50 protein-coding genes and 6 rRNA genes (2 of these 56 only partly in view) are annotated in these 57,671 nt (G+C 42.1%); 40 read left to right on the top strand and 16 right to left on the bottom strand.

What is annotated here, in order from left to right:
• The 21 genes from RB215_RS13665 to rrf (RB215_RS13565) all read left to right on the top strand — a co-directional run.
• Nucleotides 1–774: the 3' end of an AsmA family protein gene (locus tag RB215_RS13665; RefSeq protein ID WP_089368840.1), read on the top strand. The gene continues 1,176 nt to the left of window position 1, outside the view; 774 of the gene's 1,950 nt are visible here — the last part of the coding sequence; the start codon falls outside the window, past its left edge; its stop codon occupies nucleotides 772–774.
• Nucleotides 775–1,046: 272 nt separating this feature from the next.
• Nucleotides 1,047–1,415: a 50S ribosomal protein L14 gene (gene rplN, locus RB215_RS13660; protein ID WP_011329449.1), complete on the top strand. Its 369-nt coding sequence runs from the start codon at nucleotides 1,047–1,049 to the stop codon at nucleotides 1,413–1,415.
• A 10-nt stretch (nucleotides 1,416–1,425) separates the two neighbouring features.
• A complete protein-coding gene (gene rplX, locus RB215_RS13655) occupies nucleotides 1,426–1,740 on the top strand; it encodes a 50S ribosomal protein L24 (protein WP_011329448.1) in 315 nt (104 codons plus the stop codon).
• A gap of 16 nt (nucleotides 1,741–1,756) precedes the next feature.
• Nucleotides 1,757–2,296: a 50S ribosomal protein L5 gene (gene rplE / locus RB215_RS13650; protein ID WP_011329447.1), complete on the top strand. Its 540-nt coding sequence runs from the start codon at nucleotides 1,757–1,759 to the stop codon at nucleotides 2,294–2,296.
• Between the two features lie 10 nt (nucleotides 2,297–2,306).
• The gene (rpsN, locus tag RB215_RS13645; protein WP_011329446.1) at nucleotides 2,307–2,612 is read left to right on the top strand and encodes a 30S ribosomal protein S14; all 306 of its coding nucleotides are present in this window, start codon (nucleotides 2,307–2,309) and stop codon (nucleotides 2,610–2,612) included.
• 21 nt (nucleotides 2,613–2,633) lie between these two features.
• Complete coding sequence (gene rpsH / locus RB215_RS13640) at nucleotides 2,634–3,026, top strand: 30S ribosomal protein S8 (RefSeq protein ID WP_011329445.1); 393 nt, start codon at nucleotides 2,634–2,636, stop codon at nucleotides 3,024–3,026.
• Between the two features lie 13 nt (nucleotides 3,027–3,039).
• Nucleotides 3,040–3,573 (top strand): 50S ribosomal protein L6, encoded by a 534-nt coding sequence (gene rplF, locus RB215_RS13635; protein WP_011329444.1) that lies wholly within the window; start codon nucleotides 3,040–3,042, stop codon nucleotides 3,571–3,573.
• A 9-nt stretch (nucleotides 3,574–3,582) separates the two neighbouring features.
• Nucleotides 3,583–3,933 carry a 50S ribosomal protein L18 gene (rplR, locus tag RB215_RS13630; RefSeq protein ID WP_011329443.1) on the top strand — a complete coding sequence of 117 codons (351 nt, stop codon included), beginning with the start codon at nucleotides 3,583–3,585 and terminating at the stop codon, nucleotides 3,931–3,933.
• Nucleotides 3,934–3,942: 9 nt separating this feature from the next.
• Nucleotides 3,943–4,449, top strand: coding sequence for a 30S ribosomal protein S5 (gene rpsE, locus RB215_RS13625; protein WP_011329442.1), 507 nt, complete (start codon nucleotides 3,943–3,945; stop codon nucleotides 4,447–4,449).
• Between the two features lie 2 nt (nucleotides 4,450–4,451).
• Entirely contained in the window at nucleotides 4,452–4,634 is a 183-nt protein-coding gene (gene rpmD / locus RB215_RS13620) for a 50S ribosomal protein L30 (RefSeq protein WP_011329441.1), read from the top strand.
• Between the two features lie 4 nt (nucleotides 4,635–4,638).
• A complete protein-coding gene (gene rplO / locus RB215_RS13615) occupies nucleotides 4,639–5,073 on the top strand; it encodes a 50S ribosomal protein L15 (RefSeq protein WP_011329440.1) in 435 nt (144 codons plus the stop codon).
• A 10-nt stretch (nucleotides 5,074–5,083) separates the two neighbouring features.
• Nucleotides 5,084–6,412 (top strand): preprotein translocase subunit SecY, encoded by a 1,329-nt coding sequence (gene secY, locus RB215_RS13610; RefSeq protein WP_011329439.1) that lies wholly within the window; start codon nucleotides 5,084–5,086, stop codon nucleotides 6,410–6,412.
• Nucleotides 6,413–6,434: 22 nt separating this feature from the next.
• Complete coding sequence (gene rpmJ, locus RB215_RS13605; protein ID WP_002959476.1) at nucleotides 6,435–6,548, top strand: 50S ribosomal protein L36; 114 nt, start codon at nucleotides 6,435–6,437, stop codon at nucleotides 6,546–6,548.
• Nucleotides 6,549–6,672: 124 nt separating this feature from the next.
• Nucleotides 6,673–7,029, top strand: a complete 357-nt coding sequence (gene rpsM / locus RB215_RS13600) for a 30S ribosomal protein S13 (RefSeq protein ID WP_006794252.1) — start codon at nucleotides 6,673–6,675, stop codon at nucleotides 7,027–7,029.
• A 12-nt stretch (nucleotides 7,030–7,041) separates the two neighbouring features.
• Entirely contained in the window at nucleotides 7,042–7,428 is a 387-nt protein-coding gene (gene rpsK / locus RB215_RS13595; RefSeq protein WP_002959471.1) for a 30S ribosomal protein S11, read from the top strand.
• Nucleotides 7,429–7,449: 21 nt separating this feature from the next.
• Nucleotides 7,450–8,070 carry a 30S ribosomal protein S4 gene (gene rpsD / locus RB215_RS13590; RefSeq protein WP_011329438.1) on the top strand — a complete coding sequence of 207 codons (621 nt, stop codon included), beginning with the start codon at nucleotides 7,450–7,452 and terminating at the stop codon, nucleotides 8,068–8,070.
• 24 nt (nucleotides 8,071–8,094) lie between these two features.
• A complete protein-coding gene (locus tag RB215_RS13585; protein ID WP_011329437.1) occupies nucleotides 8,095–9,081 on the top strand; it encodes a DNA-directed RNA polymerase subunit alpha in 987 nt (328 codons plus the stop codon).
• A gap of 39 nt (nucleotides 9,082–9,120) precedes the next feature.
• A complete protein-coding gene (gene rplQ, locus RB215_RS13580) occupies nucleotides 9,121–9,522 on the top strand; it encodes a 50S ribosomal protein L17 (protein WP_002959450.1) in 402 nt (133 codons plus the stop codon).
• Nucleotides 9,523–10,645: 1,123 nt separating this feature from the next.
• Nucleotides 10,646–12,181, top strand: a 16S ribosomal RNA gene (locus RB215_RS13575).
• Between the two features lie 299 nt (nucleotides 12,182–12,480).
• Nucleotides 12,481–15,369 (top strand): 23S ribosomal RNA (locus RB215_RS13570).
• A gap of 145 nt (nucleotides 15,370–15,514) precedes the next feature.
• A 5S ribosomal RNA gene (gene rrf, locus RB215_RS13565) occupies nucleotides 15,515–15,629 on the top strand.
• Together the 16S, 23S and 5S rRNA genes form the textbook arrangement of a ribosomal RNA operon.
• A 331-nt stretch (nucleotides 15,630–15,960) precedes the next feature.
• Here the strand turns inward: rrf (RB215_RS13565) and recG are convergent.
• The 3 genes from recG to asnC are packed head-to-tail and all read right to left on the bottom strand — an operon-like array spanning nucleotide 15,961 to nucleotide 19,287.
• Nucleotides 15,961–18,042 (bottom strand): ATP-dependent DNA helicase RecG, encoded by a 2,082-nt coding sequence (gene recG / locus RB215_RS13560; RefSeq protein ID WP_182679188.1) that lies wholly within the window; start codon nucleotides 18,040–18,042, stop codon nucleotides 15,961–15,963.
• Nucleotides 18,043–18,102: 60 nt separating this feature from the next.
• The gene (gene trmH, locus RB215_RS13555) at nucleotides 18,103–18,789 is read right to left on the bottom strand and encodes a tRNA (guanosine(18)-2'-O)-methyltransferase TrmH (protein ID WP_011329435.1); all 687 of its coding nucleotides are present in this window, start codon (nucleotides 18,787–18,789) and stop codon (nucleotides 18,103–18,105) included.
• Between the two features lie 39 nt (nucleotides 18,790–18,828).
• Nucleotides 18,829–19,287 (bottom strand): transcriptional regulator AsnC, encoded by a 459-nt coding sequence (gene asnC, locus RB215_RS13550; RefSeq protein WP_011329434.1) that lies wholly within the window; start codon nucleotides 19,285–19,287, stop codon nucleotides 18,829–18,831.
• Nucleotides 19,288–19,478: 191 nt separating this feature from the next.
• Between asnC and asnA the strand changes: the two genes are divergently transcribed.
• On the top strand, nucleotides 19,479–20,474 hold the full coding sequence (asnA, locus tag RB215_RS13545; protein WP_309216567.1) for an aspartate--ammonia ligase: 996 nt from the start codon (nucleotides 19,479–19,481) through the stop codon (nucleotides 20,472–20,474).
• Between the two features lie 102 nt (nucleotides 20,475–20,576).
• On the opposite strand, the gene RB215_RS13540 is transcribed toward asnA, so the two are convergent.
• The 6 genes from RB215_RS13540 to RB215_RS13515 form a co-directional block, all read right to left on the bottom strand.
• Nucleotides 20,577–22,184: a DUF342 domain-containing protein gene (locus tag RB215_RS13540; protein ID WP_011329432.1), complete on the bottom strand. Its 1,608-nt coding sequence runs from the start codon at nucleotides 22,182–22,184 to the stop codon at nucleotides 20,577–20,579.
• Nucleotides 22,185–22,337: 153 nt separating this feature from the next.
• Nucleotides 22,338–22,730: a RidA family protein gene (locus RB215_RS13535; RefSeq protein ID WP_011329431.1), complete on the bottom strand. Its 393-nt coding sequence runs from the start codon at nucleotides 22,728–22,730 to the stop codon at nucleotides 22,338–22,340.
• A 12-nt stretch (nucleotides 22,731–22,742) separates the two neighbouring features.
• Nucleotides 22,743–24,851: a bifunctional GTP diphosphokinase/guanosine-3',5'-bis pyrophosphate 3'-pyrophosphohydrolase gene (gene spoT, locus RB215_RS13530; protein WP_011329430.1), complete on the bottom strand. Its 2,109-nt coding sequence runs from the start codon at nucleotides 24,849–24,851 to the stop codon at nucleotides 22,743–22,745.
• A 128-nt stretch (nucleotides 24,852–24,979) separates the two neighbouring features.
• Nucleotides 24,980–25,255, bottom strand: a complete 276-nt coding sequence (rpoZ, locus tag RB215_RS13525; protein WP_011329429.1) for a DNA-directed RNA polymerase subunit omega — start codon at nucleotides 25,253–25,255, stop codon at nucleotides 24,980–24,982.
• Nucleotides 25,256–25,380: 125 nt separating this feature from the next.
• Entirely contained in the window at nucleotides 25,381–26,001 is a 621-nt protein-coding gene (gene gmk / locus RB215_RS13520) for a guanylate kinase (protein ID WP_011329428.1), read from the bottom strand.
• A gap of 116 nt (nucleotides 26,002–26,117) precedes the next feature.
• A complete protein-coding gene (locus tag RB215_RS13515; RefSeq protein ID WP_309216564.1) occupies nucleotides 26,118–26,978 on the bottom strand; it encodes a YicC/YloC family endoribonuclease in 861 nt (286 codons plus the stop codon).
• 163 nt (nucleotides 26,979–27,141) lie between these two features.
• Between RB215_RS13515 and rph the strand changes: the two genes are divergently transcribed.
• The 9 genes from rph to RB215_RS13470 all read left to right on the top strand — a co-directional run bounded on the left by rph (nucleotide 27,142) and on the right by RB215_RS13470 (nucleotide 39,116).
• A complete protein-coding gene (gene rph / locus RB215_RS13510; RefSeq protein ID WP_011329426.1) occupies nucleotides 27,142–27,855 on the top strand; it encodes a ribonuclease PH in 714 nt (237 codons plus the stop codon).
• A gap of 18 nt (nucleotides 27,856–27,873) precedes the next feature.
• Nucleotides 27,874–28,518, top strand: a complete 645-nt coding sequence (pyrE, locus tag RB215_RS13505; RefSeq protein ID WP_089368835.1) for an orotate phosphoribosyltransferase — start codon at nucleotides 27,874–27,876, stop codon at nucleotides 28,516–28,518.
• Nucleotides 28,519–28,573: 55 nt separating this feature from the next.
• Nucleotides 28,574–28,954 (top strand): diacylglycerol kinase, encoded by a 381-nt coding sequence (locus RB215_RS13500; RefSeq protein ID WP_011329424.1) that lies wholly within the window; start codon nucleotides 28,574–28,576, stop codon nucleotides 28,952–28,954.
• A 572-nt stretch (nucleotides 28,955–29,526) separates the two neighbouring features.
• Nucleotides 29,527–31,062: ribosomal RNA gene (locus tag RB215_RS13495) — 16S ribosomal RNA — on the top strand.
• Nucleotides 31,063–31,362: 300 nt separating this feature from the next.
• A 23S ribosomal RNA gene (locus tag RB215_RS13490) occupies nucleotides 31,363–34,251 on the top strand.
• 145 nt (nucleotides 34,252–34,396) lie between these two features.
• Nucleotides 34,397–34,511, top strand: a 5S ribosomal RNA gene (rrf, locus tag RB215_RS13485).
• A gap of 335 nt (nucleotides 34,512–34,846) precedes the next feature.
• Nucleotides 34,847–35,209: a hypothetical protein gene (locus RB215_RS13480; RefSeq protein WP_182677586.1), complete on the top strand. Its 363-nt coding sequence runs from the start codon at nucleotides 34,847–34,849 to the stop codon at nucleotides 35,207–35,209.
• Nucleotides 35,209–37,545 (top strand): fatty acid cis/trans isomerase, encoded by a 2,337-nt coding sequence (locus tag RB215_RS13475; protein ID WP_309217169.1) that lies wholly within the window; start codon nucleotides 35,209–35,211, stop codon nucleotides 37,543–37,545. The genes RB215_RS13480 and RB215_RS13475 overlap by 1 nt, the downstream gene beginning before the upstream one ends.
• A gap of 161 nt (nucleotides 37,546–37,706) precedes the next feature.
• Nucleotides 37,707–39,116 (top strand): ATP-binding cassette domain-containing protein, encoded by a 1,410-nt coding sequence (locus tag RB215_RS13470; RefSeq protein WP_309216561.1) that lies wholly within the window; start codon nucleotides 37,707–37,709, stop codon nucleotides 39,114–39,116.
• A 47-nt stretch (nucleotides 39,117–39,163) separates the two neighbouring features.
• Here RB215_RS13470 and RB215_RS13465 read toward each other — a convergent pair whose 3' ends face one another.
• The 6 genes from RB215_RS13465 to RB215_RS13440 form a co-directional block, all read right to left on the bottom strand.
• On the bottom strand, nucleotides 39,164–40,042 hold the full coding sequence (locus tag RB215_RS13465) for a TraB/GumN family protein (RefSeq protein ID WP_011329420.1): 879 nt from the start codon (nucleotides 40,040–40,042) through the stop codon (nucleotides 39,164–39,166).
• A gap of 50 nt (nucleotides 40,043–40,092) precedes the next feature.
• Nucleotides 40,093–41,526, bottom strand: a complete 1,434-nt coding sequence (locus RB215_RS13460) for a HAMP domain-containing sensor histidine kinase (protein WP_309216560.1) — start codon at nucleotides 41,524–41,526, stop codon at nucleotides 40,093–40,095.
• Complete coding sequence (locus RB215_RS13455; protein WP_011329418.1) at nucleotides 41,507–42,181, bottom strand: response regulator transcription factor; 675 nt, start codon at nucleotides 42,179–42,181, stop codon at nucleotides 41,507–41,509. Before RB215_RS13455 ends, RB215_RS13460 begins: the two co-directional genes overlap by 20 nt.
• A 63-nt stretch (nucleotides 42,182–42,244) precedes the next feature.
• Nucleotides 42,245–44,224, bottom strand: a complete 1,980-nt coding sequence (locus tag RB215_RS13450) for an LTA synthase family protein (protein WP_309216558.1) — start codon at nucleotides 44,222–44,224, stop codon at nucleotides 42,245–42,247.
• Nucleotides 44,215–44,586, bottom strand: coding sequence for a diacylglycerol kinase (locus RB215_RS13445; protein WP_182677582.1), 372 nt, complete (start codon nucleotides 44,584–44,586; stop codon nucleotides 44,215–44,217). Before RB215_RS13445 ends, RB215_RS13450 begins: the two co-directional genes overlap by 10 nt.
• Entirely contained in the window at nucleotides 44,583–46,253 is a 1,671-nt protein-coding gene (locus RB215_RS13440) for a phosphoethanolamine transferase (RefSeq protein ID WP_182683849.1), read from the bottom strand. The genes RB215_RS13445 and RB215_RS13440 overlap by 4 nt, the downstream gene beginning before the upstream one ends.
• Nucleotides 46,254–46,793: 540 nt before the next feature.
• Between RB215_RS13440 and ilvG the strand changes: the two genes are divergently transcribed.
• From ilvG to RB215_RS13400, 8 genes are all read left to right on the top strand, one after another.
• The gene (ilvG, locus tag RB215_RS13435; RefSeq protein WP_182677578.1) at nucleotides 46,794–48,443 is read left to right on the top strand and encodes an acetolactate synthase 2 catalytic subunit; all 1,650 of its coding nucleotides are present in this window, start codon (nucleotides 46,794–46,796) and stop codon (nucleotides 48,441–48,443) included.
• A complete protein-coding gene (ilvM, locus tag RB215_RS13430; protein WP_309216556.1) occupies nucleotides 48,440–48,682 on the top strand; it encodes an acetolactate synthase 2 small subunit in 243 nt (80 codons plus the stop codon). Before ilvG ends, ilvM begins: the two co-directional genes overlap by 4 nt.
• Before the next feature lie 99 nt (nucleotides 48,683–48,781).
• Nucleotides 48,782–50,638, top strand: a complete 1,857-nt coding sequence (gene ilvD / locus RB215_RS13425) for a dihydroxy-acid dehydratase (protein WP_086994745.1) — start codon at nucleotides 48,782–48,784, stop codon at nucleotides 50,636–50,638.
• Between the two features lie 2 nt (nucleotides 50,639–50,640).
• The gene (ilvA, locus tag RB215_RS13420; RefSeq protein WP_089368828.1) at nucleotides 50,641–52,194 is read left to right on the top strand and encodes a threonine ammonia-lyase, biosynthetic; all 1,554 of its coding nucleotides are present in this window, start codon (nucleotides 50,641–50,643) and stop codon (nucleotides 52,192–52,194) included.
• Between the two features lie 97 nt (nucleotides 52,195–52,291).
• The gene (locus RB215_RS13415) at nucleotides 52,292–53,320 is read left to right on the top strand and encodes an ABC transporter substrate-binding protein (RefSeq protein WP_089368827.1); all 1,029 of its coding nucleotides are present in this window, start codon (nucleotides 52,292–52,294) and stop codon (nucleotides 53,318–53,320) included.
• Nucleotides 53,321–53,381: 61 nt separating this feature from the next.
• A complete protein-coding gene (locus RB215_RS13410) occupies nucleotides 53,382–54,566 on the top strand; it encodes a methyltransferase (RefSeq protein ID WP_089368826.1) in 1,185 nt (394 codons plus the stop codon).
• Between the two features lie 11 nt (nucleotides 54,567–54,577).
• On the top strand, nucleotides 54,578–55,237 hold the full coding sequence (can, locus tag RB215_RS13405; RefSeq protein ID WP_086994736.1) for a carbonate dehydratase: 660 nt from the start codon (nucleotides 54,578–54,580) through the stop codon (nucleotides 55,235–55,237).
• A gap of 8 nt (nucleotides 55,238–55,245) precedes the next feature.
• Nucleotides 55,246–55,902: an NAD(P)H-binding protein gene (locus RB215_RS13400; RefSeq protein WP_089368825.1), complete on the top strand. Its 657-nt coding sequence runs from the start codon at nucleotides 55,246–55,248 to the stop codon at nucleotides 55,900–55,902.
• 241 nt (nucleotides 55,903–56,143) lie between these two features.
• On the opposite strand, the gene RB215_RS13395 is transcribed toward RB215_RS13400, so the two are convergent.
• The gene (locus RB215_RS13395; RefSeq protein ID WP_086994730.1) at nucleotides 56,144–56,407 is read right to left on the bottom strand and encodes an accessory factor UbiK family protein; all 264 of its coding nucleotides are present in this window, start codon (nucleotides 56,405–56,407) and stop codon (nucleotides 56,144–56,146) included.
• 163 nt (nucleotides 56,408–56,570) lie between these two features.
• Between RB215_RS13395 and rep the strand changes: the two genes are divergently transcribed.
• Nucleotides 56,571–57,671, top strand: partial view of a DNA helicase Rep gene (gene rep, locus RB215_RS13390; protein WP_086994727.1) — the 5' portion only. 918 nt of this gene lie beyond the right edge of the window; only the first 1,101 of its 2,019 coding nucleotides appear in the window; the start codon lies at nucleotides 56,571–56,573; its stop codon lies beyond the right edge, outside the window.

The raw sequence follows: 57,671 nt of genomic DNA, 5'->3' as shown, positions 1-57,671 counted from the left end.
CTCGGTGCAAACCAATTTACAGTAGCGTTAAAAAATAGTGTCGCTAAATTAAGCTTAGATAACTTTGCAGCCTATGAGGGAACAGGGAAAGGGGCAATTAATATTAATGCCCAGCAAATACCTTATAAAATAACCACTAATTTTGATTTGGCAGGTATTGATGCACAACCGTTATTAACCGATGCCGCAGGATTTGATAAATTAATGGGTAATGGCTCATTAAATTGGAACTTAACCACAAATGGGCAAAGCCAAAAAGAGTTTGTTAACGCACTTAATGGTGAGTTAGGGTTTGAGTTTGCTAATGGCGCAGTACAAGGCGCAAATATAGCTGAAATGATTCGCAAAGGTAAAGAGTTGCTTAAAGGTAATGTAGGGGCTGTATCAGAAGGACTAGATACTGGCTTTGATAAGTCACAGCAAACCGACTTCTCAGCATTAACGGGTAGCTTTAAGTTTACTAATGGGGTGGGCCATAATAACGACCTGTCGTTAATCAGCCCACTGATCCGTATTTCAGGCGAAGGTGATGTGGATTTACCTAATACTATTATTAATTACCGACTAGTAACCGGTATAGTCGGTTCTATTGAGGGGCAGGGTACAACCGATGATAGTACCGGCTTTAAAATACCACTGCGCATTAAAGGGCCATTCCATGATGTAGGCATTAAGCTTGATTTTGGTAATGCGCTTAAAGAAGAAGCAAAAGAAAAGCTCAAAGAAAAAGCAAAAGACAAACTTAAAGATAAATTGAAAGGTTTGTTTGGCTAAAACCCTGATAAATAATCTACAAGGCACTAAGATAGTGCCTTGTTTGTTTTGTAACCATATGTAAAATAGCTAGATAGCCGTAATTACTCAATATTAATTAGCTTTCCCTCATAATTAATTAAAAAATAACCTACCGCTCCCCCCGTAATGCTGGTACAATTGCCCGCCCTTAAGAGACAACTAGCTTGTTTTTTGAGTGGATTTCAATCGAAATGTCTTGATTTTAAACGAATTTAAGACAAGTTGTAATTACTACACCGGAGGTCATTAACATGATCCAAATGCAAACTCAGCTGGAAGTTGCTGATAACAGCGGCGCTCGCAAAGTGCAGTGTATAAAAGTCCTTGGTGGTTCTCACCGTCGCTATGCAGCGATTGGCGACATCATTAAAGTTTCTGTAAAAGAAGCTATTCCTCGCGGTAAAGTGAAGAAAGGTGATGTTAAAAACGCGGTAGTTGTGCGCACCAAAAAAGGCGTTCGTCGTCCAGACGGTTCTTTGATCCGTTTCGATAGCAATGCAGCTGTTATCTTAAATGATAACTTGCAGCCTATTGGTACTCGTATCTTCGGCCCTGTGACTCGTGAACTTCGTAATGATAAGTTCATGAAAATCGTTTCACTAGCCCCAGAAGTACTGTAAGGAGTCTATCATGGCAGCAAAAATCCGTCGTGATGACGAAGTAATCGTTCTAGCAGGTAAAGACAAAGGTAAGCGCGGAAAAGTGCTTTCAGTTGTTACTGAATCTGGAAGATTATTTGTCGAAGGCATAAACTTGATCAAAAAGCACCAAAAGCCGGTTCCACAATTGAACCAGCCTGGCGGTATTGTTGAGAAAGAAGCGTCTATCGACGTATCAAACGTTGCGATCTACAACTCGGAAACGAGTAAAGCAGATCGTGTAGGTTTCAAGATTGAAGATGGTAAGAAATTACGTATCTTTAAATCTACTGGTAAAACTATTTAATAGTTGGAGTAGAATGATGGCGAAACTGCATGAAGTATATAAAGACAAAGTAGTCGCTGAACTTCAAGAGAAGTTTGGTTTCAGCTCTGTCATGCAAGTCCCTCTGATCGAAAAGATCACATTGAATATGGGCGTGGGCGAAGCCCTAGCTGACAAGAAAATTCTAGATAACGCTGTTGCGGATCTAGCTGCAATCTCTGGTCAGAAACCTCTAATCACTAAAGCACGCAAATCTGTTGCTGGCTTCAAAGTGCGTGAAGGTTATCCGATAGGTTGTAAAGTAACCCTACGTGGCGAACGTATGTGGGACTTTTTTGAGCGTTTGGTATCAATCGCTATCCCACGTATTCGCGACTTCCGTGGCGTAAGTGCTAAGTCTTTTGATGGACGTGGCAACTACAGCATGGGCGTACGTGAACAAATCATCTTCCCAGAAATCGATTACGATAAAGTAGACCGTGTACGCGGTATGGATATTACTATCACTACTTCTGCGAAATCTGATGAGGAAGGCCGTGCGTTGTTAGAAGCGTTTAACTTCCCATTCAAGAAATAAGGGTAGGGTTATGGCAAAGAATTCTATGAAAGCGCGCGAAGCAAAGCGCACAAAACTAGTTGCTCAGTTCGCTGAAAAGCGCACAGCACTAAAAGCTATCATCAGTGATGTTAATACATCTGAAGATGATCGTTGGGACGCGGTACTTAAGCTACAAGCTTTACCACGTGATTCTAGCCCTGTACGTCAGCGTAATCGTTGTAACATTACGGGCCGCCCACATGGTTTCCTTCGCAAATTCGGCATGAGCCGTATTAAAGTTCGCGAAGCAGCTATGCGCGGTGAAATTCCTGGCCTTAAAAAAGCTAGCTGGTAAAAGAATCACGGGAGTAAGACTATGAGCTTGCAAGATCCTATCGCGGATTTGTTTACACGAATCCGTAACGGTCAGTCAGCGAAGAAAGTATCTGTAACGATGCCTAATTCAAAACTGAAAGTAGCAGTAGCTAAAGTATTAAAAAATGAAGGTTACATCGCTGATTTCGCAATCAATGGCGACGTAAAACCTGAGCTTTCTATCGAATTGAAGTACTTCGAAGGCAAAGCTGTTATTGAAAATATCCAGCGTGTTAGCCGCCCTGGTTTACGTATCTATAAGAGACGTGACGAATTACCAAAGGTAATGGGTGGTCTAGGTATCGCTATCGTATCAACTTCTAAAGGCCTAATGACAGACCGCGCAGCACGTAGTGCAGGCGTTGGTGGTGAAATCATTGGTTTTGTAGCTTAATCGGAGGGGAACTATGTCTCGCATAGCAAAGGCACCAATTAGTGTTCCTGCCGGTGTAGAAGTTACATTAAAAGGCCAGGAAATCACAGTTAAAGGCAAAAACGGTGAATTAACTCGTACTATCAACAACGCTGTTGAAGTAAAAGTTGAAGAAAACGTTATTACAACTTTACCTCGTGAAGGCGTAACAGATGCATGGGCTCAAGCAGGTACTGCTCGCGCTCTAATCAACAATATGATTGTTGGTACGCATGAAGGTTACGAGAAGAAACTTCAGTTAGTAGGCGTTGGTTACCGTGCAGCAGCTAAGGGTAAAACATTAGATTTAACTCTTGGTTTCTCGCACCCAGTTCATTTCGCAGTTCCTGAAGGAATTACGATTGAAACTCCAAGCCAAACAGAAGTTCTAGTTAAGGGCGTAGATAAGCAGTTAGTTGGTCAAACAGCTGCTAACATTCGTGCATACCGTAAACCTGAGCCATATAAAGGCAAGGGTGTTCGTTATTCAGATGAGAATGTGCGCCGTAAAGAGGCTAAGAAGAAGTAAGGTAAGACGATGGATAAAAAAACAGCTCGTCTACGTCGTGCTAAACGCACTCGTAGAAATTATATTGAACAAGGCACAACGCGTCTTGTTATCCACCGCACGCCACGTCACATATACGCTCAAGTAGTTACTGCTGAGGGTACTGTACTGGCTGCTGCTTCTACTGTTGAAAAAGCTATTTGCGAAACAGTTAAAGGCACCGGCAACGTTGCAGCTGCGCAAGCAGTTGGTAAAGCGGTTGCTGAACGTGCGGCTGACAAAGGCATCGAAAAGATTGCTTTTGATCGTAGTGGCTTTAAATATCACGGCCGTGTGAAGGCGCTAGCTGATGCTGCGCGTGAAGCCGGTTTGCAATTCTAGGAGTAGACAATGGCTAACGTAGAAGCAAAGCAACAACAGCCTGATCTAGCTGAAAAGCTAATCGCGGTGAACCGTGTGTCTAAAGTAGTTAAAGGTGGTCGTATCTTTAGCTTTACAGCACTAACAGTAGTTGGTGATGGCGCAGGTAAAGTAGGTTTTGGTTATGGTAAAGCACGTGAAGTTCCAGCTGCTATTCAAAAAGCAATGGAAAAAGCACGTCGCAATATGATCAATGTAGACCTAAATGGCAACACATTACAGCATCCTGTTAAAGGACGTCATGCTGGCTCACAAGTGTTTATGAAACCAGCCTCTGAAGGTACTGGTATCATCGCTGGTGGTGCAATGCGTGCGGTACTAGAAGTGACTGGTGTGCAGAACGTACTTTCTAAATGTTACGGTTCTACTAACCCAATCAACGTAGTGCGTGCAACAATCTCTGCTCTTGAGAATATGAATTCTCCTCAGTCGATTGCTGCTAAACGTGGTCTTCGCATAGACGAGATACTGGGGTAACCATGGCAAATCAAACTGTAAAAGTAACACAAGTAAAAAGCTCTATCGGTCGTTTACCGAAACATAAAGCTACATTACGCGGTCTTGGTTTACGTCGTATCAACCACACTGTTGAGTTAGAAGACACAGCATGTGTACGTGGTATGATAAACCAGGTTTCTTACATGGTTAAGGTAGAGGGTTAATTTCATGCATTTGAATACACTTTCACCTGCTGCAGGTTCAAAAACTGCTCCAAAACGTGTTGGTCGTGGTATCGGTTCTGGTCTTGGTAAGACTGGTGGCCGTGGTCACAAAGGTCAAAAATCACGTTCTGGCGGTAAAGTACGCGTTGGTTTCGAAGGCGGTCAAATGCCTATGCAACGTCGTCTACCTAAGTTCGGTTTCACTTCTCGCAAATCATTAGTATCTGCAGAAATAAACCTATACGAAATCGCTAAAGTAGAAGGCGATGTGGTAGACCTAAGCGCGTTACAAGCAGCTGGTCTAGTTAAAAAGAACGTTTTGTTCGTTAAAGTTGTTAAATCTGGCGAAGTTTCACGCGCTGTTACCGTTAAGGGCCTTAGAGCCACTAAAGGTGCACGCGAAGCTATCGAAGCTGCCGGAGGCAAGGTAGAAGACTAAGGAAGTACTAATGGCTAAACCAGGTCAAGATATGCAAAGTGCACAAGGTGGACTTTCGGAATTGAAGCGCCGATTACTCTTCGTATTAGGTGCTATCATTATATACCGTCTAGGTTCATTTGTGCCGATCCCTGGGATTGACGCCGCTGTACTTGCCGATTTCTTCGAGCAACAAAAGGGCACCATTGTTGAGATGTTCAACATGTTTAGCGGTGGTGCGCTTGAGCGAGCTTCAGTGTTAGCACTGGGTATTATGCCGTATATCTCGGCTTCGATTATTACGCAACTATTAACGCATATGTATCCTCCGTTTATAGAGCTTAAGAAAGAAGGTGAGCAAGGGCGTAAAAAAATTAGCCAGTACACACGCTATGGCACGCTTGTGCTTGCTACTATCCAATCAATCGGTATTGCCACAAGCTTACCGGGCATGATGGAAGGGTTAGTTGTTAACCCTGGTATGGGTTTCTATTTCACCGCAGTGGTGAGTTTAGTGACTGGTACTATGTTCCTTATGTGGTTGGGCGAACAAATAACAGAACGTGGTATTGGTAACGGTATCTCTGTTTTAATATTTGTTGGTATTGTAGCTAACCTGCCGTCTGCTATTGGTTCGACAGCTGAAATGGCGCGCCAAGGTGATTTGAATGTTTTTGTACTGTTGATGGTTGCGGTAATCGTATTCGCTGTTACTTATCTTGTAGTGTTTTTTGAACGTGGCCAACGACGTATTGTTGTTAACTACGCTAAACGCCAACAAGGTCGTCAAGTATTTGCTGCCCAAAGCACGCATTTACCACTAAAAGTAAATATGGCGGGTGTTATTCCACCAATTTTCGCTAGCAGTATAATTCTGTTCCCTGGTACAATTGCCAGCTGGTTCGGCCAGGGTGAAGGTCCGGTCGCTGATGTGTTACAAGCTATAGCTACAACGTTGACCCCAGGTCAGCCATTGTATGCAATGGTTTTAGCAGCAGCTATCATCTTCTTCTGCTTTTTCTACACAGCGTTGGTGTTTAACCCACGTGAAACAGCAGATAACCTGAAGAAATCTGGCGCATTTATCCCAGGTATTCGTCCAGGTGAGCAGACATCTAAATACATTGATAAAGTGATGACACGCCTGACATTGGCAGGTGCTTTGTATATAACCTTTATCTGTCTGGTGCCTGAATTCATGACAATGGCATGGCAAACGCCATTCTACTTCGGCGGTACATCAATTTTGATTATCGTAGTTGTTATCATGGACTTTATGGCACAAGTACAGACTCACCTGATGTCTCATCAGTATGATTCTGTGCTGAAAAAAGCGAACCTTAAAGGCTATGGTCGATAAGGTCAGTTTACGGAGTTGAGCAATGAAAGTACGTGCTTCCGTTAAGAAAATATGCCGTAACTGTAAAGTTATTAAACGTGCTGGTGTAGTACGCGTAATTTGCAGTGAGCCTAAGCATAAGCAAAGGCAAGGTTAAGTAAACAGCGTGCAGGCTGAGTTTTCTCGGCCTGTGTTTTTAGTAGTGATTTGGTCTTCGTTTGAGTATCCTTACGGGCTCTTCAAACAGATGATTACCAAATTCGAATATAGGAGATGTGTTAGTGGCCCGTATTGCTGGCATTAACGTCCCTGATCATAAACATGCAGTTATTGGTTTAACAGCTATTTATGGCATAGGTAAGACTCGCTCTAAGGCTATCTTAGCAGCGACTGGTATCGCCGAGACCACAAAAATCGGTGAACTTTCAGACGAAACTCTTGACGTATTGCGTGATGCAGTTGGCAAGTACACCGTTGAAGGTGATCTTCGTCGTGAAGTTACTTTAAATATCAAGCGCCTAATGGACCTTGGTTGTTATCGTGGCCTACGTCACCGTCGCTCTTTACCACTACGTGGTCAAAGAACTAAGACTAACGCGCGTACCCGTAAGGGTCCTCGTAAGCCTATTAAGCGATAAGGGGATAGTATTATGGCTAAGACACCAATTCGTCGTAAAAAGGTTAAAAAACAAGTTGCTGATGGTATGGCTCATGTTCATGCTTCTTTCAACAACACTATTGTAACGATTACCGATCGTCAAGGTAATGCACTATCATGGGCTACTGCCGGTGGTTCAGGTTTCCGTGGTTCACGTAAATCTACTCCATTTGCTGCTCAGGTTGCTGCAGAGCGTGCAGGTACTGCTGCTCAAGAATACGGTTTAAAAAATCTAGAAGTTTTCATCAAAGGTCCAGGTCCAGGTCGTGAATCTGCTGTACGTGCTTTGAATGCTGCTGGCTACCGTATTACCAACATTACTGACGTGACGCCAATACCACATAATGGTTGTCGTCCACCGAAGAAACGTCGCGTTTAACAATAGGTTAGGAGAAATAACATGGCAAGATATTTGGGCCCTAAGCTCAAGCTGAGTCGTCGTGAAGGCACTGACCTGTTCCTTAAGAGCGGCGTAAGAGCTATCGACTCTAAGTGTAAACTTGAGACTGCACCTGGTCAGCATGGCGCTCGTAAAGGTCGCTTATCTGATTACGGTTTACAATTACGTGAAAAGCAAAAAGTACGTCGTATCTACGGTGTATTAGAAAAGCAATTCCGTAACTACTACAAAGAAGCTGCTCGCCTTAAAGGTAATACAGGTGAAAACTTGTTACAGCTATTAGAGCAACGTTTAGACAATGTTGTATATCGCATGGGTTTTGCTAGCACACGTGCAGAAGCACGTCAGTTAGTAAGCCATAAAGCGATTTTAGTTAATGGTCGTGTTGTGAATGTTCCTTCGTACGTAATTGCTCCAGAAGATACTGTTGTAATCCGTGAGAAGTCTAAAACACAAGCACGTATCATCGCTGCTCTAGAGTTGGCTGAGCAACGTGAAAAGCCGACTTGGGTTGAAGTTGACGGTAAGAAATTGGAAGGCAGCTTTAAGCGTCTACCTGAGCGTTCAGATCTGTCTGCGGACATTAATGAACAACTAATCGTCGAACTTTACTCTAAGTAAAGTTAAGAGTTAAGAGAGGATAAAATGCAGGGTTCTGTTACAGAATTTCTAAAACCAAGGTTAGTCGATATCGACGCTATCAACCCAACACGTTCTAAAATAGTTTTAGAACCACTTGAGCGTGGCTTCGGTCACACTTTGGGTAATGCCTTACGCCGTATACTGCTTTCATCTATGCCTGGATGTGCAGTAACTGAAGTTGAAATCGACGGTGTATTGCATGAGTACAGCGCGAAAGAAGGCGTTCAAGAAGACATCATTGAAATACTATTAAACCTAAAAGGTTTAGCAGTAACGTTAGAAGGCAAAGATGAAGTTTTTCTGACCCTGGCTAAATCTGGTGTAGGCCCTGTGACTGCGTCAGATATTCAGCACGATGGCGATGTAACAATTGCTAACCCAGATCATGTTATTTGTAATTTAACAACAAATAACAGCGAGATCAGCATGCGTATTCGTGTTGAACGTGGTCGTGGTTATGTGCCGGCATCTAGTCGTTTATCCTCTGATGACGATGAGCGTCCAATTGGTAGATTGTTGCTTGATGCATCATTTAGCCCAGTTGAACGTATTGCGTACTCGGTTGAATCAGCTCGAGTTGAGCAACGTACAGATTTAGACAAGTTAATCATTGATATGGAAACAAACGGCACTTTAGATCCAGAAGAAGCGATCCGCCGTGCGTCTACTATCTTAGCTGAGCAATTAGATGCATTCGTAGATTTACGTGATGTAACTGAGCCAGAAGAGAAAGAAGAGAAGCCAGAATTCGATCCTATTCTACTTCGTCCAGTTGATGATCTTGAACTAACAGTACGCTCAGCAAATTGTTTGAAAGCCGAGCAAATTCAATATATCGGTGATTTAGTTCAGCGCACTGAAGTTGAGCTTCTTAAAACGCCTAATTTAGGTAAGAAGTCTCTAACTGAAATTAAAGACGTGCTAGCTTCACGTGGACTTTCTCTAGGCATGCGCCTAGAAAATTGGCCACCTGCAAGTTTAGCTGAATAATCTAAATCACTATATTAGTTTAGTTAGAAGGATAGGGTCATGCGCCATCGTAAGAGTGGTCGTCAATTAAACCGTAACAGTAGCCATCGTAAAGCGATGTTTAGCAATATGGCAGGTTCTTTGGTGAAACATGAAATCATCAAAACTACTTTGCCTAAAGCGAAAGAGTTACGTCGTGTAATTGAACCTTTAATCACACTGGCTAAGACTGACAGTGTAGCAAATCGCCGTTTAGCGTTTGCTCGCACGCGTGATAATGAAGTTGTTGGTAAGTTATTCAGTGAAATCGGTCCACGTAACGCGGATCGTCCAGGTGGTTACACTCGTATTCTTAAGTGTGGCTTCCGTACTGGTGATAATGCACCAATGGCTTATATTGAACTAGTTGGTCGCCCAGCGACTAGCGAAGCAGTTCAAGAAGACGCACAGTCTGCAGAGTAAGTCTTAAAGAAACCTAAAAGCCGAGCCTATGCTCGGCTTTTTCTTGCCTAAAATTTGTTAATCTATATGAATCAGTGAGTACCTTCTATTATGATCGTTTACGAGTACTGACTCATAGATTCTAAATTGATAAGTTGTTTTAACACCTGCTTTAATATCCCTACCTAGTTACTCTTTACTTATTACTCATTCAAAATAGCTTATCAGATCATGGTTAAGGATTATCTTCATAATATATTGTTCGTTTAGAGCTATTATATAATACAACTCCAAAACTTAGATTATCCAGTAGAGCGGCCCACTACGAAGTTTATATTTATAAATCTGATTATAAGGCATAACGTGTACTCATTTACCTATATACCTATATTAAGAATCTCATATCAAGGTTGAGTATTACGGCCTAAGTAAACTTACTTCTTAATATTATTAAATTATGATTAAACATAGCTCGATCAATTCAATTTTCGCCTTTTGATTACTTTAAATGATTTTAAGTAATACGAGTCTTCTCATATTGGTTAGTTATTTAGCATAGATGATCCAAATATGTCTTTATTCATTAGTAGTTGTCATAACTTTAATTTCAAATAGCGCTATAAATTTCTTAACGATAGTAGTTTAGTTGTGTTTTTAAGCGTTTAGCTCAAATACTCAGCGAACAGCAGTTTATTTCAAGTTTTCTTTAAAAAACAGTTGATCTGTTTTCGGATCTCCCTATAATGCGACCCCACTGAGAAGGGAAACGCCGAAGCATAGCAAGGCAGCAACTACTCAGAGAGTTAAATAAAACTTCGGTTTTAAATCTTCCAAAAAAGAAAGTTTAAAACAAAGTATTGACTCGAAAAATAAAGGATGTATTATACGCATCCCTTGAGACGCTAAAGCGACTCAAAACGTTCTTTAACAATATAAAGCAATCATCTGTGTGGGCACTCGTACAGATTGAGTTCTAACAGCCAACCTACTTAGGTAGCGAGGCAAACAAATTAGAGTCTCAATTGAAAACTGAGTGACCAACAGAAGTAACTTATTTATAAGTTGCTTCGGCACAGTCAATTCAATATCGAAAGATATTAAAAAATTCAGAATTCATTGAGCTGTCGAAAGACATAAAACTTTTTAATTGAAGAGTTTGATCATGGCTCAGATTGAACGCTGGCGGCAGGCCTAACACATGCAAGTCGAGCGGTAACAGAAAGTAGCTTGCTACTTTGCTGACGAGCGGCGGACGGGTGAGTAATGCTTGGGAACATGCCTTGAGGTGGGGGACAACAGTTGGAAACGACTGCTAATACCGCATAATGTCTACGGACCAAAGGGGGCTTCGGCTCTCGCCTTTAGATTGGCCCAAGTGGGATTAGCTAGTTGGTGAGGTAATGGCTCACCAAGGCGACGATCCCTAGCTGGTTTGAGAGGATGATCAGCCACACTGGGACTGAGACACGGCCCAGACTCCTACGGGAGGCAGCAGTGGGGAATATTGCACAATGGGCGCAAGCCTGATGCAGCCATGCCGCGTGTGTGAAGAAGGCCTTCGGGTTGTAAAGCACTTTCAGTCAGGAGGAAAGGTTAGTAGTTAATACCTGCTAGCTGTGACGTTACTGACAGAAGAAGCACCGGCTAACTCCGTGCCAGCAGCCGCGGTAATACGGAGGGTGCGAGCGTTAATCGGAATTACTGGGCGTAAAGCGTACGCAGGCGGTTTGTTAAGCGAGATGTGAAAGCCCCGGGCTCAACCTGGGAACTGCATTTCGAACTGGCAAACTAGAGTGTGATAGAGGGTGGTAGAATTTCAGGTGTAGCGGTGAAATGCGTAGAGATCTGAAGGAATACCGATGGCGAAGGCAGCCACCTGGGTCAACACTGACGCTCATGTACGAAAGCGTGGGGAGCAAACGGGATTAGATACCCCGGTAGTCCACGCCGTAAACGATGTCTACTAGAAGCTCGGAGCCTCGGTTCTGTTTTTCAAAGCTAACGCATTAAGTAGACCGCCTGGGGAGTACGGCCGCAAGGTTAAAACTCAAATGAATTGACGGGGGCCCGCACAAGCGGTGGAGCATGTGGTTTAATTCGATGCAACGCGAAGAACCTTACCTACACTTGACATACAGAGAACTTACCAGAGATGGTTTGGTGCCTTCGGGAACTCTGATACAGGTGCTGCATGGCTGTCGTCAGCTCGTGTTGTGAGATGTTGGGTTAAGTCCCGCAACGAGCGCAACCCCTATCCTTAGTTGCTAGCAGGTAATGCTGAGAACTCTAAGGAGACTGCCGGTGATAAACCGGAGGAAGGTGGGGACGACGTCAAGTCATCATGGCCCTTACGTGTAGGGCTACACACGTGCTACAATGGCGCATACAGAGTGCTGCGAACCTGCGAAGGTAAGCGAATCACTTAAAGTGCGTCGTAGTCCGGATTGGAGTCTGCAACTCGACTCCATGAAGTCGGAATCGCTAGTAATCGCGTATCAGAATGACGCGGTGAATACGTTCCCGGGCCTTGTACACACCGCCCGTCACACCATGGGAGTGGGTTGCTCCAGAAGTAGATAGTCTAACCCTCGGGAGGACGTTTACCACGGAGTGATTCATGACTGGGGTGAAGTCGTAACAAGGTAGCCCTAGGGGAACCTGGGGCTGGATCACCTCCTTATACGATTTAGAACTTATTTGTTCGTAGTGTCCACACAGATGATTGTTAATTAGTGCTTGTCCTTCGGGATAACTAATTAATATGCTCTTTAAAAATTTGGAAAAGCTGATAATAAAATTCTGATGAATAACATTGTTATTTATCAAGAGTTTTCAAAAGTAAAAAAAGAATGGTAGCAGTACCATTCAGTGCCATTTAATTAACTCTTTGAGTTGATTGATTGGTATCTACTTTAGTATTCAATATTGACTTCTGGCGAAGTTAAACTGTCACAGAACAAAGACCCGTTTGGGTTGTATGGTTAAGTGACTAAGCGTACACGGTGGATGCCTTGGCAGTTGGAGGCGATGAAGGACGTATTAACTTGCGATAAGCCTAGTCAAGCTAGTAAAAAGCACTTGAGACTAGGATTTCCGAATGGGGAAACCCACCTGCTTGCAGGTATCGTTAACTGAATACATAGGTTAACGAGGCGAACGCGGAGAACTGAAACATCTAAGTACCCGTAGGAAAAGAAATCAACCGAGATTCCGAAAGTAGCGGCGAGCGAAATCGGAACAGCCCTTAAGCTTACTATGTGTTAATGGAAGGCTGCTGGAAAGCGCCACGATACAGGGTGATAGTCCCGTACATGAAAAGACATTTTAAGTGAAATCGAGTAGGTCGGAGCACGTGAAACTTTGACTGAATATAGGTGGACCATCATCTAAGGCTAAATACTCCCAACTGACCGATAGTGAACCAGTACCGTGAGGGAAAGGCGAAAAGAACCCCTGTGAGGGGAGTGAAATAGAACCTGAAACCGTGTACGTACAAGCAGTAGGAGCCCACTTGTTGGGTGACTGCGTACCTTTTGTATAATGGGTCAGCGACTTATATTTTGTAGCGAGGTTAACCGATTAGGGTAGCCGTAGGGAAACCGAGTCTTAACTGGGCGAATAGTTGCAAGGTATAGACCCGAAACCCGGTGATCTAGCCATGAGCAGGTTGAAGGTTGAGTAACATCAACTGGAGGACCGAACCCACTAACGTTGAAAAGTTAGGGGATGACTTGTGGTTAGGAGTGAAAGGCTAATCAAACCGGGAGATAGCTGGTTCTCCCCGAAATCTATTTAGGTAGAGCCTCGGACGAATACTTACGGGGGTAGAGCACTGTTAAGGCTAGGGGGTCATCCCGACTTACCAACCCTTTGCAAACTCCGAATACCGTAAAGTAATATCCGGGAGACACACGGCGGGTGCTAACGTCCGTCGTGAAGAGGGAAACAACCCAGACCGCCAGCTAAGGTCCCAAAGTCATAGTTAAGTGGGAAACGATGTGGAAAGGCCCAGACAGCCAGGAGGTTGGCTTAGAAGCAGCCATCCTTTAAAGAAAGCGTAATAGCTCACTGGTCGAGTCGGTCTGCGCGGAAGATGTAACGGGGCTAAACTATGCACCGAAGCTGCGGATTCATCTTAGGATGAGTGGTAGGGGAGCGTTCTGTAAGCCGTTGAAGGTGTGCCGGGAGGCATGCTGGAGGTATCAGAAGTGCGAATGCTGACATGAGTAACGATAATGGGAGTGAAAAACTCCCACGCCGGAAGACCAAGGGTTCCTATCCCATGTTAATCAGGGTAGGGTAAGTCGACCCCTAAGGCGAGGCCGAAAGGCGTAGTCGATGGGAAACAGATTAATATTTCTGTACTCGATATAATTGCGATGGGGGGACGGAGCAGGCTAAGCAAGCATGGCGTTGGTAGTCCATGTGAAAGTGAGTAGGGCGTTTGTTTAGGTAAATCCGGACGAACATTAAACCTGAGACACGAGACGAGTCACTAAGGTGATGAAGTTGCTGATGCCATACTTCCAGGAAAAGCCTCTAAGCTTCAGATTATATGGAATCGTACCCCAAACCGACACAGGTGGTCAGGTAGAGAATACTAAGGCGCTTGAGAGAACTCGGGTGAAGGAACTAGGCAAAATCGTACCGTAACTTCGGGAGAAGGTACGCTCCTATCTGTGATGAGACTTGCTCTCTAAGCGGACGGGAGCCGCAGTGACCAGGTGGCTGGGACTGTTTATTAAAAACACAGCACTGTGCAAAATCGCAAGATGACGTATACGGTGTGACACCTGCCCGGTGCCGGAAGGTTAATTGATGGGGTTATCCTTAGGGAGAAGCTCTTGATCGAAGCCCCGGTAAACGGCGGCCGTAACTATAACGGTCCTAAGGTAGCGAAATTCCTTGTCGGGTAAGTTCCGACCTGCACGAATGGTGTAACCATGGCCACGCTGTCTCCACCCGAGACTCAGTGAAATTGAAATCGCAGTGAAGATGCTGTGTACCCGCGGCTAGACGGAAAGACCCCGTGAACCTTTACTACAGCTTGGCACTGAACATTGAACCTACATGTGTAGGATAGGTGGGAGACTTTGAAGATGAGACGCTAGTTTTGTTGGAGTCAACCTTGAAATACCACCCTTGTAGTTTTGATGTTCTAACGTTGGCCCCTGAATCGGGGTTACGGACAGTGCCTGGTGGGTAGTTTGACTGGGGCGGTCTCCTCCTAAAGAGTAACGGAGGAGCACGAAGGTTGGCTAAGTACGGTCGGACATCGTACGGTTAGTGTAATGGTAGAAGCCAGCTTAACTGCGAGACAGACACGTCGAGCAGGTACGAAAGTAGGTCATAGTGATCCGGTGGTTCTGAATGGAAGGGCCATCGCTCAACGGATAAAAGGTACTCCGGGGATAACAGGCTGATACCGCCCAAGAGTTCATATCGACGGCGGTGTTTGGCACCTCGATGTCGGCTCATCACATCCTGGGGCTGAAGTCGGTCCCAAGGGTATGGCTGTTCGCCATTTAAAGTGGTACGCGAGCTGGGTTTAGAACGTCGTGAGACAGTTCGGTCCCTATCTGCCGTGGGCGTTTGAGAATTGAGAGGGGTTGCTCCTAGTACGAGAGGACCGGAGTGAACGAACCGCTGGTGTTCGGGTTGTCATGCCAATGGCATTGCCCGGTAGCTACGTTCGGAACTGATAAGCGCTGAAAGCATCTAAGCGCGAAGCAGGCCTCGAGATGATTTCTCACTAGAGCTATAAGCTCTCTGAAGGGCCGTTGGAGACTACAACGTTGATAGGCAAGATGTGGAAGTGCTGTGAGGCATTAAGCTAACTTGTACTAATTACCCGTGAGGCTTAACCATACAACGCCAAACGCGTTTTATGTGACAGTTCAAGCAAGAAGTTAATATGACTAAAGTAGATATTTACGCAAAGACTTAAAAAATATTATCAGATATTTTCCAAATTCAGTTAATTTGTAGTGATACGAATTAACGCCCTAATTTGCTTGGTAACAATAGCGTTTTGGACCCACCTGACCCCATGCCGAACTCAGTAGTGAAACGAAACAGCGCCGATGATAGTGTAGCATTTGCTATGTGAAAGTAGGACATTGCCAGGCTCCAAATTGTAGAAAGCCCGACTAGAAATAGTCGGGCTTTTTTACGTCTGTAGAAAAGTGAAATGTGGGTGAATAATGTACACAAGTCTCCCGCGTAGGTTGGGCGAGCGTAGCGACACCCGACACTCAAATCATAAAAACATCACCACTAGCCAATGAATGTGGTGCATTTGCACTGTGATTTTCCACCGCTGTGGGCACCACGACATTGCCAGGCTCCAAATCGAGAAAGCCCGATTGAAAATATTCGGGCTTTTTTACGTCTGCAGAAAAGTAAAACTTAAGCTGGAAAGTACTAGGGATAATCTCGATATTGTGAAAGAGCGCAGTTTTAAGCTAGTGCGTAGTTGGATTTATTACCAAGCCATCTACTTATAAGTGCATCTACTTGTTTTGGGTGCTGTATTAGCATTTGCTGCGCTATTGGCCTGACTTGATTTAAAGTGTGTTTGTCGCGGGTTAGATCGGCAATTTTAAATTCAGCTAAACCGGTTTGTTTAGTGCCGAGCACTTCACCAGGGCCGCGGATCTCTAAGTCTCGCTCAGCTATAACAAAACCATCGTTACTATCTCTTAACACGCCCAGACGCTTTTGTGCTGTATGTGAGAGAGGTGCATGGTATAAAAGTACACAATGCGAAGCGGTAGCTCCACGCCCTACTCGACCACGTAGTTGGTGTAATTGTGCTAAACCTAAACGCTCAGGGTTTTCTATAATAATCAAACTGGCATTAGGTACATCCACTCCTACTTCAATGACTGTGGTTGCGACTAAAACATGAATATTACCAGCTTTAAACTCACTCATAATGGCTTGTTTTTCTGCAGCTTTCATCCGTCCATGTATAAGGCTTACGTTTAGCTCTGGTAAGGCTTCTTTTAATTGCTGCGCGCTATCTTCGGCGGCTTGGCATTGCAGCACTTCTGATTCATCAATGAGCGTGCATACCCAATAAACTTGCCTGCCTTGCTCATGGCAGGCTAATTTAACGCGCTTGATAATATCGCCTCGACGAGTGTCTGGTAATGCCACTGTTGTTATGGGTGTTCGACCCGGTGGTAATTCATCTATTACAGAGGTCTCTAAATCGGCGTAAGCGGTCATTGCAAGTGTGCGAGGTATAGGTGTTGCTGTCATGACTAGTTGATGTGGGTAACAGTCGCCAAAGCGGCCTTTTTCACGCAGTGATAATCGTTGATGAACACCAAAACGATGTTGTTCATCGATAATAATAAGCACGAGATTATGAAATTTCACCTCGTCTTGAAATAACGCATGGGTGCCGACGATCATTTGCGCCTCACCGGAGGCTATTTTTTCAAGTGTAGCTACACGTTCTCTACCTTTAGTTTTACCTCCAAGCCAGGCAACTGTAATACCTAATTGGTTAAACCAGTTATTAAAGTTAATCCCATGCTGCTCGGAGAGAATTTCGGTAGGAGCCATTAAAGCTGCCTGAAAACCTTGTGCTATAGCAGTCAATGCACTTAATGCTGCTACTAATGTTTTACCTGAGCCAACATCGCCTTGTACTAAACGCATCATAGGGTAAGGCTGTTGTAAATCACCTTTAATTTCGGTGACTACACGACTTTGTGCATTGGTTGGATCAAAAGGGAGTTGCGCTAAAAATTGGCTTTCTAATGCGTTGTTAGGATTTAAGCTGACAGCTTTAACTTGTTGCCCTTGTTGGCGTATTTTTAACAAGCTGAGATTTTGCGCTAGTAGCTCTTCAAAAACGAGCCGCTGCTGAGCCGGATGAGTACCTTGTTCAAGTGCAATTACGTCTATGTCGTTAGGCGGGCGATGTAATAATAGTAAGGCATCACTTAGCCCTAAATTAGAAGGTTGCCATTGCGCTGGAAGCAACTCCTCTACTGAATATTTTTGCAATAGATTAATAGCTTGATCGCTAAGTGCTCTAATTGATAATTGCTTTAAACCTTCAGTGGTTGAGTAAACCGGAGTAAGCGTTGTAGCCGTAGGCTGCTCATTGGGTGTGTCGCTTATGCTATATTCCGGATGACTCATTTCAAAGCCTACACGGCCACGGCGAACTTCACCAAAACAACGTATTATTTTTCCTGCACTGAGGGCATTTTTTTGTGCCGCGGTAAAATTAAAAAATCGTAGTGTAAGTCTGCCGGTGCCATCGTTTATTTGGCAAACTAGCATGCGCCTTTTACCAAAGGTGATCTGGCTTGTTTCAATTGTTGCTTCCACGCTTACATGGCTGTGTAATGAAAGCTCGTTTATAGTATAAAGCCGGGTGCGGTCTTCATAGCGAAGAGGTAAATGAAACAGCATGTCTTGTACTGTAGAAATACCTAGCTTTAGCAATCGCTCGGCCATTTTAGGGCCAACGCCTTTGAGTTCTGTTATTGGGTATTGGCTTAAGCTAGGTTTAGACAAGGTGGGCTCAAATCTTATTATTTGTAAGTGAGTTAAGTGTACTTATAGTGCGACGTGGCATCAAGCATGTTTTAAAGCTTGCCAAAACTGTTCATCAGCCACTATTTCACCGTGCTCATCGAGTGGTGGGTAGGGAAGCTTTTTTAGCTTACATTGCCGAGCAATAATAGGGTGACACCCTTCAAAATAAATGGGATGTTTAATTTCATCACTCAGCATATTGCGACTATAAAGGCCTGCAAGTTCGCGCTGACGTTGAGCTTCAAAGAGTATTAATGCAGCTGCAACGGATACATTAAGTGATTGCACCATCCCTTGCATGGGTATAATAATGTTTTGATCAGCGTGTTTTAAAGCTTGCTCTGAGATCCCTGTTTTTTCTTGGCCGACAATAATGGCGGTTGGCTTAGTATAGTCTATTTCTCTAAAATCAACGGCATCGGTTGATAAGTGAGTCGCGAGTATTTGTATATCGGGATTACGAGCACGCATGGCTGTTGCCGCATCGTCAATATTTTTATGTAAATGTGTTTCCAGCCAGTTTTTACTACCACCAGAGGTATTATTAGTAAGCCACTTTTGGTTTTCTGGCCATACGGCATGCACATGATGACAACCTACTGCGTCTGCACTTCTTACGATAGCGGAAAGATTATGGTGTTTATGTACGTCCTCTAAACACACTGTTAGGTCAGTTTGTCGGCGCGAAAGTACGTCTGCGATTCTTTGATAGCGAGTTTGCTGCATGATTATCCTTTTTTCAGTAATTATACGAGATTTTTAGTGTTAAGGCATTACTGTGCGGCTAATTGGGTTTTGTAGCGATATAAGAGTTTCCGTTGATTGGATAGCTTCAATTGCTTGTATTTTATTTATCAGTACATCTTGCAGATGATCGATTGAGCGAGTCATTACTTTGATAAAAATACTGTAGTTACCTGTGGTGTAATAAGCTTCAACAACTTCCTCTAGTGCTTCTAGTTTAATTAAGGTTTGCGGATAGTCGCGTGCACTATTTAAATTAATCCCAATAAAACAGCACACGTCATAGCCCAACTGCTTGGTGCTGATAGTTAACTGAGTTCCTGTGATGATCCCCGCTTGCTTCATTTTTTCAATACGAACATGAATTGTGCCGGCACTCACATTAAAACGTTTTGCTAATTCTGCGTAGGGTGTGCGTGCATTGGCCATTAATGCATGCAGAATCTGTTTATCGAGATTATCGATTTGATAATTTTCCATTACCTTTACACTCTTTGATTATTGAATCTTAATGTTTTATAGCATTTAATTGATGCTTTTAATATATTAAAGCTATTTTTATTGTGGGTTATTGAATTAAATAATTAAATTGTTACGATAACCATATTGAAGCGTTATTTAAGACGCAATGAGTTACGAAAGTACAATAACTGGGAATGAGGCCAATTATTATGAGTTCACTTTATGTGCAGCAGCAGCAGCAAATAAGTCAAGTTAAGCATTTTTTTTCACAGCAACTAGAGCAGCAATTAGGATTAATAGAAGTACAAGCTCCTATACTTGCTCGAGTGGGCGATGGCACTCAAGACAACTTAAGTGGCCATGAAAATGCGGTAGCTGTAAATATAAAAGCTATTCCAGATAGCCGTTACGAAGTAGTGCACTCACTTGCAAAGTGGAAACGTAAAACATTAGGAGATCATAGCTTTTCTCATGGTGAAGGCATTTATACACAAATGAAGGCGTTACGCCCAGATGAAGACTCGTTGAGTCCTATTCACTCAGTATATGTTGATCAATGGGATTGGGAAAAGGTAATTTGCCAAGATAGCGAGCGCACACTAACGATACTTAAACAAACAGTTGAAGCAATCTATACCGGTATTAAAAAAACGGAACAATTTGTTAGCGATAAATTTGGTATTACGCCATTTTTGCCAAGCAGTATTACATTTGTACATAGCGAAGAGCTGCGAGAAATGTACCCAGATTTTAGTGCTAAGCAACGAGAAAAAGCGATTGCACAAGAGTACGGGGCGGTATTTTTAATTGGCATTGGTGGTAAATTGAGTGATGGTAAAATTCATGATGTAAGAGCACCAGACTACGATGACTGGTCAACGCCAACCTGTGACAAATACGCAGGATTAAATGGTGATATTTTAGTGTGGAACCCATTATTAGAAGACGCATTTGAGCTATCTTCTATGGGGATCCGCGTTAGTCCAGATGTGTTGCAAAAACAATTAAGTATGACGAGTGACGAAGACCGTTTAGAGTTTGATTGGCATAAGGCATTAATACAAAATAAATTTCCGCAAACAATTGGTGGTGGTATTGGTCAATCTCGTCTTGTTATGTTGTTATTACAAAAACCACATATTGGCCAAGTACAAGTGAGTGCATGGCCGCAACAAACTCATGCTACATTTGATGGCTTGTTATAAATAATAAGGCCAATTAGCATAACTGCTTGGGCAATTTAACAAATTTAAATAGCCCCTTAGTTAAGTAGGTTGATTTAATGAGTGCTTCAAAAGCACTCATTTTTAATGCGTTTTAAATTCTACCTCAATTTTATTATTTTGTAGCTTTACACTACACGGAGGATAAGTTCGCGTTGTTTTGAGTACTTTATCAAAAATATGTATCACTACACCTGAATGTAAAACACTGTTAACTGCTAAATTGGCATTATTCAATAAATCATGTAAATTATTTTCTAGGTTTGATAAGCGCTTTTCTAACTGCTCGGCTTGTTGGCAGTAATGCTGTTGAGTCGCGCCAATTTTCCCAATAAGCATATTCTTTTTTTCTATATCCTTAAGTAAATCGGCTTTTTCTAATGCGGCTTGTAAGGTATCAAGTTGTTTATCGGTATTTGCTAAGTCTTGAAAGCAATTATCGGTATCAGCAGTGATTTCGGCCCCCGATGCAGCTAAGTTAATGACCATTTTTGCCCCCGATTCATTGCCTATTTCCCCAGCAATAAGGGTTGTTGCATTTAGCACTTCTCCGCCAAACAGTCTACCCTTGGGGAGCTCTGCTTGACCAACTTGTAGTAGATTAACAGCCTTTATTGAGCAGTGACTTGCTTGGCGTTCAATGAGTATATTAGTTGCTTCAAGGTAGCTATATTGTGCATGTGAAATATAGATGTCACCTTTGCAGTTGAGCGTGCAAGAGAGTGATTTATCTTCAGGTTTATAATGGCCAATAATCCCTTGTTTTACGGTAATGTTACCATCGGCTGTTAACTGTGCAGACTCAACAGTACCAAAAATAGTAATATCGCCTTTAGCCTTTACTCGCATACCTGGCTCAATGTTGCCACTAACAATAACGCTGCCATTAAAATCAATATGACCACTTTTTACTGTAACTTCCGATATGGTAAAAATATCATCAACACGCATGCCATTATTTATTTCAACCGGTACACCAGCAATAGTAGAGACAAGTTCAAGTGGGTTAGATTTTGATATTTCAGTGCCTTCACCAGAAACTAAAGAAAGTATCTCGCCTGATTTAGCTGGGAGTAAGTCGCCAAGTACATTAAACCCTTCTTTACCTGGCGTGGCTGGTTGCTGGCGAATAAGTGTTTCGCCGGGGCTTACACTGGCTAATTTACCAAAGTCGCGCATATCAACACTGCCATCATCTTTTAGTTTTGGTGTTTTTAGACGATCTTTAAGGGTTTTTACTAAAGTATTAAATTTAGTATCTTGGCCATCAATAGGTAATCTGCCTTTAGCCAAAATGCCTTTAGTTGAGCTTCCGGCAGGCATTTCAAATTGTTTTTGCAGGAGTTTTTCTAAAAAAGCTTGTTTATAACCTCTTGCTACTCGCGCTTTTACCAGCTGCATTTTTGCATCATCTAAACTAAGAACATTACCGCCTTGAGCTAGTGTTAATTCGCCAATAGCGAGCATTTTGTCATCACTAATAGTCACGCTTAATATTGCATCGTGTTTAGTTGCTACTACTAAGATAGGCTCAGGGTTTTTACTTTTAAAAAAGTTATTTATAGAGTCATAATCTATTTTACAATCACAAAAATTCGACTCTTCTAGTGCTTCAATTATAAAAGCGGCTGAAGGGGGCGAGTGCTTACCGATATCAAGTAATACATTTCCATTATGAGCAAGCTTAAACACGAGTTAATCCTTTTTACTATCAAAGTTAAGTTTGTTTATATGACAGAATAATAGAGTGCTAGAAATTTACTTTTGAGTCAAGAATTGAGGGTAATAATGCGCAGGAAGTAGCAGAATAAGAGCTATAGCTTTGGCTATAGCTCTTAGAATAAATTAGTTAGTTGAAGGTAACTCCATAATTCCATCAATTTCAACTTGTACATTTTTAGGTAAAGCTCTTACACCAATAGCTGCACGGGCAGGGTATGGTTTTTTAAAGTATTGGCTCATTACTTCGTTAACTATTGCAAAGTTAGATAAGTCGGTAAGGTAAATATTCACTTTTACTAAGTCTTGAATTTGACCACCTGCTTCTTCACATACCGCAGCAATATTTTTAAATACTTGGTGTGTTTGCTGCGCAAAGTCTTCTGATATGACTTCCATCGTCTCAGGTACTAAGGGTATTTGACCAGATAAATAAACAGCAGTGCCTACTTTAACTGCTTGGCTATAAGTGCCAATTGCAGCAGGTGCTTTGTCGGTAGAGATAAATGCTTTATTCATGTGTTTCCTATTTTACTTTTTACGATAGACCTTTTGCACATCAGGCATCACACGAATGCGACGCATAATATTAGCAACATGGATACGGTTTTTAACGGTAATCCCTAAATCTATCACGTATAAATTACTTTCTTTTTCATCGGTGGCAATTTCTACAATATTAGCTTGTGTTGTCGCAACCACATTAGTTAACTTAGCGAGTGCACCTTGGTGGTTAATAATTTCAACACGTAAAGCCGCAATATATTCTTTTTCAGGGTTGTCATCCCATTTAACCACTAAGTATTTAGAGCGATCATTTTCCCACCCACGAATGTTTTTACATTCTTGGCGATGAACTGTTAGTCCTTTACCTTGGCTGATGTGTGCAGTAATAGCATCACCAGGAACAGGGCGGCAGCATTTAGAATAGTTAACCAGCATACCTTCAGTACCAATAATGGTTGCCTTAGCTTGCTTGGCAATATTGGCTACATCACCATCCTCGTTTTGCAATAAACGCTTTGCAATTAGCATACTCATTAAATTTCCAGAACCAATCTCAACTAATAACGCTTGTACTGTAGTGAGCTCATGCTCTTTAAGTACTCTGTCGATATTTTCTTGGGCAATACTGTCGAGCTTACTTTCGCCCAATGCAGAATCGAGTAAACGTCGGCCTAAAAGGAGTGCTTCTTCGTGATGCTGGCTTTTAAGGTAATTACGAACCCCTAAGCGCGCTTTACCTGTAACAATAAAGTTTAGCCAAGTTGCATTAGGGTGAGCGCCAGAGCTGGTAATTATTTCTATCGTTTGCCCTGTATCAATTGGTTTACTCAACGGGTAAGGTTTGCGATTAACACGTGCGCCAACACAAGTGTGGCCCACGTCAGTATGTACCGCATAAGCAAAATCAACCGCTGTTGCGCCCATAGGTAGCTCAATAATACGACCATCAGGTGTAAATACGTAAATTTCTTCAGGGAATAATTCAGTTTTTACATTTTCAACAAACTCAAATGACGAGCCAGCGCTTTGCTGTAACTCTAATAGGCTTTGCATCCATTGGCGTGCACGTTGCTGTGCAGTACTTCCAGCGCCACCATCATTTGCTTTTTTATACATCCAATGTGCAGCGACCCCTTTATCTGCCATATGATCCATGTCATGGGTACGGATCTGAATTTCAACCGGAATCCCATGCGGACCCACCAAAGAGGTATGTAAAGACTGGTAGCCATTTGTTTTTGGCACGGCAATATAATCTTTAAAGCGTGTTTCAATTGGTTTATATAAATTATGCGCTACGCCTAAAACGCGATAACAGATATCCATAGATTCAACCGCGATTCTAAACGCATAAATATCCATTACTTCATTAAATAGCAGCTCTTTATTAAGCATTTTTTTATAAATGCTATAAATATGCTTTTCGCGGCCAGACACAGTTGCCTTTATTCCTGATTGCTCAAGACGCATTTCTATTTCGTTTTGAATGTTAGAAATAACTTCCTTGCGATTACCTCGCGCTTTAGCTACTTCAGATTTAAGTGCACGATGACGCATCGGATATAAAGCCTGAAAACCTAAGTCTTCTAGCTCATTTTTAATATCATGAATACCTAAACGATTGGCTATTGGCGCATAAATTTCTAATGTTTCGCGGGCAATACGGCGGCGCTTATCAGGGCGTAGTGAGCCTAATGTGCGCATATTGTGCGTACGATCGGCAAGCTTGATTAAAATAACCCGAATATCTTGGGTCATTGCCATAATCATTTTGCGGTAATTCTCAGCTTGGAATTCTTTTTTATCTTTAAAGCTAAGTTTATCGAGCTTACTTACCCCTTCAACTAATTCAGCAACAGTATCACCAAAAATTTCAGCTAAGTCTTGCTGGCTAAAATTAGTATCTTCAATAACATCATGCATCAACGCAGCCATAAGTGTTTCATGGTCAAGATGCATACTTGCAAGAATTTGGCTTACTTCAACAGGATGAGTTATGTAGGGCTCGCCACTTGAACGAGTTTGTCCTTCATGGGCCTCTCGGGCTACCACATAGGCTTTTTGCACCAGCTCAACGTCGGCGGCTGGCAAGTATTCTGAGATTTTCTTTTTAAGACCTTCAAAAAGATACATTCACACTCCAATGTTCTTGTGAAGCAAATAGGAAACGGTAAGTTAAGAATATACGATGAAAAGACAGGATTGCCAACGGCTAGTGAAGAAATACTGCGCCGTTGGCTAAAATCAGACCGGGAGGTCGATTATTGGTTGCCACCAACAATAGCAGCAACAGCAGCTAATTCAGCTGCTTCTTGATGTTGTTGCTCTTCACGATCAATAACGTCCATTGATGAGCTATCTACCAAACCTAATTCAATTTCACGTAAAGCAATTACCGTAGGCTTATCGTTTTCAGGGTCTACTAGTGGTCTTTTACCACCAACAGCAATTTGACGGGCACGACGGGCCGCAACTAAAATTAAGTCAAAACGATTACCAATTGCATCTACTGCATCTTCAACTGTTACGCGGGCCATCTCAGCACTCCAAAATAATTTAAAAGCAAAGGCGTAGTTTACTGCAAGCAGCCTGTTTCGCCAATAGCCAGTGGTTAATTTTTATCTGTTTTACTTGCTTAATAGCAATATATGCAAAGCTTACATTATTTAAGTAAGCTATTTAGTAAACTTTGATGACGAACGCTTTGCATTTTTAATGTTAAACGCTGCGCCATAACAATTGTTTCTATGTCGGTTAGTGCAGTATCAAAGTCATCATTAACAATTACAAAGTCGTATTCGTTGTAATGTGACGTTTCTGATTGCGCTTGTGCCATACGCCCAGCAATAATTTCTTGCGAGTCTTGGCCGCGGTTATTCAAACGTTGCTCTAGCTCTGCCTTTGAAGGCGGTAAAATAAAAATAGTTTGTACACTAGGCATAATTTTACGCACTTGCTGCGCACCCTGCCAATCAATATCTAAAAACACATCAATACCAGCATCTAGTTGCGACTCAATAGCTTGTTTTGAAGTGCCATAGTAGTTATCAAACACTTGCGCCCATTCAAAAAAGTCATCTTTAGTTATGAGTGCTTTAAATTCATCGGTTGATACAAAATGGTAATGTACACCATTCTCTTCACCAGGTCGTTTAGCGCGAGTCGTGTGTGATACAGATACCTTCATATCCGTATGCTTTTTCAATAACGCATTTATTAAGCTTGATTTACCCGCTCCCGATGGTGCCGATAAAATAAATAAGTTTCCGCGAGTTTGAGCCATGTTTTTCTCTATCTAAAATAAATAGGCTTGAGTTATAAATAACTCAAGCCTTTAATAACACTATTGCACTTTAATTAACTCTTAGTGCTCAATTTTAAGGCTTGAACATTAAAGCATTACTCAATATTTTGAATTTGCTCACGCATTTGCTCAATCAGCACTTTCAGCTCTACAGCGGCAGTAGTAATGTCACTATTGATAGACTTAGATGCTAATGTGTTTGCTTCGCGGTTAAACTCTTGCATCATAAAGTCTAAACGACGACCACATGCCCCGCCTTTTGTAAGAGTTTTTTTGGTTTCTTTAACATGCGACTTTAAGCGATCTAATTCTTCAGCCACATCTTGTTTTTGGGCTAAATAAATAAGCTCTTGTTCAAGGCGTGATTCGTCAATATTAGCCGTTAAATCTTCGAGTTTTTGCGCTAACTTTTCGCGCTGCCATTTGGCAATTTCAGGCATGTGCGTTTCTACAATAGCTACTTGCTCTAAAATAGCTTCAAGGCGAGTAGCTATCATCTCTTGTAGGTTTTCACCTTCATCACCACGTGCAGATTTAAAATCTTCTACTACTTGGTCAAAGCCTGCAATAAGTGCAGTATTTACACTATCCATATCAAGCTCTTGTGCTTCCATAACACCAGGCCAGCGTAGTATATCAACTGGGTTAATGTCACCATCACTGTGTTGTTGTACCCACTTAGCACTATTTATTAGCTGCTCTGCAAGTGCTTCATTAATTGACAGCTCGCCAACATGCGCAGGGTTTGCTACAAACTTTAAGAAAACTTCAACTTTACCGCGTTGTAAATGTTTACGTAAGCGCTCACGAATTACTGGCTCCATGCCACGAAATTGCTCTGGTGCACGAATAAATGTTTCAAGGTAGCGCTGGTTCACTGAACGAACTTCCCAAGTGCCGGTGCCCCAATCGCCTTTTATTTCGCGACGCGCGTAAGCAGTCATACTGTGGATCATGGATAGTTTCCTAAAATTAATAAATACAATATTACAATGATTATACCGTAACACTGCTTAAGCTCTAGGGAAAATTTAATAGACTGAATATTTTACAATCAGCATGGCATCTACACCGACATGCACTTATAATGTCGCAAATTCTGAATTAAGGGGATCGTCAATGCGTCCAAGCGAAAGAACAGCTAACCAAATTAGACCTGTTACATTTACACGTAATTATACTTTGCATGCAGAAGGCTCAGTACTTGTTGAGTTTGGTAATACTAAGGTGCTTTGTACTGCCACAGTTGAATCGGGTGTACCTCGTTTTATGAAAGGCCAAGGTAAAGGTTGGATCAATGCAGAATACGGTATGTTACCGCGTGCAACGCACACACGTAATGCCCGTGAAGCGGCGCGTGGAAAGCAGGGCGGTCGTACTATGGAAATTCAACGCTTAATTGCGCGTGCACTTCGTGCTGCTGTTGATTTAAAAGCGCTTGGCGAAAACACTATTACTATTGATTGCGATGTTATTCAAGCTGATGGCGGAACACGTACCGCATCTATTAGTGGTGCCTGTGTTGCATTAGTTGACGCACTTACGCATATGCGTGCTAAAGGGATGATCAATTCAAACCCACTTAAATACATGATTGCAGCAATTTCGGTAGGCATCTATAAAGGCCAAGCCATTAGTGATCTAGAGTACATAGAAGATTCAGCAGCAGAAACCGATATGAACGTCATTCTGACCGAAACCGGCAAAATTATCGAAATTCAAGGAACTGCCGAAGGTGAACCGTTTTCGTTCGACGAACTCGATGAGTTACTTACATTAGCTAAGCACTCTATTCGTGAAATTATCGACGTACAAAAGCAAGCATTAGCATAACGCAAAGGATCACTGTATATGAAAGATTATCAAATAGAGTTTATTGAGTTCGCTTTAGAAAAGCAGGTATTAAAGTTTGGTGAATTTACTTTAAAGTCAGGCCGCACTAGCCCGTACTTTTTTAATGCTGGTTTATTTAATACAGGACGAGATTTAGCGCGTTTAGGCCGTTTTTATGCTGCAGCATTAGAAGATGCCGCCATTGAGTACGATGTATTATTTGGCCCTGCTTATAAAGGTATTCCTATTGCAACGACAACCGCAGTTGCTTTAGCAGATCATTACAATAAAGATGTACCTTATTGTTTTAATCGTAAAGAGAAAAAAGCACACGGTGAGGGTGGCACATTAGTAGGCTCTGAACTTAAAGGTAAAATCATGCTAGTGGATGATGTGATCACCGCCGGCACTGCTATTCGTGAGTCGATGGAAATTATCGCAGAGAATGGCGCAGATCTAAGTGGTGTATTGATCGCCCTTGATCGCCAAGAAAAAGGTAAAGCCGAGTTATCAGCTATTCAAGAAGTTGAACGAGACTTTAATACCAAAGTCATCTCTATTGTAAAACTAGCAGATCTAATTAGTTACCTTGAAACCCAAGGGACTATGGATCAGCATTTAGCCTCAGTTAAAGCTTACCGCGACCAATATGGTGTAGCGTAAATAAAAGCCTCGCAATGCGGGGCTTTATTTTGACCTTCATTTATAGAGTTTATTAATGAAAGATGTATTAAAACCAAATGGCCTCGGTCTCAAGCGTGTTTTTAAAGCAAGCTATTGTTCGTACCTTGGCTTTAAAGCCGCGTTTAAAGAAGAAGTCGCATTTAGACAAGAGCTACTCCTATGCATTATTTTGTTACCACTATCATTTTGGTTAGCTTCGTCATTACTTCATTGGGCACTACTTGTTAGTACGCTACTGATCATGCTTATAGTCGAATTATTAAACTCCGCAATTGAAGCCCTAACCGATCGGGTAAGCACAGAGCGGCATGTATTATCAGGTAGAGCCAAAGATATGGGATCTGCAGCAGTAACACTTGCATTGTCGATCGTCGTGATCATCTGGGGCATTAGCCTTTATATAAAGATCGTTTAACCCTACCTTTAAATATGAGAAGGTATAAAAATATCTTTAGTTGTTAATAGCTTGCTAGTTATGTTGTATTTTTAACGTTTTTAGCTCAAATACTCAGCGAACAGCAGTTTATTTCAAGTTTTCTTTAAAAAACAGTTGATCTGTTTTCGGATCTCCCTATAATGCGACCCCACTGAGAAGGGAAACGCCGAAGCATAGCAAGGCAGCAACTACTCAGAGAGTTAAATAAAACTTCGGTTTTAAATTGTCGAAAGAAAGTTTAAAACTAAGTGTTGACTCGAAAAATAAAGGGTGTATTATACGCATCCCTTGAGACGCTAAAGCGACTCAAAACGTTCTTTAACAATATAAAGCAATCATCTGTGTGGGCACTCGTACAGATTGAGTTCTAACAGCCAAACTATTTACTCTTTATGGGTAATTAGCGAGGCAAAAAAATTAGAGTCTCAATTGAAAACTGAGTGACCAACAGAAGTAACTTATTTATAAGTTGCTTCGGCACAGTCAATTCAATATCGAAAGATATTAAAAAATTCAGAATTCATTGAGCTGTCGAAAGACATAAAACTTTTTAATTGAAGAGTTTGATCATGGCTCAGATTGAACGCTGGCGGCAGGCCTAACACATGCAAGTCGAGCGGTAACAGAAAGTAGCTTGCTACTTTGCTGACGAGCGGCGGACGGGTGAGTAATGCTTGGGAACATGCCTTGAGGTGGGGGACAACAGTTGGAAACGACTGCTAATACCGCATAATGTCTACGGACCAAAGGGGGCTTCGGCTCTCGCCTTTAGATTGGCCCAAGTGGGATTAGCTAGTTGGTGAGGTAATGGCTCACCAAGGCGACGATCCCTAGCTGGTTTGAGAGGATGATCAGCCACACTGGGACTGAGACACGGCCCAGACTCCTACGGGAGGCAGCAGTGGGGAATATTGCACAATGGGCGCAAGCCTGATGCAGCCATGCCGCGTGTGTGAAGAAGGCCTTCGGGTTGTAAAGCACTTTCAGTCAGGAGGAAAGGTTAGTAGTTAATACCTGCTAGCTGTGACGTTACTGACAGAAGAAGCACCGGCTAACTCCGTGCCAGCAGCCGCGGTAATACGGAGGGTGCGAGCGTTAATCGGAATTACTGGGCGTAAAGCGTACGCAGGCGGTTTGTTAAGCGAGATGTGAAAGCCCCGGGCTCAACCTGGGAACTGCATTTCGAACTGGCAAACTAGAGTGTGATAGAGGGTGGTAGAATTTCAGGTGTAGCGGTGAAATGCGTAGAGATCTGAAGGAATACCGATGGCGAAGGCAGCCACCTGGGTCAACACTGACGCTCATGTACGAAAGCGTGGGGAGCAAACGGGATTAGATACCCCGGTAGTCCACGCCGTAAACGATGTCTACTAGAAGCTCGGAGCCTCGGTTCTGTTTTTCAAAGCTAACGCATTAAGTAGACCGCCTGGGGAGTACGGCCGCAAGGTTAAAACTCAAATGAATTGACGGGGGCCCGCACAAGCGGTGGAGCATGTGGTTTAATTCGATGCAACGCGAAGAACCTTACCTACACTTGACATACAGAGAACTTACCAGAGATGGTTTGGTGCCTTCGGGAACTCTGATACAGGTGCTGCATGGCTGTCGTCAGCTCGTGTTGTGAGATGTTGGGTTAAGTCCCGCAACGAGCGCAACCCCTATCCTTAGTTGCTAGCAGGTAATGCTGAGAACTCTAAGGAGACTGCCGGTGATAAACCGGAGGAAGGTGGGGACGACGTCAAGTCATCATGGCCCTTACGTGTAGGGCTACACACGTGCTACAATGGCGCATACAGAGTGCTGCGAACCTGCGAAGGTAAGCGAATCACTTAAAGTGCGTCGTAGTCCGGATTGGAGTCTGCAACTCGACTCCATGAAGTCGGAATCGCTAGTAATCGCGTATCAGAATGACGCGGTGAATACGTTCCCGGGCCTTGTACACACCGCCCGTCACACCATGGGAGTGGGTTGCTCCAGAAGTAGATAGTCTAACCCTCGGGAGGACGTTTACCACGGAGTGATTCATGACTGGGGTGAAGTCGTAACAAGGTAGCCCTAGGGGAACCTGGGGCTGGATCACCTCCTTATACGATTTAGAACTTATTTGTTCGTAGTGTCCACACAGATGATTGTTAATTAGTGCTTGTCCTTTGGGATAACTAATTAATATGCTCTTTAAAAATTTGGAAAAGCTGATAATAAAATTCTGATGAATAACATTGTTATTTATCAAGAGTTTTCAAAAGTAAAAAAAGAATGGTAGCAGTACCATTCAGTGCCATTTAGTTAACTCTTAGGAGTTGATTGATTGGTATCTACTTTAGTATTCAATATTGACTTCTGACGAAGTTAAACTGTCACAGAACAAAGACCCGTTTGGGTTGTATGGTTAAGTGACTAAGCGTACACGGTGGATGCCTTGGCAGTTGGAGGCGATGAAGGACGTATTAACTTGCGATAAGCCTAGTCAAGCTAGTAAAAAGCACTTGAGACTAGGATTTCCGAATGGGGAAACCCACCTGCTTGCAGGTATCGTTAACTGAATACATAGGTTAACGAGGCGAACGCGGAGAACTGAAACATCTAAGTACCCGTAGGAAAAGAAATCAACCGAGATTCCGAAAGTAGCGGCGAGCGAAATCGGAACAGCCCTTAAGCTTATTATGTGTTAATGGAAGGCTGCTGGAAAGCGCCACGATACAGGGTGATAGTCCCGTACATGAAAAGACATTTTAAGTGAAATCGAGTAGGTCGGAGCACGTGAAACTTTGACTGAATATAGGTGGACCATCATCTAAGGCTAAATACTCCCAACTGACCGATAGTGAACCAGTACCGTGAGGGAAAGGCGAAAAGAACCCCTGTGAGGGGAGTGAAATAGAACCTGAAACCGTGTACGTACAAGCAGTAGGAGCCCACTTGTTGGGTGACTGCGTACCTTTTGTATAATGGGTCAGCGACTTATATTTTGTAGCGAGGTTAACCGATTAGGGTAGCCGTAGGGAAACCGAGTCTTAACTGGGCGAATAGTTGCAAGGTATAGACCCGAAACCCGGTGATCTAGCCATGAGCAGGTTGAAGGTTGAGTAACATCAACTGGAGGACCGAACCCACTAACGTTGAAAAGTTAGGGGATGACTTGTGGTTAGGAGTGAAAGGCTAATCAAACCGGGAGATAGCTGGTTCTCCCCGAAATCTATTTAGGTAGAGCCTCGGACGAATACTTACGGGGGTAGAGCACTGTTAAGGCTAGGGGGTCATCCCGACTTACCAACCCTTTGCAAACTCCGAATACCGTAAAGTAATATCCGGGAGACACACGGCGGGTGCTAACGTCCGTCGTGAAGAGGGAAACAACCCAGACCGCCAGCTAAGGTCCCAAAGTCATAGTTAAGTGGGAAACGATGTGGAAAGGCCCAGACAGCCAGGAGGTTGGCTTAGAAGCAGCCATCCTTTAAAGAAAGCGTAATAGCTCACTGGTCGAGTCGGTCTGCGCGGAAGATGTAACGGGGCTAAACTATGCACCGAAGCTGCGGATTCATCTTAGGATGAGTGGTAGGGGAGCGTTCTGTAAGCCGTTGAAGGTGTACCGGGAGGTATGCTGGAGGTATCAGAAGTGCGAATGCTGACATGAGTAACGATAATGGGAGTGAAAAACTCCCACGCCGGAAGACCAAGGGTTCCTATCCCATGTTAATCAGGGTAGGGTAAGTCGACCCCTAAGGCGAGGCCGAAAGGCGTAGTCGATGGGAAACAGATTAATATTTCTGTACTCGATATAATTGCGATGGGGGGACGGAGCAGGCTAAGCAAGCATGGCGTTGGTAGTCCATGTGAAAGTGAGTAGGGCGTTTGTTTAGGTAAATCCGGACGAACATTAAACCTGAGACACGAGACGAGTCACCAAGGTGATGAAGTTGCTGATGCCATACTTCCAGGAAAAGCCTCTAAGCTTCAGATTATATGGAATCGTACCCCAAACCGACACAGGTGGTCAGGTAGAGAATACTAAGGCGCTTGAGAGAACTCGGGTGAAGGAACTAGGCAAAATCGTACCGTAACTTCGGGAGAAGGTACGCTCCTATCTGTGATGAGACTTGCTCTCTAAGCGGACGGGAGCCGCAGTGACCAGGTGGCTGGGACTGTTTATTAAAAACACAGCACTGTGCAAAATCGCAAGATGACGTATACGGTGTGACACCTGCCCGGTGCCGGAAGGTTAATTGATGGGGTTATCCTTAGGGAGAAGCTCTTGATCGAAGCCCCGGTAAACGGCGGCCGTAACTATAACGGTCCTAAGGTAGCGAAATTCCTTGTCGGGTAAGTTCCGACCTGCACGAATGGTGTAACCATGGCCACGCTGTCTCCACCCGAGACTCAGTGAAATTGAAATCGCAGTGAAGATGCTGTGTACCCGCGGCTAGACGGAAAGACCCCGTGAACCTTTACTACAGCTTGGCACTGAACATTGAACCTACATGTGTAGGATAGGTGGGAGACTTTGAAGATGAGACGCTAGTTTTGTTGGAGTCAACCTTGAAATACCACCCTTGTAGTTTTGATGTTCTAACGTTGGCCCCTGAATCGGGGTTACGGACAGTGCCTGGTGGGTAGTTTGACTGGGGCGGTCTCCTCCTAAAGAGTAACGGAGGAGCACGAAGGTTGGCTAAGTACGGTCGGACATCGTACGGTTAGTGTAATGGTAGAAGCCAGCTTAACTGCGAGACAGACACGTCGAGCAGGTACGAAAGTAGGTCATAGTGATCCGGTGGTTCTGAATGGAAGGGCCATCGCTCAACGGATAAAAGGTACTCCGGGGATAACAGGCTGATACCGCCCAAGAGTTCATATCGACGGCGGTGTTTGGCACCTCGATGTCGGCTCATCACATCCTGGGGCTGAAGTCGGTCCCAAGGGTATGGCTGTTCGCCATTTAAAGTGGTACGCGAGCTGGGTTTAGAACGTCGTGAGACAGTTCGGTCCCTATCTGCCGTGGGCGTTTGAGAATTGAGAGGGGTTGCTCCTAGTACGAGAGGACCGGAGTGAACGAACCGCTGGTGTTCGGGTTGTCATGCCAATGGCATTGCCCGGTAGCTACGTTCGGAACTGATAAGCGCTGAAAGCATCTAAGCGCGAAGCAGGCCTCGAGATGATTTCTCACTAGAGCTATAAGCTCTCTGAAGGGCCGTTGGAGACTACAACGTTGATAGGCAAGATGTGGAAGTGCTGTGAGGCATTAAGCTAACTTGTACTAATTACCCGTGAGGCTTAACCATACAACGCCAAACGCGTTTTATGTGACAGTTCAAGTAAGAAGTTAATATGACTAAAGTAGATATTTACGCAAAGACTTAAAAAATATTATCAGATATTTTCCAAATTCAGTTAATTTGTAGTGATACGAATTAACGCCCTAATTTGCTTGGTAACAATAGCGTTTTGGACCCACCTGACCCCATGCCGAACTCAGTAGTGAAACGAAACAGCGCCGATGATAGTGTAGCATTTGCTATGTGAAAGTAGGACATTGCCAGGCTCCAAATTGTAGAAAGCCCGACTAGAAATAGTCGGGCTTTTTTACGTCTGCAGAAAAGTGAAGTGTGGGTGAATAATGTACACAAGTCTCCCGCGTAGGTTGGGCGAGCGTAGCGATACCCGACACTAAAATCATAAAAAACATCACCACCGGCGAATAAGGTTAAACTTAACTTGTGAGTATGATTGAATTGATAATGTAGTTATTCGTTTTTTATCACTAAATACAGCACATAGGCGTAGTTACTGTTGATAACTTTCGCTAATTTTTGATCTTATTATTTGCTATAATCGTTTTATAAATAGCCTGCATAGCCGTATTGAGAGATCAGCACAATGGAATTTGAACAAGATAGCACTTTAACCCTTCCTTTATTTCTTTTTGATGACACTTTAAGTGACAGAGATTTAGAGCAACCTGACTTTGAAATTTCACTGCCACTTGATGACGAATTACTGACTCAACTATGTCAAAACCCTAGTGAAGACAGCAGTATAGCAATTAGTGTTGAGAGCTATCAGCTAACCATAATTAATCCTGAGCTGGCAGATATTGCAGAGCAACAGCATGATGCACAATTAACTTTAACCCGCGGGCCATTATTAAGTGCAGTACTGATTACAGCAGATCAACAAACATTTGTTTCTCCACAAATGGATATGATGCCTACGTTTGATTTAGGCGATGAGGACGAATGATGAGAAAAGTCGTAATAAGTACGCTAATACTGATTATTTTAAGTGGCTGTGCGTATTTAGGTAATGCTCATTACAATGATTTATTTGGCCCTGAGCAAACACAAGATCGTATGGTTTTACATAGTACAATTGAGGGGGCTGATTTTTTACAAAATGTAAAGCCAGTGCTTGATACACGCTGTGTAGTTTGCCACGGTTGCTACGATGCACCATGTCAGCTTAAGCTCTCATCTCCCGAAGGCATTGATAGAGGTTTAAGTAAAGAGCTGGTCTATGATGGTACGCGTTTATTAGCCACTACACCGAGCCGTTTGTTGTTTGATGCAGATGATACCCAGCAATGGCGTGATAAAGGTTTTTCGCCGGTGCTAAATGAGCGCGAGCAAAGCATAGAAGCAAACTTAGCAGGCAGTGTGTTATTTAATAGCTTAGTGCTAAAGCAAAGCTCTGATATTGCTAACAATGAAGTACTTGATGATGATGATTTTGATTTTTCGTTAAGTCGCTCTCAAACCTGTGCCACTATGGGAGAGTTTGATAGGTTGGCGGATGATCAACCACATGGTGGTATGCCTTATGGTTTGCCAGGCGTATCGCGTGAGGAATTTAAGCACTTACAAAATTGGCTGAAAAACGGTGGTAAAATGGCCAATATTGCACCGCCAACAGCGTTTGAGCTACAACAAATTAAGCGTTGGGAAGCATTTTTAAATCAAGATAGTTTAAAGTATCAGCTTTCTGCGCGTTATATTTACGAGCATTGGTTTTTAGCAAACATCTATTTCACTCCAGAAAACACGCAAACCTTTTTTAAATTAGTGCGCTCAAGTACACCACCCGGTGAAGATATTAAACTCATTAGCACACGTCGTCCTTATGATGATCCTAATGTTGAACGTGTTTACTATCGAATGATGCATGAACGCTCAACTATTTTGTCAAAAACACATTTGCCACTTAAATTAAATGATGCAAAGCTAACGCGTTTATATCAGCAGTTTATAGAGCCTGAATATACGGTAGCGAGCATGCCAAGCTATGAGCCAAAGGCTGCCTCTAATCCTTTTAAAACCTATGAAGTGATTCCAATCGACTCAAAATATCAGTTTATGCTTGATGAAGCTGAGTTAATAATTATGGGCTTTATTAAAGGGCCGGTTTGTCGTGGGCAAATTGCACTTAACGTCATAAATGATCATTTTTGGGTTGCATTTGCTGATCCTAAAAAAGTGGCTACTCCTGCTGTAGGTGAAATGCTGATTCAGCACGAAGATGCGCTTGAGCTACCTGCCGCTGAAGAAAGTAACGCATTAGCGATTAAAAGCTGGATTAAATATTCGGTGCGCGAAAAACGTTACTTAAAAGCTAAAGTTGAGCTGGCTAATGAGCTGTTTAAAAATGGCGATCACTTAACCACTAGTTTATTGTGGAAAGGTGATGGTGTTAATAAAAATGCTGCGTTAACTGTATTTCGTCACTCAGACAGTGCTACGGTTGTGAAAGGCTTAATTGGACAAGAGCCTAAAACTATGTGGGTGCTTGATTATGCTTTATTTGAGCGCATTCACTATTTATTGGTTGCTGGATTTGATGTATACGGCAATGTAGGGCACCAACTCGTTACACGTTTATATATGGATTTTTTACGTTTAGAGGGAGAGGGTAACTTTCTTGGCCTATTACCTGAAGATAAACGAGAGCAAATTAAAAGTAGTTGGTATCGTAAGTCACCGCCTAGCTTATCTAAGTTCTTTAAAAGTAACCAAGAGTTTAGCCAACCTAGCGGAATAGTTTATAAAACCGATGATCCGCAACATGAGCTTTATGGCTTAATTAAAACGGCATTATCGCCCGTACTTAGCGAGCATTACGATTACACTAGCGTTTCTGGGCCATTAGCAAGTATTAATACTATGCCTGTTAAGGCAATTAACTTATTGCCACCTGTATCTTATGTATTGGTTAAGCAAACAGACAATAGCCATAAAGCGTATACCATTATTCATCATAACGCACATTACAATATCTCTAGCTTACTTAACGAAGAAGGTCAGCGAGCTTTTGAAGAAGATACTGTCACTCTAGTTCCTGGTTTTATTGGGGATTATCCAAGTGCTATTTGGTATTTAAATAATCAACAGCAAGTTGCAGCATTTGCAGAGCAGTTACCACTGATGCAAATTGAAGCTGATTATCGTGCGTTAAAATCTAAGTTTGGCATTCGCCGTACTCATCCACAATTTTGGCAGTATAGCGACATTTTACATCGGGCTGCTAAGCAGTATCGTGGTGTTGAATACGGTATGTTTGACTATAATCGCTTAGAAAACCGCTAGTTTTAATGAACTAAACGCAAGCCCAGCACTAAGTTGCTGGGCTTTTTTTATTGCTTGCTGCTTATTACTTGAAATAATTTACAGTGCAGGAAATAGCGGTTGCTTCGAAGTTTAACTTTGCGGTAATTTAAATTAAGTAGAATAAATAATAAGAGTAAACAGTGCAGTCAATTCAGCTTCAAGCATTTAGTGGCTATTTACAAGGCCAAGGGCAAAGTCGTTACCATATTAATGACCTAAGTTGGCAGGTTAACCAAGGCGAGCATTGGTTGTTACTTGGCGCTAATGGTGCCGGCAAGTCAGCTATTACTGCTGCGTTAGCTGGCGAAGCTAAGCACAGTAGTGGTAAGCGCAGTTGCAGTATAGATGCTGTGCAATTGGTTTCATCTGATGCGCAAAAACAGCTTATTAATAAAGAACTAAAAAATGACAAACAAAGCTCAGTGAAAGAGCTGTTATTGGGTACAGCCAATTATGATGTCGATTTGGCGCTGCGTTTAATTAACATATTAGACTTTGAGAAATTACTAGCTCGTCATTTTAGAGAGCTTTCAACCGGTGAAACTCGAAAGTTATTATTAATTAAAGCGCTGAGTTCGCGGCCTAATTTAGTGGTGCTTGATGAACCCTTTGACGGGCTTGATGTAGAGTCGAGTACTGCGCTTAATGTCATTTTGGCGCAATTAAGTGAATATATTAGTTTTGTGTTTGTAGTGAATCGTGTAGACGAAATTCCTGCTTTTATTACTCATTATGGTTATGTAAATCAAGGGTGTTTACAGTCTATTTTAGCGCATCCAAATGCAGAGCAAGTAGCCGATTTACTCAAGTTACTGCACTTAGAGCACAGCCAACTGAATATTCCAGAGCGAGATAGCGCGCAAGTTCAAGGGGTGTTTACGGGCAATACCTTGGTAAAGCTAAGCCAAGCAAGTGTAAGTTATAGTGGTTTGAGTATTTTTACAGGGCTTGATTGGACTATTAATAAACATCAGCATTGGCAGTTAAGTGGTAAAAATGGCTCAGGTAAAACCTGCTTATTAAATTTAATTACTGGCGATAATCCGCAGTGTTATAACAACAATATTGAAGTGTTTGGCTTTAAGCGTGGCACGGGGGAGAGTATTTGGGATATAAAGCAACATATTGGCTTTATATCGAATGCGCTACACATGGATTATAGGGTGAGTATTTCGGCATTAAATACTATTGTTTCTGGCTTTTACGACAGTATAGGTTTGTATCAAACCCCAAGTGATGCACAAATTAATATTGCCAAACAATGGCTCGCGTTAATAGGTTTGGAGGAGCAATATAATACCTCGTTTACTCAGTTATCGTATGGCGATCAGCGATTGTTACTTATTGCCCGCGCTATGGTTAAGCACCCAACTTTGCTTATTTTAGATGAGCCCTGTTTAGGGTTAGATGAGGCAAACCGACAGCGAGTGCTATTATTGATTGAAAAAATATGCGCCGCAGGCAGCAGCACGGTAATTTATGTAAACCATCATGCGGCAGATAAAATTAACGGTATAGAGAATTACTTAAAAATGGAAGATTTTAATTAAAACTGAGAGAAAGGTTGAATGAAAAATCACTCAACCTATTTTTTATTTTAAAGACGAGTAACGTTAAAACCTTTATCTTTTAATTGTTTAAGTAAGCCGTGTTGTTCAGGTAAGTGCAGTGCGCCGACGGCAATAAATAGCTGCTCGTTTACTAAACGTGGTGTTAGTTGTTTAATCCAGTTGTTGTTGCGGTTAATGAGCATTACTTGCTCACTAATTTCACCGTAATTACTATCATCAAAACTAGTATTGTAATAATTGGTTAGAGTTTGCATATCGCCATTTTTCCAGGCATCAACTAGCTTAATAAAATAGGTATTAATGTCGGCAAGCTGCTCAAAGGTTTCTGCAATCATTTCATTACTTAATAATTCCATACCATCAAACATTTGTAGTTGTTGTTCAAGAGTCTCCAGCTCCCCTACTTTAATATCTTTATTTTTGGCGTAAGCGAGTACTTGCTTATCAATACCTGTTTTATCTGAATAACCGGCATTTTGAAACTCAATTTGCATCATAGTTACCATTACCGCCCATGGCTTTAAGCCATTAAACATAGCCACATCAATCGACTTTTTGGCAAAATAATCTTTAAGTTTATTGTAATTTTCTGCAGAGAGCTCAGTTTGCAATGTTTTACCGTTTTTTAGTAGCATGAATGGCATAGAGCGCTGCTGCATTTGCAGTGGCGTTAGTTTGTTTATATCTACCTCTACAATAACTTGAGAGCTTGCATCAATTGCATCAGTTACATTTTTAGGCAAGCCTTGCATGCTGGCGTCGCCTACGTGCACAGTGCCAAATAAATAGGAATTAACTCCGTTTTTTTCTATTTTGTATAACGCAGGAGCAGCATAGCTGTTAAGGCTAAATGTTATAAGTAACGCCACAATAAAAAAGTGGCTAATACGAGTAAGAGCATTCATGGTTTGTCCTTAAAATCTCAAAAATTAGTAGTGTAAATACTAACCTAAATTTACCCGGAGGGCAGCGTTAATATAAACGTTAGCGTATTGTTTTCGGTATTACTAGCCGTAATAGTAAAGCCATTTAAGTTACATAAGCTCTGCACAATAGATAACCCTAAACCGTGACGGTGGTTATTAGTTCTAGATGAATCTAGCTGATAAAGCGGGTCGAAAATAGCTTGTAATTGTTGTTCGCTCAATACTGTAGCCACTTTATTACTTAATGAAATGATAGTGGATTTTGGGTTACTTACGGCACTTAATTCGATGTTGTGCTGCGTTAAACCATAAAATAACGCGTTATCTATTAAATTACATAAAATAGTATTAAGGCTAAACTCGTCAGCAATAATGGTTACATTATTTGCAATAGTATTATTTATACGGGTGGCAATATTAGGGTGTTTAAAGGTTAGCTCATTAATTGTTTGTTTGAGCAAATTATTTAAAACGATAGTTTGCGCGTTTAATTCTATGCTGCTAGTTGAGCGCTGCAATAAGAGCAGGTTGTTTACAATGGTTTTCATACGCTCAGAAATACTGAGTACGTCACTGGTATAGGTATCGCTAATACGCTTGTCATCTGGGTATTTAAGTGCGACCTCGGATAAGCTTATTAGCTCTGCAATGGGAGTTTTAAGCTCGTGCGCTATATCGCTGGTAAGGCGTTTTTCATTACTATAAAGCTGCTGATTAGTAGTAATGAATTTATTGAGTTCATTGCGTATAGGCTCTATTTCTTCTACTTTAAAGTCGCTTTCTATAGTTTGTGCCACGGTTGTAATATCGAGACGTTTTATTTGCTCGTTCAGGTTGTGTAGCGGAAATAGCCCTTTATTTACAATGCGTGTAACCAAGTAGCGCACGCCAAATACACCAATCACACAGGTGAGAATAAACACCACATCAATAATGATCAGTACTTTATTAAGCTCGGCCGTTGGGGCTGCTATTGCCAGGGTCATACTGTTAATAGTAGCTGATGCGTTGGTGTTTCTAATATCTTTTTTAGCAACAAAGTGGCTTATAAGTACTCGGCCGCTTTGTCCGTTAGGTAAGTCGTAATCAATTATTTTAGATTCGTTTATAGGTAGTTCTAAAAAAGGCAGTTGAGTGTTTTTATACAGTTGTAACGATTGAGAGCGCTCAAACACCTCGCTGCCATGCCATAATTGGTAAAACTCACTGGCGTCGGCTTGTTCGTATTCCGACATAAATTTACCCGAAAATTCAAACTCAACTTTACCGTTGTCATCCTCTACTAAGGTTTTTAAGTAGTTAGCTTTATTAGTGAGGGATTGATTAAACTGCTCCTCTACCCAAGAATCTACACTTAAATCAACAGTTAAAAATATAGTGAATAATATAACGGAGATCACCGCGCTAATATTATTAACGAGTTTACGTTTTATTGAGTGACTTTTACTTTGTTGTTGCGACATAACCAAACCCACGTTTATTTTTTATAGGGAGTTCGCCATCAAACTGTCTTACTTTTTTACGTATGGTTGATATATGTGCTTCAAGCGCATTTTTAGAGAGCATATCGAACTGACCGACCACCGCTTCACTTATAAGCTCCAGCCCTAATACTCGCTCGGGGGCATTAAATAAGCACTCTATTATTTTGTATTCATTACGAGTGAGTTCAATGGCATGTTGCTGGTAATGAAGTGTTTTTAGCGAAAGATCTAATACACAGTCACCTACGGTAAGCGTATTTTGTTGGTTTTGCAGTGAACCACGGCGAAGTAGCGCAAGCACGCGAGCGTGAAGTTCTTCAAACGAAAACGGCTTAGTTAAATAATCGTCAGCCCCTTTCATAAGGCCATTTATTTTATCTTGCGGCTCACTACGAGCAGATAAAATAAGTACACGGCTTTGGTTATTACTGCTGCGCAATGCTTGCAAAATACTCATGCCATCTACACTCGGTAGCATTAAATCAAGTAATATTAGGTCGTAGTTTCCACTAAGTGCCATGCTTAATCCTTCTGAGCCGTCACCGGTTTCATCTACGGTAAAACCAAGGTTGCCAAGGCCTACTTGCAGGCTGCGCCTTAGTGCTTCTGAGTCTTCAATAACGAGGATGTTCATCTTTGCTCGATTTGTAAAAATAGCCTTGTTACTTTAACAAGGCTTTATTATCAAGTCACTTTGTTAATGATACCAACCATTTGTATAAGCTAAGTTACCTAGGTTGGCATGGGCTAGGGCTTTTTTAATCAGTTGCTCATCGTTTTTACATGGCACAAGCTGATTATTACTATACGTATAGGTGGTTGCTGGTTTTTGCGGTTGTAGCACCACCACTTTATTGTCGTGCATATAGGCAAAGTTTTTGTCGTATTGCATCATTGCGCGTTGTTTGTTGTCGCTAATAGGTTTTGATAAATCATGGCCTATCATAGGGTGTTTGCCACTTACGCCAATTAAAGATAGTAAAGTAACGGGAATATCGAGTTGGCTGGCTAGTTGATTATCGCGTTTATGGGCAATGTCTTTACCAAAAATAATCGCTGGAATTCTAAAGTGATCAATTGGCACCAAGCTAGCACCTGATACACGCGAGTCGTGATCGGCTATTACAATAAATACCGTATCGTCCCAGTAGCTCGACTTTTTAGCTTTTTCGATAAATGTACCTAGCGCGTAGTCAGCGTATTTTGCCGCATTATTGCGGGTTTGTTTTTGTTTGTCGTACAGGGTTATTTTATCGTCAGGAAATTCATACGGGCTATGGTTGGAGCTGGAAAATATAAGACTTAAAAATGGTTTATTTTGTTTTTTAAGTTTAGTGAGTTCGATATCAGCTTGGTCGTATAAGTCTTCGTCTGATGCGCCCCACGAGCCATTAAAGTCTATTTTATTAAAGTTATTTGTATCTACAATATCTTTAAAGCCATTACCTAAAAAGAAGCTTCGCATGTTATCAAAGTGGCTTTCGCCGCCATAAATAAATTGGGTGTTATAATTTTGCTTCGCTAAAAAGTCAGCGATAGTAAAAAAGTCACGTTGTGATTTATCAAGCTTAACAACTGCACGCGAAGGTGTAGGCGTAAAGCCTGTAATTATCGCTTCAATACCACGCACCGAGCGCGTGCCAGTGGCATATAAATTATCAAACCCCCAACCTTGTTGATAAAGGGCGTCAATATTAGGCGTTAGCGGTAAACCGCCAAGTGTGCCTACATAGCGTGCCCCTAAGCTTTCTTGTAAAATAATGACTAGGTTTTTTGGTTTAGTGTTATTCGTTGCGGTATGAAAGGTGTTTGTTGGCGCACTTTTATCAGTAAATGTGGCTTGGCTATCTTGCATATTATTGCGCACTATACTGAGCAGTTCATCTGCTGGCATTTTTCCGTAATAATCTTGGCTAGATTGCTCATTAGAGAGCTGCTTTACCGCAAATGCTACGCTATAAAGTGAGTTAAGGGTTAAGTCGTTAAGTAAGTGATCGGTCGAAAACGATACCATGGCTGGGTTAAGTGGTCTGTGCCCTAATGAATTACGCGCGCCTAAAATAGTTAAGCACACTAAAACTAACGCTAAAATTGATTGATTTAACCTTGTTAGTGACGACTTACTTTGCCATTGATGGCTAAATACTTTACCTGCAAATTTGCAGCTTAAAATAAGTGCTATAACAGCAATAAGTACTTCTAATTTATAGCCCGAAAAAATCATTTTAGAGACTTCTTTAGGGTAAATTAAATACTCTATAAATAAGCGGTTTGGGCGTAAATCATACTCGTTTATAAATGTAGGGGTAATCACTTCAAAAAAAACGAGTAAAGCAGACATACCCACTAAGTAAATTTTAATTAGGCTGCGTATTTTATTTTGCCAACCTACGCTCTGCATCAGTAAAGTAAGTAGCAATACGGGCATAATAATGTAGCTTAAAGTGGCTATATCAACTCTTAAACCACCTACAAATATAGAAAACCACGCATGCGATCCAAATACACGCTCCCCTTGCCATACACTTAAACCAAAGCGAGCAAGTGTTAAAAAGCCAAGGGCTAAAACAGCAAATACAACAAAAATCCATACCGGGCCAAGTGCATTTTTCACCTGAGGTATTACTTTAACTATTAGCCCCGTTATTTTAGGTATAAAATTTAGCTTTAAGCCCATAATACAGCCCACCAAATAAGTGCGGCAATTAACATGGCTATAAACACACTGGCAGAGGCTATATCTTTAGCGAGACCCGAAAGCTCATGGTATTCGCTGCCAATCCTATCAACTACAACCTCAACTGCCGTATTTACTAGTTCAGCAAACAATACAAAAAGCAGGCTGGCTATAAGTAGTAATTTATCGCTTAGTGCAATTTCTTGCAGATACACAAACACACCAAGTAACGAAAACAGTGCTAACTCTTGTTGAAACGCCGCTTCAAATCGACTCATCCATTTTAAGCCGTTAAAAGAATGGCTTAAGGTAAAAATAAGGCGCATTAAGCCTTGGCGTTTTATAACGGTTTTATTGCTCATAGTTGTATTTCGCTTGGTGTTGTTTGGCAGCTCGCAAGTAGATCAAGCGATGCCTGATACGTTTTGCTGTTAATGCCAATTAAATTTAAAAGGGTGTGGAAAATATTGTTGTGTGAGCGTGCAGCATTGGTGTCTAAATTAGCTAAGCAGGTATTGGTAATGCGCTGATTATGCTCATCAGCCCACATATATAGTGGTACGTGGGTTTGTGTGCTAGGCGCAAAGCTATACGGAAAGCCATGTAAATAAGCACCGCCCTCGCCAAGAGATTCACCATGATCTGACACATATAAAAATTGCTTATCTATATTGTTTGGCAGCGTTTTTAATTGCTCAATTACTTGGGCGTTAACAAAGTCGCTGTACGCAATGGTGTTGTCGTAGGTATTAACTAATTCATCAAATGAGCAATTTTGAATATCGCTTCTGTCGCAGGTTGGGGTAAATTGTTTAAATTGTTCAGGGTAGCGTTTAAAGTAAGTTGGCCCGTGCGAGCCCATCATATGCAGTACGATAACGGTGTTAGCTTGGGTTAAATTAGCCAGTTTGTGTTTAAGTGGAGCTAATAGCGCTTCATCAAAACAGTACTTACCATCACATAAAGTAGATTTTGTTGTAGGTATGTCGATAGTAACTACTCGCGTACATACGTCTTTACAGCCGCTGTTGTTATCAACCCAGAGTACATCACTGCCTGCGTGCTGGGCCAAATCAATCAAGTTTTGCTGGCTGTCGGCTTCGAGTCGATCAAAGTTTGTTTGTGTTTGCAACGAAAACATACAAGGTACAGATACCGCTGTAGCCGTGCCGCAAGATGCCACATTATTAAAGTAAGTAACGCCGTGTTTTTGGGTATAAAAATTGGTGTTACGTTTATAACCTTGATAAGCAAAGTTTTCTGCTCGTGCAGTTTCACCAACCACTATTACGGTTACGCTACTGGTATTAGGCGCAATTAGGGTAGGTGCAGCATCTATATTTTTAAATTCCATATTGGTATACAGCAGCTGATCGCGCATATATTTATAGCCGCTAGAGAGATACTGAAATGGAATAATTTCTTTTTTCAAAATGCGGTTATTGCGGCCCGTTGCAGCATAGTCGGCATAAAAGTTTGTAACCACCAATACTATAAGCGCCAAACACGCTACAACTAGCTTTACGCGGCTAAGTACTTCTTGGTGAGGGCGGGTAAAGTGTATTTTTATTTTGCTTAAAACAAAAACAGGCAGGGCACAAAACAGCAGTAAAAAGCCAATAAGCTGCGGATTTAAATAGCTTAATGCTTCGCTTGAATCAGTTTCGAAGGTGTTTTGGATCATAGAATAATCAAACACCACGCCATAATTTAAGGTGCCGTAAAGTACTGCACTGGAAATAACCAATAAAAAGTAATTAAGTGGCTTTAATAACCACCGAACCGACACTATCGAAAAAAATATAATTAGCAGGCAGAGTAGTAATAGCGGTACTGAAAATAAAAATAGCCACGAAAAAGAAGCTAAAGAAGTAATGGCGCTAAAAGAGCCATGAATGAATGGAATATTTATAACCAAGCAATAGTAGCAGGCAATCATTACTACAAAAGCGTTGGCGCTACAGTGAATGTAAAACCGTTTACCACGATTAAGTTTTTGCTGTGTAGATATAGGACTAAGTGAATGCATATTTAGGCTCGTTTAAAACAACAACGCCATGTTATGCAACAACACTTAAGAACTGCTTAAGAGAAGCTACGCATTTCCTGAGGGGGTAAAATAAATTTATTCCCAGAGTATTATTAAAAATTAATCAAACCATAAAAAGGGCATATTAGAATAGGGAATTTATAGCGCTTAACTATTCACATAAAAAAACCATAGCAGGTAATTATAGTGAATATTAAAACCACTTAAATTGCTTATTTGTCTTTTATTTGAATTGAATTTGATGTTGACTTAAGGGGCTCAGCACGGTATTAATATAAAAAGAGAGCAAAGGAATAACCTTTGCGATAATTTAACAACATTTGGTATTAATTACATGCTTGCAAACGCACTAAACCTAGTCCTGATTATTATCGTGGTGATTATTCCCGCGAGGGCTTCGTAGTGCTTTAAAAAACTTAAGCATTTAAAAGCCCTCCGCACTTAACCGTTCGGGGGGCTTTTTGGTTTTAGCGGCAAAATATGTGATTGAATTGTCACTGAGGAATGAGGGTTTTATTAATGACAGGCGCAGAATTAACAATAGATTTATTAGCCAAACACGGCGTAAAAGAAGTATTTGGCTACCCAGGCGGAGCTATTATGCCAATTTACGATGCCTTGTATGGCGCGCCAGTCAAGCACTACCTTACTCGGCATGAGCAAGGTGCAGGCTTTGCGGCAGTAGGTTTTGCTCGTAGTACGGGTAAATTAGGAGTGTGTTTTGCAACGTCAGGCCCTGGTGCCACTAACTTAATTACTGCTCTTGCCGATGCGATGATGGACTCAGTGCCATTATTAGCAATTACCGGGCAAGTGCCTACCGCAGCGATTGGTTCAGATGCCTTTCAGGAGGTAGATGTGTTAGGTATGTCGCTGTCGTGTACTAAGCACAGTTACATGGTAGAGCGAGCCGAAGACTTAGCCGAAATACTGCAAGAGGCCATGCACTTAGCGCAAAGCGGTCGCCCAGGGCCCGTACTCGTAGATATCCCAAAAGACATTCAAATGGCGCAAGTGCCATTTCAGCCTTGGCTAGCAGCAGACGAGTACTTACCAGAACTTGATTTAAAGCAAGTTGCTATTGCTAATCAACTGCTTAGTGAAGCTAAACAGCCGGTTGCTTATGTAGGTGGTGGAGTGCAATCAGCGGATGCACAAGCCCAGTTGATGCAGTTTTTAAATAAAACCCACATGCCAGCGGTTGCCACACTTAAAGCGCTGGGCAGTGTGTTACCCGATTACGAGTATTACTTAGGTATGCTAGGTATGCACGGCGGCCAAGCTGCTAACTTAGCGGTGCAAGAATGCGATGTACTAGTGTGTATTGGGGCGCGGTTTGATGACCGTGTTACCGGCAACTTAGCAAAGTTTGCTGCAAACGCTAAAGTAATTCATTTAGACATAGACGCCGCAGAAGTCGGTAAGCGTAAACCAGCAAAAGCTTCTTTAATTGCTGACTTAAAAACGTCCTTACCTGCATTAGAGTGCTTTGTAACTCCGCAAGCATGGTGCGATTATAACAAAGCAATGATGGTTAAATATGCATGGCGTTACGACTATCCGGGCGACAAGGTATTTGCACCCTATTTACTTAATCAACTTAGCCAACGTATGCCTAAAACGGGTGTCGTGTGCTGCGATGTAGGTCAGCACCAAATGTGGGTGGCCCAGCATATGAAATTTAATCATCCCAGTAATCACTTAAGTAGTGGTGGTGCAGGCACTATGGGCTTTGGTTTACCTGCGGCAATTGGTGCACAAGTAGCGCGCCCCGATGACTTTGTTATTACGGTATCTGGTGATGGCTCTATCATGATGAACATTCAAGAGTTGGCAACAATTCGTCGTAATAATTTACCAGTAAAAATACTTATTTTAGATAACCAACGCTTAGGTATGGTACGTCAATGGCAGGAGCTGTTTTTTGAAGAGCGCTACTCAGAAACTGACCTTTCAGATAATCCAGACTTTGTGCAGCTAGCAGCGGTATTTGGTATACCAGGGCAAACCATAACCCATGCTAATCAAGTTGACGATGCAATAACTGCACTGGTTAATAGTAAAGGTCCATACATAGTACATGCCTGCATTGATAATAAAGAAAATGTATGGCCGCTAGTACCACCAGGTGCAGCTAACGATGAAATGATGACGGGGAAAGCACAATGAAACATAGTTTAACAATCGCCTTAAAAAATCAAAGTATTGCTGTAGAGCGTTTTTTACGCGTAGTACGTCATCGTGGTTTTGACTTAACCCATTTTCAACTCAATATAGACGATGGCCAATACCATGTAACCATGACGGTAGACAGCGATAAGCCAATTCACTTATTAACCAGCCAGCTAAATAAGCTGGTGGACGTAAAAGCCGTTACTTTACAAAATTTACAGCAACAAGTGGTTTAAGTGTGCGCGCAGTAAACAATTGCAGAGTGGGTTAATAAACTTACTCAATAACTAAGAATGAGGAATGCTTGCTTATAAAGCAGCAAAACAGAGGTAACCATGGCAAAATTAAGAAGTGCAACAACAACCGAAGGTCGAAAACGTGCAGGTGCTCGTGCATTATGGCGTGCAACAGGAATGACAGATAGCGATTTCGGAAAGCCGATTATTGCGGTTGTAAACTCATTTACACAATTTGTACCTGGGCATGTGCACCTTAATCAGCTGAGCGAATTGATGGCTGAAACCATTACCCAAGCGGGTGGCGTGCCAAAAGAATTTAACACCATAGCGATAGATGATGGTATTGCTATGGGCCATGGTGGCATGTTGTATTCACTGCCATCACGCGACCTAATTGCCGACTCGGTTGAGTACATGGTTAATGGCCACTGCGCCGATGCGATGATTTGTATTTCAAACTGCGACAAAATTACCCCAGGAATGATGCTTGCAGCGTTGCGTTTAAATATTCCGGTTATATTTGTATCGGGTGGTCCGATGGAAGCCGGTAAAACTAAACTTGCTAATATCGATATTAAACTCGATTTGGTAGACGCCATGGTTAAAGGTGCAGATGAGTCGGTAAGTGATGCAGATTCAGAGCAAGTGGAGCGCTCAGCATGTCCTACATGTGGTTCGTGTTCAGGCATGTTTACTGCCAATTCTATGAACTGTTTACTTGAAGCCATTGGTTTAGCACTACCGGGTAACGGTACTACGCTAGCAACGCATAAAGACCGTAAACAATTATATGTTGAAGCGGGCGCACGCATTGTTGATTTGTGCCGCGAGTATTACCAAAAAGATAACCAAGAAGTATTGCCACGCGCGATTGCTAACAAAACAGCCTTTATGAACGCCATGGTAGTAGATATAGCCATGGGCGGCTCGTCAAATACGGTATTACATTTACTTGCTGCGGCGCAAGAGGCAGGTGTTGATTTTGATATGTCGCACATTGATGCACTATCTCGTAAAACGCCCTTTTTATGTAAAGTAGCACCCGCTACGCCAGAATATCATATTGAAGATGTACACCGCGCTGGTGGCATGATGGCAATTGTACGTGAGTTGGGTAAAGCAGGCTTAGTTGATATGTCGGTAAATCATGTCGCTGGGTCAACAATGGCTGAGCTAGTTAAAAAGTGGGATGCAACAGACCCAACTAACGAAGCTGCTCGCAAATTTTATCGTGCAGGCCCTGCGGGTATTCGCACTACTAAAGCAATGAGCCAAGAATGCCGTTGGGATGAGGGCGATAACGACCGCGAACATGGTTGTATTCGTAGTGTTGAACACGCTTTTCGTCAAGATGGTGGTTTAGCCGTACTGTCGGGCAATTTAGCGGTTGATGGCTGTGTTGTAAAGAGCGCGGGTGTAGTTGATGACATGCTACATTTTGAAGGTACTGCCGTGGTGTATGAGTCGCAAGATGATTCGGTAGAAGGTATTTTAAACGACGAAGTAAAAGCCGGCGATGTAGTGGTTATTCGTTATGAAGGGCCAAAAGGCGGGCCTGGAATGCAAGAAATGCTTTATCCAACCAGTTACTTAAAGTCAAAAGGCTTAGCAGAAAAATGTGCCTTGATCACTGATGGTCGTTTTTCTGGCGGCACATCAGGCTTATCAATTGGCCATGTATCACCAGAAGCGGCTAGTGGTGGTGCGATTGCCTACGTTGAAAACGGCGATAAAATAATTATTGATATTGCTACTCGCGAAATTACTTTAGCGCTTAGCGATGCAGAGCTCGAAGCTCGTAAACAAAAACAGCTAGCGCGTGGCAAGCAGGCTTATAAACCGCTTGATCGTCAGCGTTATGTATCATCTGCGCTTAAAGCATATGCGCTACTTGCTACCAGTGCCGATAAAGGTGCAGTGCGCGATTTAGCCAAACTAGAGGAGCTTAGTTAATTATGGTTTCTCAAGAACTCGATTATTTTCGTGCAATTATTCAAGCAAACATGGAGCCGCTGGCTAAAGTAACTGAGGTTAGCAAAATGGCCGAACTCAGTACTAAGCTGGGCAACCATGTGTGGCTAAAACGCGAAGACCAGCAGCCGGTGTACTCATTTAAATTACGTGGTGCATTTAATAAACTTAACAAGCTGCCTAAAGGCTCAGTAGTGATTACTGCATCTGCGGGAAATCATGCTCAAGGTGTGGCGCTGAGTGCCTCACATTTAGGGCATCAGGCAACTATAGTTATGCCAGTAACTACCCCAGAAATAAAAGTAAGTGCAGTGCGTGCACTTGGTGGTGAAGTAGTATTACATGGTCATCACTTTGATGCCGCTAAAGCCCATGCGCTAGAACTTACAGAGCAACTCAACGGTATATTTGTACCGCCATTTGACGACCCAGACGTAATTGTAGGGCAAGGCACAGTAGCCCGTGAGCTAATGCAGCAGTTAAACGAGCTTGATGCGGTATTTATTCCCGTTGGCGGCGGCGGTTTGCTTGCTGGTATGGCGGTATATATAAAATCACTGCGCCCTGATATTAAAGTAATAGGGGTAGAAGCCGACGAAAGTGCCTGCTTACAAGCCGCACTAAAAGCGGGTAAGCCAGTAGAGCTTGATAGAGTTGGTAGTTTTGCCGATGGTGTGGCGGTTAAAATTATTGGCACTGAAACGTTTAGATTAGCGCAAAAGTTTTGCGACGACGTAGTTACCGTAAGCAGCGATGAGATATGCGCCGCCATGCAAGATATTTTTGTATCTACGCGTGCCATTGCCGAGCCTTCAGGCGCGCTTGCCACTGCCGGGCTGAAAAAGTGGAGTCAGCAATCGGGGTTAAAAGGGCTGCATTTAGCTGCCGTGCTTTCAGGAGCTAATTTAAATTTTGATCGCTTACGTTATGTAGCAGAGCGCACCGCACTTGGCGAAAAAAACGAAGCGCTATTAGCCGTTACCATTAATGAAGAAAAAGGCAGTTTTAAACAATTTTGTGCCTCGTTAGGTGGGCGCGCTATTACCGAGTTTAATTATCGTTATGCAGGGCCCGGCGATGCGCAAATATTTGTAGGTATTGCGCTACGTCAAGGGTTACAAGAGCTAGAAGAGTTAAAGCGAGATCTAACCAATAACAATTATCAATTTTGCGACCTATCGGATAACGAACTCGCTAAGTTACATGTGCGTTATATGGTTGGAGGTAAAGCACCTGAGCAATTACATGAACGTTTATTACAGTTTGAGTTTCCTGAATACCCGGGCGCATTAGCACGCTTTTTAGATACCTTAGGCAGTAATTGGAATATTACTTTATTTCATTATCGTAATCATGGTGGCTCTACGGGGAATGTATTAGCAGGTTTTGCAATTGAACCAAGCCAATTTGATGTGTTTAATGAGCACTTAAATCGCTTAGGCTATAACGTACAAGATGAAACAAATAACCCGTGTTTTACCCAGTTTTTAACCTCGCAGCCTCAGGGCAAAAACGTCGATAAACTCGCTTCGGCATAACCCTCTTTATTAACAAGCACCTCGTTGAGGTGCTTGCTTTATCATGTTTTTTACATATTATTATCAATAAATAATAATATGCTTTGAGGGGAACTCGTTGCTAATTAAAGGACTAATCATTGTTTTAGGGCTTTTTTGTTGCCAGCTACAGGCGCAAGAACCGGTTACATTGCAATTAAAATGGACTCATCAATTTCAATTTGCCGGCTATTATATGGCCAAGCATAAAGGCTTTTATAAAGAGGTCGGGCTGGATGTAAATATACTCCCTGCCAAGTTAAGTATGCCCGACAGTTTTGATGCAGTAGCACAAGGTGAGGTGCAGTTTGGCATTGGTCATTCTGGTGTTTTACAGCAACGCATTGCCGGTAAACCTTTAGTGGCAATGGCTGCTATATTGCAGTTTTCCCCTTATTGCTGGATGGTTAAAGACAGCTCTGATATTTTTCATGCACGAGACTTTATTACTAAACGAGTCACTACCAGCGGTAAAAGAGAGAATACTGAGTTATTAATTATGCTCCAGCGCAGTGGCATTAATACCGACCGCTTAGCCCATTATGAAGGTGATAATCCGACCCGCGCATGGATTGACAATAAAGTAGATGCAATGCAAGTGTATGTAACCGACCTACCTTATTACATGGCGCAACAAGGAATTGCTCACAGACTTATTTGTCCGCAAAGGTACGGTATGGATCTGTATGCCGATATTTTGTTTACTAGCCAAAGTATGCTTAAAAACCACCCGCAAACAGTAGAAAGCTTTTATCAGGCAAGTCTTAAAGGTTGGCGTTATGCAATGATGAATATGGATGAAGCGATAGCAGTAACTCAGCAATATGCACCGCATAAAAGCCCCCATCAGCTAGCTTATGAAGCCGAGGTATTAAAAGGCTATGTTACAGTACCCAGTACTCACCTAGGTAATATGTCGATGGCAAAGTGGCGCTTAATAGCTGATTTATATGGTGTTGAACAAAGTGATTTTGACAAAGTAAAAGCTAGTTTTATATATAAGTATCAGGAGCCCGAAAGATTACAGCTTTCATGGATGTTACTGGCAGCAATTATTATCAGCATTATTTCTATCCCGCTGTATTTACGTTTAATCTTCAAAAAATAACCACTTAATGACAGTGGGCTGAGCTGCTATAATTAATTGTGTTTATTTATTTTAAGTTGATATGACCTTAGCTGAGCAGTTTTCTGCACTTGATTCTCTCCTTATGCGTAATCGCCAATATTGGCAATGTACGGCATTTGATTTTGATGCACTACCTTGGCCTGAGCTACAAGAGCCTTTAAATAATTTAACGGATGAAGAAGTTGCCCAATTAGATGGCAATGAAGAACAGTTATATCAATTTTTTGAGCCGCATATTGAGCAACTTGAACAGCTGGTAAATTTGTGTGAGTTACCAACAGCGAACTTAACGCGCAGTGACTATCCGTTTTGGCTTAGTAACGGTATAAAAGGGCGGAAGTTTCAGCAGCTGCAAGATTTTGTAGCGGCTTTACCCAGTAGTACCAAGCCTGTTTTAGAATGGTGCGCGGGTAAAGGGCACCTCGGGCGTATGCTAGCGTTTAATGGTGCTAAAAGCGTGCACAGTATAGAGCTGCAACCGCAATTATGTGAGCAAGGGCAGCACAGTGCAAAGCAGCAAGGCTTAGCTATGCACTTTAGCCAAGCAGATGTATTGAAGGATGACATTACTGCTTTTTTTAAAGCCGATATGCACGCAGTCGCTTTACATGCTTGCGGCGGTTTACATCAAGCTTTTATGCAGCAGGCCAGTGTAGCTAAAGTCTCTAACATTAGTTTTTCTCCTTGTTGTTATCATTTATTTACCCCAGATAATTACCTAGCAATGAGTACGCTTGCACAACAAAGTCTCCTTAACTTAACTCATCGCGACTTAAAGCTCGCACTTCAAGAAATGGTCACCGCGCCTTCACGCATAGTTAAAGTGCGTAACACTGAAGTTGCATGGCGACTCGGGTTTGATGCCCTGCGAAAATCGATTACTAATGAGCAACATTACGTCAGTGTGCCGTCGGTTAACAAGGCGGTGTTTTCAGATTCATTTAAATCATTTTGTGCATGGGCTGCAGACAAAAAGTCGTTAAAGTTGCCACAAGAGATTGATTATAATGAGTTTTTACTTATTGGGCAGGACAAGATAAAAGTAACAGATCGTATTGAACTGGTTCGACATGTGTTCAGAAGAGCAATAGAAGTTTGGCTTGTGCTCGATCGTGCTTTATATTTACAGCAGCAAGGCTATCAAGTCAGTATTAAAACGTTTTGCGCAAAACAGTTAACACCGCGCAATATTTTGATCTTGGCAAATTACCCGTCTTCGAACTGAAAAGAGATGCAATGAGAAAGCTAAAAAATTTATTCGACAATAATAAACGTTGGGCAGATCGCACTAGTAAAGCGGATCCTGACTTTTTTAAAATACTATCAATGCAGCAAAATCCAGAGTACTTATGGATTGGTTGTTCCGACTCCCGCGTGCCAGCCAATCAAATTGTAGATTTACTCCCAGGTGAGCTATTTGTACATCGTAACGTAGCAAACGTAGTTGTACATACAGATCATAACTGTTTATCGGTAATGCAATATGCTGTTGAAGTATTAAAAGTTAAACATATTATGGTGGTGGGGCATTATGGTTGTGGTGGTGTACAAGCAGTACTAGATGAAGCCCGCTTTGGCTTTATTGATAATTGGCTGCGCCATGTTGGTGATGTAAAAGAGAAGCACCTAGAGCAATTAAATGCAGTGCCTGAAAAAGAGCGTTTAAGCCGTTTAATAGAGCTTAATGTAATTGAGCAGGTACGTAATGTAGCGCGCACTAATATAGTACAAGACGCATGGGCACGTGGACAAAGTTTATCGATTCATGGTTGGGTTTACGGCCTAGAAAATGGCCACCTACATGACCTAGAGTCAGTAGTAACTTGTGCATCAGAAGAAGCCGACACTTATAAAAAAGCCGTGCAACACGTGTTTTCAAAACTTGACCATGGATAATTAAAGCGATGACAAAAACGGCGGTAATTATAGGTGCAACAGGGTTAGTAGGAAATGAGTTATTAAAAAAGTTACTACAAAGCGCGTATTTTTCTAATGTAATTGCCTTAAGCCGTCGTGCGCTAAGCATACGTCATCCAAAACTCGTTAATCATATAATTGAGTTTGATGAGTTAACTCAATATGCTGCATTATTTAAAGGCGATGTGTTTTTTTCTTGTTTAGGTACTACTAAAAAGCAAGCCGGCTCAATTGCGGCGCAGCGAAGAGTTGATTTTGATTATCAATTTATTGCCGCGCAATTAGCCGCAAGTAATGGTGTGCAACATTACTGCTTGGTGTCATCAAGTGGTGCAAATGCGCACAGCACTAGCCCTTATTTAAAAATGAAGGGGCAACTAGAGGAGCAGGTTAAGCAACTGCCTTTTGCACGTATCAGTATTTTTCAGCCGTCGTTATTATTAGGTAACCGTAAGCAGTTTAGAGTGGCTGAGAAAATTGGCAGTGTTATTTTACCCATTATAACTCGCCTGCCACTTTTAAAACGCTATAAACCAATAACTGGGGAGCAAGTAGCGCAAAAAATGCTGGTTGTGAGTTGCGCGCAGCAGAGCAATTTAGCTTACTATGTACTTGATGAGCTATTTAACCTGAGCTCCGGATAATAAATCTATCTCAAGCAGCTATTTTCAGCGCTAACTGCGTTGAATTTACTTGCAATAGGCCAGCTATTGACGCGTAAATTCGCCTTGTTTTCACTGAAAACTTCTGGCTAGAGAAAATAAATATAATTATAATTCAATATGTTAGTAAGTTCCTTAACTAGAGTTCAGGTTATTTAATTAATTAGCACTATTACAAAACAAAAAAGCAGCCTTGGCTGCTTTTTTACTTTAAGCGTATATATTATTCAGCATTTGGCTGAGTGCTAAGTTGTTGCTCTAACAGTGCAACTTTAGCTTCAAGCTCAGTTAGCTTTTCACGTGTACGGATCAGTACTTGGCTTTGTACATCAAACTCTTCACGACTTACAAAGTCCATCTCAGCAAGCTTGTTTTGTAAAACTTGTTTGGTTTTACCTTCGAGTGTATCGGCTAAGTTTTTTACGCCTTGTGGCATATTACTAGTGATTTGCTTTGCAATTTCTTCAAGTTTTGCTGGATTAATCATGTTCGTCCCTTGGCTGTTGCCCAGAATTTATAATAACTAATATTACCTTATAGCCAGTGTATTTAACACAGGTTGATCTTTATCGAATTAATTAGTGCAATTGCTATGCTCGCTGTAATGGTTACGTTAAAATTGCCCGTCTTTTTAAATCTCTTTGGTCGTTATGAAACTCAATCCTAAACAAGATGAAGCGGTAAAATATATTAGTGGGCCATGCTTAGTGCTTGCTGGAGCTGGCTCTGGTAAAACGCGTGTTATTACTAATAAAATCGCATATTTAGTGAAACAGTGTGAGTATAAAGCGCGTAATATTGCCGCGGTTACTTTTACCAATAAAGCTGCTAAAGAGATGCGTGAGCGTGTTTTGCAAACACTTGGCAAGCAAGATGCCAAAGGGCTTTGGGTATCTACATTTCATACGCTGGGTTTAGAAATTATCAAAAAAGAACTTAGTACACTGGGCTTTAAGCCGGGTTTTTCGCTATTTGACGATCAAGATACCAACCAGTTATTAAATGATTTAACCGAAGACGAACTTAAAAATGATAAAGACCTACTCAAGCTATTAAAAATGGCAATTGGTAGCTGGAAAAACGAATTAATTTTACCAGAACAAGCAATCCGCGAAGCGCAAGAGCCACAAAAAGCATTATTTGCACAGCTTTATGGTCGCTATCAAAACCAGTTACGTGCTTACAATGCACTAGATTTTGATGACTTAATAATGATCCCTACTTTGCTCCTTACTAATAATGCCACCTCACGGATGCGCTGGCAGCAACGCTTTAAATACTTGCTGGTGGATGAGTACCAAGATACCAATACCAGCCAATACCAACTTGTTAAGCTGTTAGTAGGTGAACGCGCCCGCTTTACTGTGGTAGGCGATGACGATCAATCGATATATTCATGGCGCGGTGCGCGTCCGCAAAACTTAGTGTTATTAAGTAAAGACTTCCCCGGGCTTAGACTTATTAAGCTGGAGCAAAACTACCGTAGTGCAGGGCGAATACTAAAAGCGGCTAATATATTAATTGCCAACAACCCGCACGACATTGAAAAAAAGCTGTTTAGTGAACTCGGTTATGGTGAGCCAATAAAAGTAATTGGTTGTCGTGATGAAGAACATGAGTCTGAGCGCGTAGTGGCTGAAATTATTTCGCATAAGTTTATGAAACGCACTAGCTACAAAGATTACGCTATTTTATATCGTGGTAATCACCAAGCGCGAGGCTTTGAAAAATCGTTAATGAGTAACCGTATT

Source organism: Pseudoalteromonas sp. HL-AS2, from assembly GCF_031198805.1.
Classification (GTDB): domain Bacteria; phylum Pseudomonadota; class Gammaproteobacteria; order Enterobacterales; family Alteromonadaceae; genus Pseudoalteromonas; species Pseudoalteromonas nigrifaciens.
The sequence above is the reverse complement of the archived record's forward strand: the minus strand, read 5'-3'. Positions and strand labels throughout refer to the sequence as shown.

What these genes read in the sequence shown, in the direction of transcription:
- rplN (WP_011329449.1), top strand. Translation starts at nt 1,047, where the DNA reads ATGATCCAAATGCAAACTCAGCTGGAAGTTGCTGATAACAGCGGCGCT.
- rplX (WP_011329448.1), top strand. Translation starts at nt 1,426, where the DNA reads ATGGCAGCAAAAATCCGTCGTGATGACGAAGTAATCGTTCTAGCAGGT.
- rplE (WP_011329447.1), top strand. Translation starts at nt 1,757, where the DNA reads ATGGCGAAACTGCATGAAGTATATAAAGACAAAGTAGTCGCTGAACTT.
- rpsN (WP_011329446.1), top strand. Translation starts at nt 2,307, where the DNA reads ATGGCAAAGAATTCTATGAAAGCGCGCGAAGCAAAGCGCACAAAACTA.
- rpsH (WP_011329445.1), top strand. Translation starts at nt 2,634, where the DNA reads ATGAGCTTGCAAGATCCTATCGCGGATTTGTTTACACGAATCCGTAAC.
- rplF (WP_011329444.1), top strand. Translation starts at nt 3,040, where the DNA reads ATGTCTCGCATAGCAAAGGCACCAATTAGTGTTCCTGCCGGTGTAGAA.
- rplR (WP_011329443.1), top strand. Translation starts at nt 3,583, where the DNA reads ATGGATAAAAAAACAGCTCGTCTACGTCGTGCTAAACGCACTCGTAGA.
- rpsE (WP_011329442.1), top strand. Translation starts at nt 3,943, where the DNA reads ATGGCTAACGTAGAAGCAAAGCAACAACAGCCTGATCTAGCTGAAAAG.
- rpmD (WP_011329441.1), top strand. Translation starts at nt 4,452, where the DNA reads ATGGCAAATCAAACTGTAAAAGTAACACAAGTAAAAAGCTCTATCGGT.
- rplO (WP_011329440.1), top strand. Translation starts at nt 4,639, where the DNA reads ATGCATTTGAATACACTTTCACCTGCTGCAGGTTCAAAAACTGCTCCA.
- secY (WP_011329439.1), top strand. Translation starts at nt 5,084, where the DNA reads ATGGCTAAACCAGGTCAAGATATGCAAAGTGCACAAGGTGGACTTTCG.
- rpmJ (WP_002959476.1), top strand. Translation starts at nt 6,435, where the DNA reads ATGAAAGTACGTGCTTCCGTTAAGAAAATATGCCGTAACTGTAAAGTT.
- rpsK (WP_002959471.1), top strand. Translation starts at nt 7,042, where the DNA reads ATGGCTAAGACACCAATTCGTCGTAAAAAGGTTAAAAAACAAGTTGCT.
- rpsD (WP_011329438.1), top strand. Translation starts at nt 7,450, where the DNA reads ATGGCAAGATATTTGGGCCCTAAGCTCAAGCTGAGTCGTCGTGAAGGC.
- RB215_RS13585 (WP_011329437.1), top strand. Translation starts at nt 8,095, where the DNA reads ATGCAGGGTTCTGTTACAGAATTTCTAAAACCAAGGTTAGTCGATATC.
- rplQ (WP_002959450.1), top strand. Translation starts at nt 9,121, where the DNA reads ATGCGCCATCGTAAGAGTGGTCGTCAATTAAACCGTAACAGTAGCCAT.
- trmH (WP_011329435.1), bottom strand. Translation starts at nt 18,789, where the DNA reads ATGCAGCAAACTCGCTATCAAAGAATCGCAGACGTACTTTCGCGCCGA.
- asnC (WP_011329434.1), bottom strand. Translation starts at nt 19,287, where the DNA reads ATGGAAAATTATCAAATCGATAATCTCGATAAACAGATTCTGCATGCA.
- asnA (WP_309216567.1), top strand. Translation starts at nt 19,479, where the DNA reads ATGAGTTCACTTTATGTGCAGCAGCAGCAGCAAATAAGTCAAGTTAAG.
- RB215_RS13535 (WP_011329431.1), bottom strand. Translation starts at nt 22,730, where the DNA reads ATGAATAAAGCATTTATCTCTACCGACAAAGCACCTGCTGCAATTGGC.
- spoT (WP_011329430.1), bottom strand. Translation starts at nt 24,851, where the DNA reads ATGTATCTTTTTGAAGGTCTTAAAAAGAAAATCTCAGAATACTTGCCA.
- rpoZ (WP_011329429.1), bottom strand. Translation starts at nt 25,255, where the DNA reads ATGGCCCGCGTAACAGTTGAAGATGCAGTAGATGCAATTGGTAATCGT.
- gmk (WP_011329428.1), bottom strand. Translation starts at nt 26,001, where the DNA reads ATGGCTCAAACTCGCGGAAACTTATTTATTTTATCGGCACCATCGGGA.
- RB215_RS13515 (WP_309216564.1), bottom strand. Translation starts at nt 26,978, where the DNA reads ATGATCCACAGTATGACTGCTTACGCGCGTCGCGAAATAAAAGGCGAT.
- rph (WP_011329426.1), top strand. Translation starts at nt 27,142, where the DNA reads ATGCGTCCAAGCGAAAGAACAGCTAACCAAATTAGACCTGTTACATTT.
- pyrE (WP_089368835.1), top strand. Translation starts at nt 27,874, where the DNA reads ATGAAAGATTATCAAATAGAGTTTATTGAGTTCGCTTTAGAAAAGCAG.
- RB215_RS13500 (WP_011329424.1), top strand. Translation starts at nt 28,574, where the DNA reads ATGAAAGATGTATTAAAACCAAATGGCCTCGGTCTCAAGCGTGTTTTT.
- RB215_RS13480 (WP_182677586.1), top strand. Translation starts at nt 34,847, where the DNA reads ATGGAATTTGAACAAGATAGCACTTTAACCCTTCCTTTATTTCTTTTT.
- RB215_RS13475 (WP_309217169.1), top strand. Translation starts at nt 35,209, where the DNA reads ATGAGAAAAGTCGTAATAAGTACGCTAATACTGATTATTTTAAGTGGC.
- RB215_RS13465 (WP_011329420.1), bottom strand. Translation starts at nt 40,042, where the DNA reads ATGAATGCTCTTACTCGTATTAGCCACTTTTTTATTGTGGCGTTACTT.
- RB215_RS13460 (WP_309216560.1), bottom strand. Translation starts at nt 41,526, where the DNA reads ATGTCGCAACAACAAAGTAAAAGTCACTCAATAAAACGTAAACTCGTT.
- RB215_RS13455 (WP_011329418.1), bottom strand. Translation starts at nt 42,181, where the DNA reads ATGAACATCCTCGTTATTGAAGACTCAGAAGCACTAAGGCGCAGCCTG.
- RB215_RS13450 (WP_309216558.1), bottom strand. Translation starts at nt 44,224, where the DNA reads ATGGGCTTAAAGCTAAATTTTATACCTAAAATAACGGGGCTAATAGTT.
- RB215_RS13445 (WP_182677582.1), bottom strand. Translation starts at nt 44,586, where the DNA reads ATGAGCAATAAAACCGTTATAAAACGCCAAGGCTTAATGCGCCTTATT.
- RB215_RS13440 (WP_182683849.1), bottom strand. Translation starts at nt 46,253, where the DNA reads ATGCATTCACTTAGTCCTATATCTACACAGCAAAAACTTAATCGTGGT.
- ilvG (WP_182677578.1), top strand. Translation starts at nt 46,794, where the DNA reads ATGACAGGCGCAGAATTAACAATAGATTTATTAGCCAAACACGGCGTA.
- ilvM (WP_309216556.1), top strand. Translation starts at nt 48,440, where the DNA reads ATGAAACATAGTTTAACAATCGCCTTAAAAAATCAAAGTATTGCTGTA.
- ilvD (WP_086994745.1), top strand. Translation starts at nt 48,782, where the DNA reads ATGGCAAAATTAAGAAGTGCAACAACAACCGAAGGTCGAAAACGTGCA.
- ilvA (WP_089368828.1), top strand. Translation starts at nt 50,641, where the DNA reads ATGGTTTCTCAAGAACTCGATTATTTTCGTGCAATTATTCAAGCAAAC.
- RB215_RS13410 (WP_089368826.1), top strand. Translation starts at nt 53,382, where the DNA reads ATGACCTTAGCTGAGCAGTTTTCTGCACTTGATTCTCTCCTTATGCGT.
- can (WP_086994736.1), top strand. Translation starts at nt 54,578, where the DNA reads ATGAGAAAGCTAAAAAATTTATTCGACAATAATAAACGTTGGGCAGAT.
- RB215_RS13400 (WP_089368825.1), top strand. Translation starts at nt 55,246, where the DNA reads ATGACAAAAACGGCGGTAATTATAGGTGCAACAGGGTTAGTAGGAAAT.
- RB215_RS13395 (WP_086994730.1), bottom strand. Translation starts at nt 56,407, where the DNA reads ATGATTAATCCAGCAAAACTTGAAGAAATTGCAAAGCAAATCACTAGT.